The 52,627-nt window shown below is 58.4% G+C and carries 50 protein-coding genes and 1 pseudogene (1 of these 51 only partly in view); 36 read left to right on the top strand and 15 right to left on the bottom strand.

Going from position 1 to position 52,627, the window contains the following annotated elements:
* Positions 1-2,434, bottom strand: a pseudogene (locus tag AC5SEO_RS13380) (apolipoprotein A-IV repeat region-like domain-containing protein); the annotation flags it as partial.
* A gap of 479 nt (positions 2,435-2,913) precedes the next feature.
* Here AC5SEO_RS13380 and AC5SEO_RS13375 point away from each other — a divergent pair.
* Together AC5SEO_RS13375 and AC5SEO_RS13370 are read left to right on the top strand one after the other, a co-directional pair.
* Complete coding sequence (locus tag AC5SEO_RS13375) at positions 2,914-3,282, top strand: Hpt domain-containing protein (protein WP_003512780.1); 369 nt, start codon at positions 2,914-2,916, stop codon at positions 3,280-3,282.
* Between the two features lie 127 nt (positions 3,283-3,409).
* Positions 3,410-3,730 (top strand): 2Fe-2S iron-sulfur cluster-binding protein, encoded by a 321-nt coding sequence (locus tag AC5SEO_RS13370; protein WP_003512782.1) that lies wholly within the window; start codon positions 3,410-3,412, stop codon positions 3,728-3,730.
* Positions 3,731-4,038: 308 nt separating this feature from the next.
* Here AC5SEO_RS13370 and AC5SEO_RS13365 read toward each other — a convergent pair whose 3' ends face one another.
* The gene (locus AC5SEO_RS13365; RefSeq protein ID WP_003512784.1) at positions 4,039-4,665 is read right to left on the bottom strand and encodes a DUF922 domain-containing Zn-dependent protease; all 627 of its coding nucleotides are present in this window, start codon (positions 4,663-4,665) and stop codon (positions 4,039-4,041) included.
* Positions 4,666-4,844: 179 nt separating this feature from the next.
* Here AC5SEO_RS13365 and folP point away from each other — a divergent pair, with 179 nt between their 5' ends.
* From folP to folK, 3 genes are all read left to right on the top strand, one after another.
* Positions 4,845-5,630, top strand: coding sequence for a dihydropteroate synthase (folP, locus tag AC5SEO_RS13360; RefSeq protein WP_081308532.1), 786 nt, complete (start codon positions 4,845-4,847; stop codon positions 5,628-5,630).
* A gap of 77 nt (positions 5,631-5,707) precedes the next feature.
* Positions 5,708-6,073 carry a dihydroneopterin aldolase gene (gene folB / locus AC5SEO_RS13355; protein WP_013636000.1) on the top strand — a complete coding sequence of 122 codons (366 nt, stop codon included), beginning with the start codon at positions 5,708-5,710 and terminating at the stop codon, positions 6,071-6,073.
* 4 nt (positions 6,074-6,077) lie between these two features.
* Positions 6,078-6,593, top strand: a complete 516-nt coding sequence (gene folK, locus AC5SEO_RS13350) for a 2-amino-4-hydroxy-6-hydroxymethyldihydropteridine diphosphokinase (protein WP_174068347.1) — start codon at positions 6,078-6,080, stop codon at positions 6,591-6,593.
* 14 nt (positions 6,594-6,607) lie between these two features.
* Here the strand turns inward: folK and AC5SEO_RS13345 are convergent, their stop codons facing one another.
* The 4 genes from AC5SEO_RS13345 to AC5SEO_RS13330 all read right to left on the bottom strand — a co-directional run bounded on the left by AC5SEO_RS13345 (position 6,608) and on the right by AC5SEO_RS13330 (position 10,493).
* On the bottom strand, positions 6,608-7,168 hold the full coding sequence (locus AC5SEO_RS13345) for a hypothetical protein (RefSeq protein ID WP_003512790.1): 561 nt from the start codon (positions 7,166-7,168) through the stop codon (positions 6,608-6,610).
* Between the two features lie 129 nt (positions 7,169-7,297).
* A complete protein-coding gene (locus tag AC5SEO_RS13340) occupies positions 7,298-8,377 on the bottom strand; it encodes a TIGR01620 family protein (RefSeq protein WP_174068312.1) in 1,080 nt (359 codons plus the stop codon).
* Entirely contained in the window at positions 8,374-9,852 is a 1,479-nt protein-coding gene (locus tag AC5SEO_RS13335) for a YcjX family GTP-binding protein (protein WP_174068313.1), read from the bottom strand. The genes AC5SEO_RS13340 and AC5SEO_RS13335 overlap by 4 nt, the downstream gene beginning before the upstream one ends.
* Before the next feature lie 131 nt (positions 9,853-9,983).
* Entirely contained in the window at positions 9,984-10,493 is a 510-nt protein-coding gene (locus AC5SEO_RS13330) for a SixA phosphatase family protein (protein ID WP_035198195.1), read from the bottom strand.
* A 268-nt stretch (positions 10,494-10,761) separates the two neighbouring features.
* Here AC5SEO_RS13330 and dksA point away from each other — a divergent pair, with 268 nt between their 5' ends.
* Positions 10,762-11,181: an RNA polymerase-binding protein DksA gene (gene dksA / locus AC5SEO_RS13325; RefSeq protein WP_003512796.1), complete on the top strand. Its 420-nt coding sequence runs from the start codon at positions 10,762-10,764 to the stop codon at positions 11,179-11,181.
* A 127-nt stretch (positions 11,182-11,308) separates the two neighbouring features.
* On the opposite strand, the gene AC5SEO_RS13320 is transcribed toward dksA, so the two are convergent.
* Positions 11,309-12,547, bottom strand: a complete 1,239-nt coding sequence (locus AC5SEO_RS13320; RefSeq protein WP_174068314.1) for a flagellar biosynthetic protein FliO — start codon at positions 12,545-12,547, stop codon at positions 11,309-11,311.
* 233 nt (positions 12,548-12,780) lie between these two features.
* On the opposite strand from AC5SEO_RS13320, the gene AC5SEO_RS13315 reads away from it, so the two are divergent.
* The 8 genes from AC5SEO_RS13315 to AC5SEO_RS13280 all read left to right on the top strand — a co-directional run bounded on the left by AC5SEO_RS13315 (position 12,781) and on the right by AC5SEO_RS13280 (position 22,501).
* The gene (locus AC5SEO_RS13315) at positions 12,781-13,068 is read left to right on the top strand and encodes a hypothetical protein (protein WP_174068315.1); all 288 of its coding nucleotides are present in this window, start codon (positions 12,781-12,783) and stop codon (positions 13,066-13,068) included.
* A gap of 165 nt (positions 13,069-13,233) precedes the next feature.
* Positions 13,234-15,822: a cell cycle histidine kinase CckA gene (gene cckA, locus AC5SEO_RS13310; RefSeq protein ID WP_003512808.1), complete on the top strand. Its 2,589-nt coding sequence runs from the start codon at positions 13,234-13,236 to the stop codon at positions 15,820-15,822.
* A gap of 293 nt (positions 15,823-16,115) precedes the next feature.
* A complete protein-coding gene (clpS, locus tag AC5SEO_RS13305) occupies positions 16,116-16,469 on the top strand; it encodes an ATP-dependent Clp protease adapter ClpS (protein ID WP_003512812.1) in 354 nt (117 codons plus the stop codon).
* A gap of 10 nt (positions 16,470-16,479) precedes the next feature.
* Positions 16,480-18,996, top strand: coding sequence for an ATP-dependent Clp protease ATP-binding subunit ClpA (gene clpA, locus AC5SEO_RS13300; RefSeq protein WP_003512815.1), 2,517 nt, complete (start codon positions 16,480-16,482; stop codon positions 18,994-18,996).
* 158 nt (positions 18,997-19,154) lie between these two features.
* Entirely contained in the window at positions 19,155-19,913 is a 759-nt protein-coding gene (locus AC5SEO_RS13295; protein ID WP_174068317.1) for an AzlC family ABC transporter permease, read from the top strand.
* Positions 19,910-20,254 carry an AzlD domain-containing protein gene (locus tag AC5SEO_RS13290; protein WP_003512818.1) on the top strand — a complete coding sequence of 115 codons (345 nt, stop codon included), beginning with the start codon at positions 19,910-19,912 and terminating at the stop codon, positions 20,252-20,254. The genes AC5SEO_RS13295 and AC5SEO_RS13290 overlap by 4 nt, the downstream gene beginning before the upstream one ends.
* 68 nt (positions 20,255-20,322) lie before the next feature.
* On the top strand, positions 20,323-21,273 hold the full coding sequence (locus AC5SEO_RS13285) for a phosphatase PAP2 family protein (protein ID WP_013636012.1): 951 nt from the start codon (positions 20,323-20,325) through the stop codon (positions 21,271-21,273).
* Between the two features lie 277 nt (positions 21,274-21,550).
* Complete coding sequence (locus tag AC5SEO_RS13280) at positions 21,551-22,501, top strand: phosphatase PAP2 family protein (RefSeq protein ID WP_003512821.1); 951 nt, start codon at positions 21,551-21,553, stop codon at positions 22,499-22,501.
* On the opposite strand, the gene AC5SEO_RS13275 is transcribed toward AC5SEO_RS13280, so the two are convergent.
* A complete protein-coding gene (locus AC5SEO_RS13275; RefSeq protein ID WP_174068318.1) occupies positions 22,480-23,370 on the bottom strand; it encodes a LysR family transcriptional regulator in 891 nt (296 codons plus the stop codon). The two genes, AC5SEO_RS13280 and AC5SEO_RS13275, sit on opposite strands and share 22 nt — an antisense overlap.
* A 110-nt stretch (positions 23,371-23,480) precedes the next feature.
* On the opposite strand from AC5SEO_RS13275, the gene AC5SEO_RS13270 reads away from it, so the two are divergent.
* Positions 23,481-24,332 (top strand): urea carboxylase-associated family protein, encoded by an 852-nt coding sequence (locus tag AC5SEO_RS13270; protein WP_174068319.1) that lies wholly within the window; start codon positions 23,481-23,483, stop codon positions 24,330-24,332.
* Positions 24,333-24,508: 176 nt separating this feature from the next.
* Here the strand turns inward: AC5SEO_RS13270 and AC5SEO_RS13265 are convergent, their stop codons facing one another.
* From AC5SEO_RS13265 to AC5SEO_RS13250, 4 genes are all read right to left on the bottom strand, one after another.
* The gene (locus AC5SEO_RS13265) at positions 24,509-24,940 is read right to left on the bottom strand and encodes an HIT family protein (protein ID WP_019565530.1); all 432 of its coding nucleotides are present in this window, start codon (positions 24,938-24,940) and stop codon (positions 24,509-24,511) included.
* Between the two features lie 126 nt (positions 24,941-25,066).
* Positions 25,067-26,266: a GNAT family N-acetyltransferase gene (locus AC5SEO_RS13260; protein WP_112155106.1), complete on the bottom strand. Its 1,200-nt coding sequence runs from the start codon at positions 26,264-26,266 to the stop codon at positions 25,067-25,069.
* Entirely contained in the window at positions 26,263-27,003 is a 741-nt protein-coding gene (locus AC5SEO_RS13255; protein ID WP_097171864.1) for a glycerophosphodiester phosphodiesterase, read from the bottom strand. The genes AC5SEO_RS13260 and AC5SEO_RS13255 overlap by 4 nt, the downstream gene beginning before the upstream one ends.
* Positions 27,000-27,470 (bottom strand): RidA family protein, encoded by a 471-nt coding sequence (locus tag AC5SEO_RS13250; RefSeq protein WP_003512829.1) that lies wholly within the window; start codon positions 27,468-27,470, stop codon positions 27,000-27,002. Before AC5SEO_RS13250 ends, AC5SEO_RS13255 begins: the two co-directional genes overlap by 4 nt.
* A 116-nt stretch (positions 27,471-27,586) precedes the next feature.
* Between AC5SEO_RS13250 and AC5SEO_RS13245 the strand changes: the two genes are divergently transcribed.
* The 15 genes from AC5SEO_RS13245 to lpxB all read left to right on the top strand — a co-directional run bounded on the left by AC5SEO_RS13245 (position 27,587) and on the right by lpxB (position 41,911).
* A complete protein-coding gene (locus AC5SEO_RS13245) occupies positions 27,587-28,429 on the top strand; it encodes a cell envelope integrity EipB family protein (protein ID WP_003512831.1) in 843 nt (280 codons plus the stop codon).
* A gap of 61 nt (positions 28,430-28,490) precedes the next feature.
* Positions 28,491-28,616 carry a hypothetical protein gene (locus AC5SEO_RS13240; protein ID WP_003512833.1) on the top strand — a complete coding sequence of 42 codons (126 nt, stop codon included), beginning with the start codon at positions 28,491-28,493 and terminating at the stop codon, positions 28,614-28,616.
* Positions 28,617-28,622: 6 nt separating this feature from the next.
* Complete coding sequence (gene rpsB, locus AC5SEO_RS13235; RefSeq protein WP_003512836.1) at positions 28,623-29,390, top strand: 30S ribosomal protein S2; 768 nt, start codon at positions 28,623-28,625, stop codon at positions 29,388-29,390.
* A 362-nt stretch (positions 29,391-29,752) separates the two neighbouring features.
* Positions 29,753-30,679 (top strand): translation elongation factor Ts, encoded by a 927-nt coding sequence (gene tsf / locus AC5SEO_RS13230; protein ID WP_003512838.1) that lies wholly within the window; start codon positions 29,753-29,755, stop codon positions 30,677-30,679.
* A gap of 97 nt (positions 30,680-30,776) precedes the next feature.
* Positions 30,777-31,499 carry a UMP kinase gene (pyrH, locus tag AC5SEO_RS13225; RefSeq protein WP_035218853.1) on the top strand — a complete coding sequence of 241 codons (723 nt, stop codon included), beginning with the start codon at positions 30,777-30,779 and terminating at the stop codon, positions 31,497-31,499.
* 66 nt (positions 31,500-31,565) lie between these two features.
* Positions 31,566-32,123: a ribosome recycling factor gene (frr, locus tag AC5SEO_RS13220; protein ID WP_003512840.1), complete on the top strand. Its 558-nt coding sequence runs from the start codon at positions 31,566-31,568 to the stop codon at positions 32,121-32,123.
* 64 nt (positions 32,124-32,187) lie between these two features.
* A complete protein-coding gene (locus AC5SEO_RS13215; protein ID WP_003512842.1) occupies positions 32,188-32,931 on the top strand; it encodes an isoprenyl transferase in 744 nt (247 codons plus the stop codon).
* The gene (locus AC5SEO_RS13210) at positions 32,931-33,764 is read left to right on the top strand and encodes a phosphatidate cytidylyltransferase (protein WP_003512845.1); all 834 of its coding nucleotides are present in this window, start codon (positions 32,931-32,933) and stop codon (positions 33,762-33,764) included. The genes AC5SEO_RS13215 and AC5SEO_RS13210 overlap by 1 nt, the downstream gene beginning before the upstream one ends.
* Positions 33,765-33,813: 49 nt before the next feature.
* Entirely contained in the window at positions 33,814-34,935 is a 1,122-nt protein-coding gene (gene rseP / locus AC5SEO_RS13205) for an RIP metalloprotease RseP (protein ID WP_162714226.1), read from the top strand.
* Positions 34,936-35,134: 199 nt separating this feature from the next.
* The gene (bamA, locus tag AC5SEO_RS13200; RefSeq protein WP_019565536.1) at positions 35,135-37,459 is read left to right on the top strand and encodes an outer membrane protein assembly factor BamA; all 2,325 of its coding nucleotides are present in this window, start codon (positions 35,135-35,137) and stop codon (positions 37,457-37,459) included.
* 49 nt (positions 37,460-37,508) lie between these two features.
* Complete coding sequence (lpxD, locus tag AC5SEO_RS13195; RefSeq protein ID WP_003512851.1) at positions 37,509-38,576, top strand: UDP-3-O-(3-hydroxymyristoyl)glucosamine N-acyltransferase; 1,068 nt, start codon at positions 37,509-37,511, stop codon at positions 38,574-38,576.
* Complete coding sequence (fabZ, locus tag AC5SEO_RS13190; RefSeq protein ID WP_174068320.1) at positions 38,569-39,036, top strand: 3-hydroxyacyl-ACP dehydratase FabZ; 468 nt, start codon at positions 38,569-38,571, stop codon at positions 39,034-39,036. Before lpxD ends, fabZ begins: the two co-directional genes overlap by 8 nt.
* Complete coding sequence (gene lpxA, locus AC5SEO_RS13185) at positions 39,033-39,848, top strand: acyl-ACP--UDP-N-acetylglucosamine O-acyltransferase (RefSeq protein WP_113157654.1); 816 nt, start codon at positions 39,033-39,035, stop codon at positions 39,846-39,848. Before fabZ ends, lpxA begins: the two co-directional genes overlap by 4 nt.
* A gap of 3 nt (positions 39,849-39,851) precedes the next feature.
* Entirely contained in the window at positions 39,852-40,733 is an 882-nt protein-coding gene (locus AC5SEO_RS13180) for a UDP-2,3-diacylglucosamine diphosphatase LpxI domain-containing protein (protein WP_174068321.1), read from the top strand.
* Positions 40,730-41,911, top strand: coding sequence for a lipid-A-disaccharide synthase (lpxB, locus tag AC5SEO_RS13175; protein ID WP_174068322.1), 1,182 nt, complete (start codon positions 40,730-40,732; stop codon positions 41,909-41,911). Before AC5SEO_RS13180 ends, lpxB begins: the two co-directional genes overlap by 4 nt.
* Before the next feature lie 130 nt (positions 41,912-42,041).
* Here the strand turns inward: lpxB and gltA are convergent, their stop codons facing one another.
* Positions 42,042-43,331, bottom strand: a complete 1,290-nt coding sequence (gltA, locus tag AC5SEO_RS13170; protein ID WP_003496202.1) for a citrate synthase — start codon at positions 43,329-43,331, stop codon at positions 42,042-42,044.
* 306 nt (positions 43,332-43,637) lie between these two features.
* Between gltA and AC5SEO_RS13165 the strand changes: the two genes are divergently transcribed.
* A complete protein-coding gene (locus tag AC5SEO_RS13165) occupies positions 43,638-46,073 on the top strand; it encodes a ComEC/Rec2 family competence protein (RefSeq protein ID WP_174068323.1) in 2,436 nt (811 codons plus the stop codon).
* Between the two features lie 16 nt (positions 46,074-46,089).
* Here the strand turns inward: AC5SEO_RS13165 and AC5SEO_RS13160 are convergent, their stop codons facing one another.
* A complete protein-coding gene (locus tag AC5SEO_RS13160) occupies positions 46,090-46,773 on the bottom strand; it encodes a glutathione S-transferase family protein (RefSeq protein ID WP_019565539.1) in 684 nt (227 codons plus the stop codon).
* Between the two features lie 439 nt (positions 46,774-47,212).
* Positions 47,213-47,935: a transcriptional repressor LexA gene (gene lexA, locus AC5SEO_RS13155; protein WP_003512859.1), complete on the bottom strand. Its 723-nt coding sequence runs from the start codon at positions 47,933-47,935 to the stop codon at positions 47,213-47,215.
* 211 nt (positions 47,936-48,146) lie between these two features.
* On the opposite strand from lexA, the gene AC5SEO_RS13150 reads away from it, so the two are divergent.
* The 5 genes from AC5SEO_RS13150 to pdhA form a co-directional block, all read left to right on the top strand.
* Complete coding sequence (locus AC5SEO_RS13150) at positions 48,147-49,028, top strand: VOC family protein (RefSeq protein ID WP_003512866.1); 882 nt, start codon at positions 48,147-48,149, stop codon at positions 49,026-49,028.
* The gene (kdsA, locus tag AC5SEO_RS13145) at positions 49,028-49,873 is read left to right on the top strand and encodes a 3-deoxy-8-phosphooctulonate synthase (RefSeq protein WP_174068324.1); all 846 of its coding nucleotides are present in this window, start codon (positions 49,028-49,030) and stop codon (positions 49,871-49,873) included. The genes AC5SEO_RS13150 and kdsA overlap by 1 nt, the downstream gene beginning before the upstream one ends.
* 147 nt (positions 49,874-50,020) lie before the next feature.
* Positions 50,021-51,295 carry a phosphopyruvate hydratase gene (gene eno, locus AC5SEO_RS13140; RefSeq protein ID WP_003512870.1) on the top strand — a complete coding sequence of 425 codons (1,275 nt, stop codon included), beginning with the start codon at positions 50,021-50,023 and terminating at the stop codon, positions 51,293-51,295.
* A gap of 336 nt (positions 51,296-51,631) precedes the next feature.
* Positions 51,632-51,949, top strand: coding sequence for an FtsB family cell division protein (locus tag AC5SEO_RS13135; protein WP_003512872.1), 318 nt, complete (start codon positions 51,632-51,634; stop codon positions 51,947-51,949).
* Positions 51,950-52,102: 153 nt separating this feature from the next.
* A protein-coding gene (gene pdhA, locus AC5SEO_RS13130) for a pyruvate dehydrogenase (acetyl-transferring) E1 component subunit alpha (RefSeq protein ID WP_003512874.1) crosses the window boundary here: on the top strand, positions 52,103-52,627 show its 5' portion. It continues 519 nt past the right edge of the window; only the first 525 of its 1,044 coding nucleotides appear in the window; its start codon is at positions 52,103-52,105; its stop codon lies beyond the right edge, outside the window.

Here is a 52,627-nt window from a genome sequence, read left to right as displayed (position 1 = left end):
CCATGTCGAGTGCCATGGTGCGGCTGTCGAGTGCATCCGCAATGCGTTCTTCAGCCCCCGAAACGACGGCGTTGAGTGCTGCCGTGCGACCATCAAGCGTTTCCGCGATACGGCTCTCGGCACCGGCAACCACGTCGCCGAAGGTGGACGTGCGGCTGTCGAGTGCGCCCGCAATCCTCTCTTCGGCACTTGCCACAATGCCGGACAGAGCGGAGGTACGGTTGTCGAGCGTTTCCGACAGCCTTTCCTCGACGTTGGCGAAGGTCATGTCGAGCGACAGAGTGCGGCTGTCCATCGTGTCGGCGATGCGTTCCTCGACGCCGGAAATGGCGCTGGAAAGAGCGGCCGTGCGGCCATCCAGCGTCTCGGCAATACGGTTTTCCGCACCGGATACGACGTCGTGCAGGGCAGCCGTGCGGCTTTCCAGCGTATCGGAAATGCGGTCCTCGATACCGGAAACGGCGCCGGTGATGGCGGCGGCGCGGGTTTCGAGCGTTTCCGAAAGACGGCGCTCGACATCGGCAACGACGCTGTTGATTGCGGCTGCACGCTCTTCAAGCATCGCGGCTAGACGTTCCGCCGTGCCGGAGACCGAGCCGGTAATGGCCAGCGAACGGCTGGCAAGCGCCTCGTCGAAACGGTCCTGGCTTGCCGAAAGCGCGCCAAACAGGGCATTGCTGCGCTCCGCCAGCACGCCGTCGATCTTCTCGTGCGAATTGGCGAAGGCATCGGTGATTTCAGCGGTGCGCTGGCCGATTGCGTCGCTGAACGCGCGGGTACGGGTCTCAAGCGCGCTTTCGAGCATTTCCTGGCCGGTGCCCAGTGCGGTTGCAAGTGCAAGCGACTGATCGGTCATGGTGTTGCCGATGCGCTCAAGTCCGCTGGTCAGCATGGTGTCGAGGGCTTCGGAGCCGCCGGCAACGGTTTCGTTGATCCGGGCGAGGCTCTCCATCAGCTTGCTGTCGAGGCTGCCGGCGCGCTGGTCGAAGGCACTGGCGAAATCCGCCACATGTTCGTCGAAGGCGGAGTTGACCTGGCCGACCGTCGCCTGCAGGCGTTCTTCATAGAGGCCGGAGCGAAGATCGAGATCCATGATCGCGTCATCAGCCGTGCTTTGCAGGCTCTGGCGGAAGGACAGGCCTTTTTCTTCAAGCGTCGTGGACAGCTTGTCGAGCACGTTATCCAGCGAACCGCCGATGATCTGCTGGCCGCGATCGATATTGCGGTTGAGTTCGAGCGTGCGGGTGGAAAGGGTCTCGTTGAGCTGGCGGGTGCGTTCCTCGAGTGCGCTGTTGAGGCTTTCCGCGCCGCTGTCCAGCGTCGAGGCGTGGATCGCGAAGCGTTCCAGCAGCACTTCGCCGCGCTCGTCCAGCGTCGAGGTGAGGTTGTGCAGACGCATGTCGAATTCGCTCGATAGCGTTGCGCCCGAGGAATTGAGTGCCTGAAGCAGGTTTTCGGTCTTGGCGGCAATCAGGCTGCCCATCGCCTCGGTCGAGGCGCGCGATTTTTCGAGCAGCGCGGCCGAGCGTGTGTCGATCATCGAGGCGAAGGCCTCACCGGTCGTGGAAAGCCGCATCGAAAGCTCTTCGCCGACGATGGAAAGCTCTTCCTTGATCTGTTCCTGCGCGCCGACAATGGAGGAGCGGATGCGCTCCGCATGGTTAACGATAGCGTCACGCTCGGCGCTCAGTTCCTGCACGAGGCTGCGCACGCGCAGTTCATTGTCTGCATAACTGCGCTCAAGCGCGTTGACTTCAGAATGGACGAGCGTTTCGAGTTCCGTCGCGCGGGCAATGGTGCGCTCGATGCCATCGTTCATGGCCGAGACTTCTCGGCGAACCGCCTGGCCGACGGACATGATCCGGTCGGAGGCGACAGTTTCGGGTTCGGCAAGACGAAGGGCGACTTCTGCCATCGACCGGGCAGCGTTGCGCAGATCGCGGGCACGCGCCATCATGATCGCGAAGGCGAAGAACAGCATGATCGGAACGACGATGCCGACGACGATCGCCATCAGCCCAGGTATTGCGGCGAGATCGGCAACCGAGCCGATGTTCCAGAGTGCACTGCCGTAGATAAGATGCGCGATGCCGAGGCCGCCGAGCGCCCAGATCACCGACATGATCGTCGCGTTTCTGAGCGCGCCGCCGATGGAGCCGCCTTCGAGCGATTTCAGGATCATGGCCGGGCTGCGCTTGGAGCCGTCGTTGGCAGCTTCCAGATTGGGGGATCTGGGTGCCTGTTCAGCAGGCGCGCGCGCGGCCTCGGGAGCAGGGGTCTGTCTGCTTGCTTCCTTCAATCTGGCCTCCGGCTGCTTTGGCGCTGTCGTCTTCCGCGATTCCGGCTTGTCTTCGAAAGCACCAAGCTGCAGGGCGTCTTCCAACGCCTGAAATGCAGTCTCGTCGACAGAGTCGCTGATCTTGTTATTCGCCATGCGGTTACGCCTCGTTACACATACGCCCGGCTTCATGCCGTTTGGCCATCTGCGACCCGCAAATGGACTGCCGCCATCATGCCAGCGGAACATTATCCCGTTAAAGAGAACAATTCCGCCATTACCAATCCCGAATTGCTGGTGGTCCAGCTTTCGGGCGAAATTACATCACTGTGCCGGAATAACAAAGCTTGAGCATAAGCCTCGTCGGAACGGCAGTACCGTAGTGACACATTTAGGTGTTCGAAACAATTAATGCGGGTTTGCCGCAGCAGCGAAGTGTCGGCTTTTTAACAGTTTTTAAACCTGAGTTTCACGCTGAACGCCTTGTTTCGCATAAGTTTAACATAAATTAACCATAGCAGAAGATTTTCGCCCGCGTCACGCCGTAATTTAAGCTGATAGCACCGGCTTCAATGCGTAAATACGACACAGATGTGACACGAAACAGGAAACGGCGAGACAAAGGAATTTCAGATATGGCAGCCGTCAGTATTGCTTTCGAAGCTCCGGATAATTTTGGTGGTGCGCCGGCCGCCGCGACAAGACCAATCGATTTCGAACATCTCGCGCGCCAGACGATGGGCGACAAGGAACTTGAAATCGAGGTGCTGCAACTCTTCAGCCGTAACGCCCGTGCTGCCCTGCATGAAATGGCCGGCGCTGACGACAAGACCGTCAAGGCAACTGCCCATCGTCTGAAGGGGGCCGCGCAGGCGGTTGGTGCCTCCACCGTTTCCACGGCGGCGGCGGCAGTGGAGGACAAGGGCAACGATAGCGCTGCTGTAGCCAGACTTGCGGCAGCGATTGTCGAAGCGGAAAATTTCATCCTCAAGCTCTGCCGTTAAGGCGAATCCAGTCTGTTTTACAGGGCCGGTTGCGCTTGGCGCGTGCGAGAAGCGGGTTGCCAAGGCGAACCGGCCTTTCTATGTGTTTGTTTAGAACAGTTCTTAGACACCATTTTGGATCTCCGGCATGACAAAACTGACCATTGTTGCCTTTGACGGCACGCCCCATGAACTCGACGTAAGCAACGGTTCCACCGTCATGGAGAATGCCGTGCGCAACTCCATACCCGGCATCGATGCGGAATGCGGCGGCGCCTGTGCCTGTGCGACCTGTCATGTCTATGTGGATGACGCATGGGCGGAGCGCGTCGGCGGACCCGAGCCGATGGAAGAGGACATGCTGGACTTCGCCTTCGAAGTACGCCCGACCTCGCGTCTTTCCTGTCAGATCAAGATGAAGGACGAGCTTGACGGCCTAGTCGTTCACGTTCCCGAACGTCAGGGCTGACGGCAAGCCGAATTATACGCCACAGAAAAAGCCCCGCTCACCTGTTAGCGGGGAGCGGGGCGAGGCGGGTACGCAGCATGCAAGCGAGGGAGGAAACACCTGCGAGCCTCAAGTGCGCACCGGGAGAACCGGAGGTGGTTTTGAACGCCGGACCCCTGCGGATCACCACCGTTAAAAACCATGTGAACAAGCTACAATGAGTCTTGTCGACCGCACCATGACGAGAAGTCACGGGTGATATCGAACATGACGTAACGTCATGTTAGCGTTGCGTTTCGCGTCCAGGAGAGTATGGGCGGAAAGGCGGCTCAGCGCCGGTTCTGGCCCTGTTCGATCCGGTTCTTCAAAAGCCGGGTCATGCGCGCGTCGAAGTTTTTCGATTCCACGATATCGAACCTCAACTGATCCTTGTCGTGCTCGTCCATGACGGTCTGGGTTATCTTGCCGACCATTGCCTGTAGCGTTTCACAGTCTTTTTGCGGACGAAGCGCCGTCAGTTGCCTTTCGAGCGAGCGGGCATGGGTGCGGGCGATTTCCGCGTGCCGTTCCTCGTGGCGCTTGATATCTGCAAGCAACGTATCCCAGATGAAGGCCAGTTCCGCCGTGGTGCGGCGGCGGTTTTTCCATTGCGGCAGGAGAATACGGGTGTTCAGCAACACCTTGGTGCTTCCAACGCTGCACATGCCGTTTTTCTCGACATAGGTGAGTTCGCCGCCGAATTTGATCTCGGTGGCTCCGGGATGGCGTGCGCCGGTGTTGCGCGTCAGCGGGCCATGCTTGGAAAGCTGCTTGTCGAGGTCAGCGGCGGTTTTACCGCTGATCGAAAAATAGGAATAGGTCTTGCTGACGATGGTTTCGGAAAAGGCCGATCCGGGCATGGAAAGGGCTAATGCGCCAGCGAAAACGGCGCAAAGAGCACGTGAAGATATGGTCATAACCCGGCCTTCCGGTTGAACTTGAAAAACGTTTGCTGCATAGGCGGAGCGGAACTTATAAGAATTGGCATAACACTCCGTTATTCCCGAAAGGCGCGTGTTACGTGATAACAGCCGGCAGCAATGTGTGGCAAGCGGCCCATGGTCGCTCCCTGAAACTTGATGGACGTGGCCGTATTATGGCCATCGTCAATGCGACGCCCGATTCCTTTTCGGATGGCGGCCGTTATCTTGCCGTTGATGCGGCTTTTTCCCATGCCCTGACCTGTGTTGAGGAGGGGGCGGATATCATTGATATCGGCGGCGAATCCACCCGCCCGGGCGCGGCCGAGGTGACCGAGGGTGAGGAACAGGATCGCGTGCTGCCGGTTATCGAACGGCTCCGTCGCGAGACGGATGTTCTGATTTCCGTCGACACCTACCGCGCATCCACTGCAAGGCTGGCGATCGAGGCGGGTGCCCATATCGTCAACGATGTTTTCGGCCTGCAGAAGGACGGGAACATGGCGGGCGTGGTTGCCGCCGCGCGCGCGGGCGTCTGCATCATGCATACCGGGCGCGACAGGCAGAAGCGCGCCGATGTTATCGAGGATCAGTTCGAATTCCTCAATCGTTCGCTTGAGATGGCGGAAGCTGCGGGAATCGCCCGCGACGCCATCGTGCTCGATCCCGGTTTCGGTTTTGCCAAGGACGAGCGTGAAAATGTCGAGCTGATGGCGCGCTTTGGCGAACTTGCCGCGTTTGACCTGCCTGTTCTGGCCGGGACGTCGCGCAAGCGGTTCATCGGGTCGCTGACGGGCAGGGATGCGGCCCACGAACGCGATATCGGAACAGCAGCGACGACAGTGATCCTCAGGCTGGCGGGTGCCGCGATTTTTCGCGTGCACAATGTCGCCGTAACACGCGATGCGCTGGCAATTGCCGACGCGGTTCTTGCCAAAGCGTCGGCAAGGCCCGATGCATAGATCAATAGATGCCGGAGTGCCGCATGCCTTAAAAGAGGCCGGCTATTCCGGTATAACCCCGCCATGGAGGCGATGCGATGAGCCGCTACACCATTATTCTGAAAAACTGTTCCTTTTTCGCCCGTCATGGCCTTCTCGAGCAGGAGGAGGTGCTGGGCCAGCGCTTTTTCGTCGATGCCGAGATGGAGGTTGAAGCGGGTAATGCGCTCGAAACCGACGATATCGAAAATACCGTCGATTATGGCGTCGCCTTCGCCGTTATCGAAAAGATCGTCGTCGGCCAGCGCCGTTACCTGATCGAGGCTCTCGCGAACGATATCGCCAAGGCCCTGCGCGCGCGTTATCCGCAGATTGTCTGGCTGCGTATCACGGTTCGCAAGCCCTCTGCGCCGGTTCCCGGCATTCTCGACTATGCGCAGGTGAGTGTTGAACACCGTGCCTGACAGGATGACAGTTGCCGCACTAGGCCTTGGCGGGAATATCGGTGACCCCGCCGCTGCAATGGCCAGAGCCCTGCGCGAACTGGATGCGCACGACGATTGCCGGGTGCTGTCTGTCTCCGGGCTTTATCGCACGCCGCCCTGGGGTAAGACGGACCAGGCGGATTTTTTCAATTGCTGTGCGCTGGTCGAAACCTCGCTTTCAGCACCCGCGCTGCTGCAATTGTGCCTCGATATCGAAAAGGGCATGAAACGGGTCAGAACGGAGCGCTGGGGGCCACGCACCATCGATATCGACGTGCTGACCTATGGTAATGATGTTGTCGTTACGGAAAGCATTGAAGTGCCGCATCCGCGCATGACGGAGCGTGCCTTCGTGCTGATGCCGCTAGCCGATATCGCACCCGATCTCGAAGTCCGGGGCAAGCCCGTGCGGGAATGGCTGCGGCAGGCGGATACAACCGGCATCATCAGCGCAAACGAAAAACGGGAGTGGTGGACACTCCCGCTTGGCGATGGCTGAAAAGGTCGCGGGTTTTACGGCTTGATCGAGCCGACGGCGATCTGGTCGATGTCGCGCGCGAGTGTGACGCCGATAACCGGGATCATCTGGTCGGCGACCTTGACGGAAATGGTGATGTTCATCGAATTATCGTTCGAGACGCGGGCGACCATGGCACCGTTGAGCTTGGCGCGATTGATGCCCACAACGACCTTGTCGCCGCTGACCTGCCCGGAAATGATGTCCAGTCCCTTGCCTTCGGCGCCGTCGAGGAACTTGCCCTCGTAAGAGCCGCCCTTTTGGCTGATGACCGCGGACATGGGCTGGCTGAAGACGCCGACGCGGCAGGTGCCGGCGAGCTTGATGCCCGTCTGCTTGTCGTCGAGTGGCTCGCCCGTCAGGTCGCAGGTGAACTTGGTACCCTTGTACTTGCCGGCGACGATTTCGCCCGGACCTTTCCAGCTTCCGGCAACGGAACGGAAAAACACGTCGTCGCGATCGCGCGATGCGGCATGGACGTCAGACAGGCCGAAGCTGCCGCTGACGGACAATATGGCGGCAAGTCCGCCCACAAGCGAAAAGAAGCGCGAATACATGATACTTTCCCCGGCGAAGAAGCCTATTCGATAAGCGGCAATCTACCGGCGGAATGGTTAATGCTTGGTTTATTTCGGCTTTATTTACAGCTTCGTCCGTAACCTTTTGAGCCGTACAAGTCCGGCTGATCAGGCTTTTTGACCGGTTTTTCCGCCACCTAGATCGGGCGTGAGGTCAGACATGAAATCACCTATGCCGGGTCGCTTTACCGCCTTGAAGGGTAGCGGGCGGCACAGATCCATCGCCGCAATGCCGATTCGCGCCGTCATCAGACCGTTGATGACACCTTCACCCAGGCGTGCGGAGAGTTTTGAGGCAAGCCCGTGACCGAGAACCTGCTGGGCAAGCCCATCACCGACGGCGATCGAACCTGTGACCGCGAGATGGGCGACGACGTCACGCAAAAGCCTGAGCATGCCGAGCGTGCCCGGTCGGCCGCCGTAAAGTTCCGCCATGGCGCGCACCAGCCTTGTCACCTCGAACAGCACATAAGCGAGATCGACCACGGCGCGTGGGCTGACGGCGGTAACGACGGAGACGCGTTTGGAGGAGTTGAGGATCAGCGCGCGGGCCTGCCGGTCGAGCGGCACCAGCAATTCGCGTTCGGCAAGCTCGATCAGATGCGGCCCGTCGATCACGTCGTTTTCGGTGTCCTTGAGTGCGGCGCGCCCCTTGGCCGTTTCGGCGCGATGGGAGAGAACTGCATTGAGGCGGGTAACGATGGCGCGGGCGGGTTTCGGGCTCTTGTCGAGGCTGGCCATCTCCGCATCGGCTTTCAGCGATTGAACGGCGTTGAGTCTCATGATGCCGAACACTTCTCGTCCGACCAGAACGAGGACGGCAAAAAGCGCAACAAGGAGCGCAATGCTCGCCGTGTAACCCAGCCAGTCGGAGCGGGAAAAGAGATTGCGGATAAGCTGATCCGCCCAGAGCCCGAAGGCCAGCGAGAACAGCACGCCGAGTGCACCAAGCGCGAGCTTGCCGAAGGAGAAGCGGCTTTTCTTCGGCACGGCCACCGGCAATGCGGCGGCATCCGTCTCTTCAGGTGCTAAAAATGGATCATCCTCATCGGGCGTCAGGGAAATCTCGGTGTCGAAGCTGCGCGGTGCGCGTTTTTGCGCGACGGTTGGGCTTGCCGTTTCTTCGGTTTCGAGCGTGAAAGCCGCCGGGCGGCGTGCCTGCGGATCGTTTGGTGTGGGAGCCTTCATGCGAGCTTGTCTCCAAACAGGAACTGCATGGCGCGGTCGAGCCTTATGTGGGGAACGGAAAGCCGGATGCCGCCGCTGCCCGGTTCATCGATATTGGGCGGGCGGAAACGCACGACATTGACGTCCGGCAACGTCGCCTTGTCGCCATCCCTGTCGATGCTGCGGAAAAGCGGCTCCGGGTCTTCGGGCAGGTCGCCGGGAAAGATCGCCGTTTTACGGTTGCCGTCAAATATCTCGCCGTTGATGGTTTCACCCGCCATCGGCGTGCCGACGATGACCGGAAGCTCGTGACCGTCCTGTCTCACGCTTGCTTCCCGCGTAGCGCGCACGGAAGCCAGCGCCATGACCTCGATGCCGGCACCATTCATGCCGATGGTGGTGATGGCGCGGTCCACCAGACGGCGGGTTAGCCGTTCCAGCCGGTCGTGGCTTTCATGATGCAGGTGGTCGGCCTTGGTAGCGGCAATCAACACCTTGTCGATGCGCCGGCCCAGCAGCGATGACAAAAGACTGTTGGTGCCAGGGCGGAAACAGGCGAGAACATCGCCCAGCGCCCGCTCCAGATCCTGCACCGCCTCCGGGCCGCGATTGACCGCCTGAAGAGTGTCGATCAGCACGATCTGCCGATCGAGGCGGGCGAAATGTTCACGGAAGAAGGGTTTCACCACGATTGCCTTGTAGGCGTCGTAGCGCCGCTCCATCATGGCGCGCAGCGACCCCTTTGGTGCCTTGTCGTCTGTCAGGCCCGGCAGGGGCGCAAAGGTCAGCGCCGGTGATCCTTCCAGATCCCCCGGCATCAGCAGACGGCCCGGCGGCAAGGTGGAGAGCGACCGCTCGTCGGATTTGCAGGCCTTCAGATAGGCGGCGAAGCTTTCCGCGAGGCGTCGCGCCGTCATCTCGTCGGCAGGCGCATTGATGTCGAGCGAGGAGGCTATTGCCAACCATTCCTGCGCGAGTTCGGCGCGGATGCCATTTTGCGCCAGCGCGACGGTGCTGTCGCTGAAGCTCTTGTAGTCCTGCGAAAGCAGCGGCAGGTCGAGCAGCCATTCGCCGGGATAATCGACGATATCGATGGAGAGCTTACCTGCGGAAAACCAACGGCCCCAACCGCTGGCGCTCTGGTAGTCGATCGTGATCCGCAGTTCAGAGATTGCCCGTGTCGAATCCGGCCAGAGCCTGTCGCGTACCAGAGCTTGAATATGGTCCTCATACTGAAACCGGGGAATGGCATCGTCCGGTTGCGGCTCCAGACGCACATTCGAGACGCGCCCGGAACGCATGGCCTCAAACAGCGGCAGACGACCGCCATTCAGAAGATTGTGGACGAGCGAGGAGATGAAAACCGTCTTGCCCGCCCGCGAAAGACCGGTGACGCCAAGCCGCAATGTCGGATTTGTAAGGGTGCTCGCACGGTCGGCCAGATTGTCGAATGCGATGAGCGCACTGTCTGTCAGGGACGTAAGAGAAGGCGGCAATGGCAGTTTCCCAGCTATTTTTCACGGTCACAGCTGCAATATAGGAAGGGGCGGTTGCCCAAAAAAGAAGCGCGCCAATGGATTTTCAACGAGTCCGGCTTCGGCAACGCATTGGTCACACGCTGCTGCGGCTATTTGCCGGGCGAGAGAAAATCGACCAGCCGCCAGCGATTTTTACCATTCCCGGCACTGTCGTCGTGATCGAGAACCGCAAGACCGGATGTCGGAAAACCGGAGGGCAGGGCGGCATGCAGCAGGTCCTCGCCTATCATCGCCTCCAGCGTCGCCTCCATTGTGGGGTTGTGCCCGACCAGCATCACGGACTGTGCGTCCGTTTGCGCGGCGATGAGAGAAAGATAGGTTTCGCTGCGCGCATTGTACATTTCGTCGATATAGACGATGTCGATGCCCTCGTTGAAGGCCCGCTGCCAGGCCTGCGTGGTCTGCCGGCAGCGCGTGGCCGTGGAAGACAACAGCACGTCCGGGCGGTAGCGCCGGTCTGCGGCAAGATCGGCGATGATCTCCGCCTCGGCAAAACCGGCCTCGTTCAATCCCCGGTCGAAATCGCGTTCTCCCGGTGCCGCCCAGGCGGCCTTGGCGTGGCGCAAAAGATACACTCGGCTCGGAGAAGATGCTGTCAAGGGCGGGGACCGACGTTCGAATGGGAGGCAATGGAGGAATGCTACAGGATAGGGTTGCATGACCGCAAGTCCTCTTTCCTGTTGGTAAGTCGCGTTTAAGTGATTTAAGAAGAGATCGCTTGAATACGAATAAAGGATAAAAATTAGTCATTTAGATGATTTTTGTGTCAGTTTTAAAAATGCCTGAAAACTGATCTGTAGACTTGAATCAGCCTATATCATTGGAGTATACACCGCCGCATTGAGATGTTCTTCGAGGAGAATCGCGTTGAGTGAGAAGATCGATCTTAGCAAATATGTGCTCTCGGAAGACGACGAGTTCATGAATGCAAACCAGCGTGCCTACTTCCGCGCGAAGCTGGTCGCCTGGAGAAACGACATCCTGAGAGAAGCGCGCGAGACCCTCGGACATCTCGCCGAAGAAAGCGCCAACCATCCCGACCTAGCCGATCGGGCATCTTCGGAAACTGACCGGGCGATCGAACTTCGCGCCCGTGACCGCCAGCGCAAGTTGATCTCCAAGATCGACTCTGCCCTTCAGCGGATTGATGACGGCACTTACGGTTACTGTGAAGAAACGGGTGAGCCTATTGGCCTCAAGCGCCTCGACGCACGACCGATAGCGACCCTGTCCATCGAGGCGCAGGAACGTCACGAGCGTCGTGAAAAAGTCTACCGCGACGAATAATGCCAGCGTTGTTCCGGGCGCTTCGGCGAGCCGGCCAATGAACAGAACCAAAATGACAAAGGGCACGGATTTGTTTCCGCGCCCTTTTTTTGTTTTGAATGTCTGTCTGCCGACAGATGTGAACCTGTCAGCGGTCGCGGGTAACGGAAAGTTCGCCGAAAATACGCGCCATTTCCTTCTGCATGTCGCCATCCGGCGTTGCACCGGTAACAGGCGGCGAGACGGGTTCGGTTTTTGGCTTTTCCGCAGCAGCGGCGACTGCCTGTTCGCTATCCGCATCCTTGCTCTTGGCGATCTCCGCCTCAAGAAAGCTTTCGAAATCGCTGGCAAGGTCATCGGAAAATTTCGGCTCGGCGTTAGCGGAGACGACGGGCGGATTTTCGGGCTTTGGCGCAAAGGGCGCAGGCGCATCTTGCCCCGGTTTCAGGCCGGGTAGAACGCGCTCGCGCGCGGCATCCAGAAAATCTGCGGCATCCGTTTGGTCGATGACCGGTTCGCGCCCGGCAAAAACCGGCGGGGCAACAACCGTCGGCCGTTCTTCAGGAACCGTTGCCTGGACAGGCGGTGCGGGCGGCGCCGAGGGTAGAGGAGCTGGCGCGAAGGGATCAGGGCGACGCTGTTCCGGTCGCTCGGCGGGCATGTCGAGTGATGCGGCAGCGAGAGGTAGAACAGCGGCGGCCGGTGCCGCAATGACCGATGCCGGTGGTGGCGCAGGACGGGTAATATCCCTTTCCGGAGCGGCTGGTCTTATCGGTGCAACGGGCTCGCGTGCCGTCGTGGGCGTGGATACGGGTTGCGGCGGCGTAGACGGACGTGGTGGCAGCGATGCGGCCGGTGCAGGGGTGGGTGCTGGACGAGCAGCCGGGGCAGGCGGTTCCGGCCGCTGCGGCTGCTTTACGGGCTCTTCCGGCAAGGAGGCTGGAGATGCCGCTGCGATTGGCTGCTGTGGCAAAGCTGGGCGGCTTTCGCGAGGGATCGGCGGTTCAGCCCTTTTAGGTTCGCTGTCCTGACGCGGCAGCGCCTTGAGTTCCGCTTCCTGCGGTTCGCGCACTTCCCTGACGATTGGGATCGCGCCGATACCACTCTCGATGACGATATCGGTTGGACCGCCAATCATGACAAGATGCTCGACATTGTCGCGGCGAACCAGCACCAGACGGCGCCGGGCGTCCACCGCCGTCGCATCGAGAACCTGCAAGCGCGGCTGCCGGTTGCGACCGCCACGGATAAACGGGGCCGCCCCGCCGCGCCTGCGCAGTATCCAGAGAACAATTGCCAGAACAAGCAGGGCTAGACCGACACCGACGACGGCGACGATGAGATTGTTTCCATAGGTGCCGATAAAATCTTCCATCATGGAGATCATCCCTTCAGATTTTTTCGTGCAATTAATATTGCCGTGGTTCTTATAATGTGAACGTCAAGCAGGAAAAGACGATTTTTTTAAGCGTGATACAAGGTTTATTCATTTCGTCCCCAGGATCGCTTCATAAGGATCGTCTCATCAGCCGGCCGGGCGCCACCAAAGCGCCATATCTTTCCCTTCAATGCCGGGGAGCAATGAAGGTTGCAATTCTCTCTTCGAAGGAGCGATTGTAAATGCTTGCGAAATTGCTGGTTGACGGGTTTCCGGTAAGAGTTTTCATTTTTGTTGTTTTATTTGGATTGCCGGGATTTGTTTTTCCCGCTCAGGCCGAGACGGCGGATGACAAGGCGTCCGAAAATCCTGCGAACATGATCGAGTTCGTAAGAGACAATCCATCCTGTATCGATTTCACGGATGGATGCTCGGTTTGCACTGTTGCGGATGGCAATATCGTCTGCTCCGCGCCGCGCATTCAATGCCAGGTTAAAGCGCTGACCTGCAGCCGCAAAATAGCCTTCTGAGGCATTTGCGCCTCTTTAGGGCCGTTTCTCTGTGCGATTTTAAGCCTTTGTGGTGCAGCGGAGCTTTTTGACGGTCAAGCGAGTTGCTACAAGAAATTCTACTGCCCGATTCCGTTGAGGAAATAGGGCTGACCGAATGACGACCTGCAGGACTGCGAGGCCAAGATGACACGGGTGCGCGAGACAAGCGACAACGACCTTCCGCTGGTGGACAGGCGTGCCCGTTCCGGCACGGTTCTGCGGATTCTGCTGCTGGCGCTGGTGCTCATCGCTGCCGCCGCTGCTTTCGTCTATTTCAAGGATTCGCTGGAAAACGAAATCGTGCTCGGCATTCTCGGCGTGCTGGCGATGATGGGTATCTTTTTTCTGGTGTCGTCGATCATCGGTTTCATCGAGGTCATGCCGCAGTCGCAATCGGACGGGCTGGCCCGCCGTTTCCTGTCGGCACACCCGGACGGCACACTGATCACCGATGCCAAGGGGCATATGGTCTACGCCAACGCCACCTATTGCAGGATGAGCGGCACCACGAAGGCGAGCGATATCCAGAGCCTGGAGACGCTGCTCTCGCGCAGCCGGGAATCGACCGAGGCGCTCTATCGCCTCATCAATGTTTTGCGGGAGGGGCGTGACGGTTACGAGGAGTTCCGTCTGCTCAAGCCGCTCGGGGAGGCCACTTCCGGCGGGCCGCACTGGTACCGGCTGAAAGGTCGGGTGCTGAAGGATGCGGGCGGCGAGGCGCTGCACGTCTTCCAGATCGCCGACATCACGCCTGAGCGGGAAGATCAGGAACGCTTCTTCCGCGAATTGCAGAACGCCATCGATTATCTCGACCACGCGCCGGCCGGTTTCTTTTCCGCAGGTCGCAAGGGTGAGATCGTTTATCTGAACGCCACCCTGTCCGAATGGCTCGGCATCGATCTCGCGCAATTTTCGCCCGGTTCGATGACTGTGTCGGACATCGTCGCCGGCGAGGGTATGGCGCTGATCGAATCCGTCCATCCGCAGGGTTCAGCCAAGCGCACCGAGATTCTCGATCTCGACATGCGCCGGGTCAACGGCCAGAGCATGCCGGCCCGCCTCGTGCATCAGGTTACCTCGAAGGACGGCGCGCCCGGCGAAAGCCGGACAATTGTTCTGATGCGTCCGAAAGGGCAGGAGGATACGGAATCCTCGTCCGCCATGCGCTTCACGCGTTTCTTCAACAATACGCCGATGGCGATTGCCTCGCTCGACGGCGAAGGCCGCATTCTTCGTATCAACGCGCCATTCCTCAAGCTGTTCTCCGGCGTCGTCGGGCGTGACGATATCGATCGCGGCGTTGCCCTCGAGGCCATCATCCACGACAATGAGAAACCCAGGCTTGAGCAGGCGCTGGCCGAGGCGAAGGACCGGCAGGGCGATATCGCCCCGTTCGATTCCCGCCATCCGAGCGACGAGGGCCGCCATTTCCGTTTCTACGTCAATGCCGTCATCGATCAGGACGACGAGGCGCCCGAAGAGGTGGCAATCGTTTATGCGATCGAGGTGACGGAGCAGAAGGCGCTCGAAACCCAGATGGCGCAGACACAGAAGATGAACGCCGTCGGCACGCTGGCAGGCGGCATCGCCCACGATTTCAACAATGTGCTGACTGCGATCCTGTTGTCATCAGACCATCTGCTGTTGCAGGCCCGGCCCGCAGACCCGAGCTTCGCCGACCTGATGGAGATCAAGCGCAACGCCAACCGCGCGGCGGTGCTTGTGCGACAGCTTCTCGCTTTCTCGCGCAAACAGACGATGCGCCCGGCGATCCTCAACCTGACCGACGTTATCGGCGACCTGCGCATGCTGGTGGACCGGTTGATTTCCGGCACCAATGTCAAGTTGGAAGTGGATTACGGCCGCGATCTCTGGCCGGTGAAGACCGACCTGTCGCAATTTGAGCAGGTGCTGATCAATCTTTGCGTCAACGCGCGCGATGCCATGCCCGATGGCGGCAAGATCACCATCCGCACGCGCAATGTGGATGCGGATGAAGCCGCAGCGCTCGGTCGGCCGGAAGTCCCGGCGGAAGACATGGTCATGGTGGAGGTCGCCGATAACGGAACCGGCATTCCGCCGGAGATCATGGACAAAATCTTCGAGCCGTTCTTCACCACCAAGGATGTCGGCAAGGGCACCGGTCTCGGCCTGTCGATGGTCTATGGCATCGTGAAGCAGTCCGGCGGTTACATCTATCCCGAATCGGAAGTGGGCAAAGGCACTGCGTTCCGCATCTATTTGCCGCGCCACGTGGTGGAAGTGGTGCACGTTCCGGGCCAGCAGCCCGGTGAAGCTGCACTTGCCCCTGTGGCTCTGCCCGAACCGGTGAAGGAAGAGCCGCTGGATCTGACCGGTAACTCCGCCGTCGTGCTTCTGGTGGAGGACGAGGAGGCAGTACGGCGCGGCGGCAAGCGCATGCTGGAAACCCGTGGTTACACCGTTCATGAGGCGGGTTCGGGTGTCGAGGCGCTGGAGGTGATGGAAGAGCTGGAAGGCAAGGTCGATATCGTCGTGTCCGACGTCGTCATGCCGGAGATGGACGGTCCTTCACTCCTGAGGGAATTGCGCAAATCCTATCCCGACCTGAAATTCATCTTCGTTTCTGGTTATGCCGAGGACGCGTTTGCTAAAAACCTTCCGGCGGATGCCAAGTTCGGCTTCCTGCCAAAACCCTTCTCGCTGAAACAGCTGGCGATCGCCGTTCGCGAAATGCTCGACAACAAGGAATGACGGCGGATGGCGCGGGCGTGAGATTAGGTCCGCTGTTGCTCGCGATTCCCTTGCAGGCGCTTGGCGTCAAGGCTGAAACCACGTCAGGAAAGGCGGATAGCACCGCGCTTTCCAGCAGTGCTATGGCAAGCCCCCTGTTTTTCCCAAGGTTTGCCTCTTCGCAAACGCAATAGTGATTGCACCGTTTCACAGGGGGCTTAAAATCCGATCTTAACGACCTAGATATGTAGAGGCGAAGTTCTCCCTCCTGGTGATGACTGCCGGTTTGAGAACGGTTTGGAGAATGATGAAAGATGATCGCTGAGCCGATCTACATGCAGGGCGAGGGCGACGGGGAAGACGGCGGTACGAACCGCGGAACGTCCGTTATAACCCGCGTCAAGCCAAAGACGAAAAGACCGAATTTGTACCGTGTTCTTTTACTGAATGACGATTACACTCCAATGGAGTTCGTCATTCATATTCTGGAGCGTTTTTTCCAGAAGGATCGCGAAGCGGCTACCCGCATCATGCTGCACGTGCACCAGCACGGCGTAGGAGAATGTGGGGTGTTTACATATGAGGTCGCAGAGACGAAAGTAAGCCAGGTCATGGATTTCGCCCGACAGCACCAGCATCCGCTGCAATGCGTCATGGAAAAGAAATGAGGATCGCAACGTGCCAACTTTTTCCCCAAGTCTCGAGAAGGCGCTGCACCAGGCACTGACCTTTGCAAATGAGCGTCACCATGAATATGCGACGCTGGAACATCTCCTTCTGGCGCTGATCGACGACGCGGATGCCGCTGCCGTGATGGGCGCCTGTAATGTCGATCTCGATGCGCTGCGCAAGACTGTCAGCGATTATGTCGACAACGAACTGACCAACCTAGTGACCGGTTATGACGAGGATTCCAAGCCCACATCTGGCTTCCAGCGGGTTATCCAGCGGGCTGTCATTCATGTTCAGTCGTCCGGCCGCGAGGAAGTGACAGGAGCAAACGTGCTTGTGGCCATTTTCGCCGAGCGCGAAAGCCACGCTGCCTATTTCCTGCAGGAGCAGGAAATGACCCGTTACGATGCGGTCAATTATATCTCCCACGGCATCGGCAAGCGTCCGGGCACATCGCAGACCCGCGCTCCGCGTGGCGCAGACGAGCCGGAGGCCGACCCCAAGGCTGCACGCAGCAATCCCGAGGAAGAAGGCTCATCCGCCAAGAAACAGCAGGATGCGCTGAAGGCCTATTGCGTCAACCTCAATGAAAAGGCGAAAAACGGCAAGATCGACCCGTTGATCGGCCGTCATGAGGAAGTCAACCGCACCATCCAGATCCTCTGCCGCCGCTCCAAGAACAACCCGCTGTATGTGGGCGATCCGGGCGTGGGCAAGACGGCGATCGCCGAAGGTTTGGCCAAGCGTATCGTTGAAGGCAAGGTGCCTGAAGCGCTGGCCAATGATACGATCTTCTCGCTCGACATGGGCACGCTTCTGGCCGGAACCCGCTATCGTGGTGATTTTGAGGAACGCCTGAAGCAGGTCGTCAAGGAGCTCGAGGAATATCCCGGCGCAGTCCTGTTTATCGACGAAATCCACACCGTCATCGGTGCGGGTGCGACGTCTGGCGGCGCAATGGATGCATCGAACCTGTTGAAGCCGGCGCTGTCGTCAGGCGCGATCCGCTGCATCGGTTCGACCACCTACAAGGAATATCGCCAGTTCTTCGAAAAGGACCGCGCGCTGGTGCGTCGCTTCCAGAAGATCGACGTGAACGAGCCGTCGATCGATGATGCTATCGCGATCATGAAGGGCCTGAAGCCCTACTTCGAGGATTATCATCACCTCAGATATTCCAACGAAGCGATCAAGGCTGCTGTCGAATTGTCGGCCCGCTACATTTCCGACCGCAAGCTGCCGGACAAGGCGATCGACGTAATCGACGAGACCGGTGCGGCGCAGATGTTGCTTCCGGCGTCCAAGCGCCGCAAGCTGATCACGGAACGGGAAATCGAAGCAACCATCGCGACGATGGCCCGCATTCCGCCGAAGACCGTTTCCAAGGATGACGAGATGGTTCTCGCCAACCTCGAAAAGGAACTGCGCTCGGTCGTTTATGGTCAGGACATCGCCATCGAGGCGCTGGCCACCGCCATCAAGCTGGCACGTGCCGGTCTGCGCGAACCGAACAAGCCGATCGGCTCATATGTCTTCTCCGGCCCGACCGGCGTGGGCAAGACCGAAGTGGCCAAGCAGCTCGCCGCCTCGCTCGGTGTCGAGATGCTGCGGTTCGACATGTCGGAATATATGGAGCGCCATACCGTTTCGCGTCTGCTCGGTGCACCTCCCGGTTATGTCGGCTTCGATCAGGGCGGTCTCTTGACCGATGGCGTCGATCAGCATCCGCATTCCGTGGTGTTGCTGGACGAGATCGAGAAGGCCCATCCGGACATCTACAACATCCTGTTGCAGGTGATGGACCATGGCTCGCTGACCGACCATAACGGCAAGAAGATCGACTTCCGCAACGTCATCCTCATCATGACGACCAATGCGGGCGCTTCCGAAATGGCGAAATCGGCCATCGGTTTCGGTTCTTCGCGACGCACGGGTGAGGATGAAGAGGCGATCAATCGCCTGTTCACACCGGAATTCCGCAACCGTCTGGATGCGATCATTCCGTTCTCGCCGCTGCCGACTGCCGTTATCCACAAGGTGGTACAGAAGTTCGTCATGCAGCTCGAGACGCAGCTCTCCGAGCGGAATGTCACCTTCGATCTGCACGAAGACGCGATCTCCTGGCTGGCGGAAAAGGGTTACGACGAAAAGATGGGCGCTCGCCCGCTGTCGCGCGTGATCCAGGAACACATCAAGAAGCCGCTCGCCAACGAAATCCTCTTTGGCAAGCTCAAGAAGGGCGGTGTCGTCAGCGTCACCGTCGGCAAGAAGGACGATGGTTCCGACGGCCTCAAGCTCGAGGTTCTGCCGGAAACAGCGCCGGTAAAGCCGAAGCCGGAAGCAGAGCTCAATGCTGCCAAGTCTCCGGGCAAGGCGTCTAAGGCCAAGGCGAAGCCCGCCTCGAAGGCAGCGATTGCCAATGAGGAAGCGGATGTTCTGGTTGCCGAGGCGAGCAAGCCCGACGAGGATAGCAAGCCGCGCCGCAAGGCGAATACGGTGCCGAAGGTGCCGAAGAAGAAATGATAACGGTCTTCCGACCGACAAACGGTGCCGGGCGAAAGCCCGGCATTTTCATGCCTGAAGCGCGTCGCATTTTACCGGATTCGTGAAGCGCGCTTTATTTTTCTCATCATTCCGAAACCGCTGCGCACTTTCGGACGACATGCATTAGTGGACCAGCAATGCAATCAGCAGACAGCGATACCATCCCCCTGCGCGGCTGGTTTTTCAGGGGAATGCGGGGCATATTCTCGCTGCCCTCGCTTATTCTCATGACATCCTTCGTCGGTTTCAGCGCCTTCGCGCTGGAATCGGGCGTTCAACGTGGGGAAGCGGTGTTTATGACGCTGGTTATCTGGGCTTTGCCGGCCAAGATGATCCTGATCGGCTCGATGGTCGGCGGCGCCAATCTTGCCGCGTGTTTTCTGGCGGTGACGCTGTCATCGGTGCGAATGATGCCCATGGTTGCCTCCATCGTTCCGGAGATGCGTGGCGCAAAAACGCCGACATGGATTTTGTTGTTCCTCTCCCACTTCGTGGCGATCACCGCCTGGGTCTTCGCCACGCAAAATCTTTCCATGATACCGCGCGAAGCACGGGCTGCGTGGTTTGCCGGTTTCGGCATTACCCTTACCGTCGTCAACGCTATCATTGTCGGCCTTTGTTACGGCGTCGTCGCGGCTTTTCCACCGCTTGTCGCAGGCGTGCTGTTTTTTCTGACGCCTGTCTATTTCATAGCGTCGATCTGGGCGACCGCCCGCCATTCCGTCGTCAAGGTCGCCTTCATCATCGGTGTGATCGCGGGGCCGGTCTTTGCGTTAATCGCGCCGGAATTCGACATTCTCTATGCCGGGATCGGTGGCGGCACGGTGGCTTATCTGATCGACCGTTTCGTCTTTCGTCGAAAGATCGTTCCCGTCTCACCGGAGAGCGAACCATGATGACCGAACAGTGGTGGGCGCCCTATCTCTTCATCGCCATTGCTGGCTGGCTGGCGACCGATCTCTGGCGCTGGCTCGGCGTGCTCGCCGGCAACCGGCTGAAGGAGGATTCCGAGGCGCTATACTGGGTGAGGGCAGTCGCCACCGCGCTCGTGATGGCCGTCACCGCCAAGCTGATCGTCTTTCCAACCGGAACGCTTGAAGCTTCACCGCTATGGCTACGCATCGGCGCGGCAGCACTCGGTTTCACAGCGTTCCTGGCCGCCGGCCAGCGTGTCATTGTCGGCGTGGCTGTGCCCATCGCACTTTTGGCAGCCGGGTTGTTTGTGCTCGGTTTTTAGTACTCTTCTTATCCGAATATTAAGGCCAATGACCTAGATTTCCGCTGAAGGCGTCTGGGGTAAATTCTATGAAGTTATTTATAGCAGAACGTTTTGTACTGAATGTAATTTTTATATTATTTATTGTCGATGTTGCATTGATTATGACGAAGGGCATTGAGGTTGACTATACCGGATATTCTCTGTGCCTGGTGGCGGGTACCGGGGTTTTTCTTCTTGGCCAGTTCTACCGGATAAGCGAGCGTGATCTTCGCATAGCGGCTGCACTTGTTTCCGCTGGGCTGTTCATCCTTTTTTCGCTGGCGGGCTCTGTGTTTAACTACATGTTCCTGCCGGTTCAGTTTCCGGCGATCGATCCCCTGTTGTTGAGCGTGGATGCCGCGCTCGGCTATAACTGGCGGGATGTTGTCATCTGGGCTGCTACCCAACCGTGGATCGGCAAAACCTTGTTTTTTGTCTATGCGACGTCGCTGCCGCAACTGCTGTTGATCGTCATCATGCTGGGTTTTACCGGCAAGGATCGGATGCTGCACCATTTTCTGGTAACGGGTGTGCTTGGCGCTCTCGCCAGCATCGTTTTTTGGATATTTTTTCCAACTTACGGCGCTAAAGCCTATCTGGATCTGCCGCAATGGGTCACCGAGACAATTCCAATGGCGGTCGATCCTGCCTATGGACAGGAACTGATGCGATTGGGGCAGGAAGGCGTAAGCTATCTCACCCCTAAAAACGTGTTGGGATTGATCGGTTTCCCGTCGTTTCACATCTTCATGGCGGCGATGTCCGTCTGGTTCGTTCCGCGTCACTGGCTGGTGATGGCGGTGATTTTGCCGCTAAATCTTTTGATGCTGCCTGCCGTTCTCGTTCAGGGCGGACATCATCTCTCGGATATTTTTGGCGGCCTCTTCGCTTTTGTTATCGTTTGCGCAGCCTCGAGCCGTCTGCTCAACTGGCTGTCGGCAAAGGAACGGGCCGGCAAGGCGGCAGCAGTTCCTGCCCAAGTCTTCGCGGCGGAATAATCGCCCCGGTTTTCGTACTCGCGCGCCTCCGCAACAAGCCGTTCCGACAGAAGCCGGGGCGATGTGGTCATCTCGTGGAGGCATCGCTACTGTGGCTGCACATCGGAGCGGCGACATTCGGTTTCATCGCATTCCTGGCGACCGGCAATCGCTTTATCGCCGGCGTGGCCGCGCCGATCTGGCTCTCGGCCGGTGGGTTGTTTATAATACTTTCCTTATATGAATATTAAGCTAAATACCCTACTGTCCCGTCGATTGGAACCGGGGCGGCTATTCCATGCGACTCTTTGCGGCAGAGCGTTTTGTACTTGGCTTTATCACCATCTTATTCGTTATCGATACGGTACTGATCGCTGTCAAAGGCATCGGGGTTGACTACGCCGGATATTTATTATGCGGATCGATGGGCGCCGGCGTTTTTATTCTCGGTCAGTTCTATCGCAAAAGCGGGCGTGATCTTCGCATAGCTGCCGCGCTAATCGCAGGCGGACTGTTCATTCTTTTTACGCTTGTCGCGTCCGTCTTTAACTACATGTTCCTGCCTGTCGCGTTCCCGGCAATCGATCATGTGCTTTTCCGTGTGGATGCAGCCTTCGGTTATAGTTGGATGGGCATCGTCACTTGGGCGGCGACACATCCGTGGATCGGAACGATCCTGTTTTTCGTTTATGCGACGTCGCTGCCGCAGCTTCTGGTGATCGTTATTACGCTTGGTTTTACAGGCAAGGAGCGGATGTTGCACCACTTCCTTGTAACGGGAGTGCTGGGCGCTTTTGCAAGTATAATCTTCTGGATATTTTTCCCGTCATTTGGGCCATCCGCCTATGTGCAACTGCCGCAATGGGCTTCTCAGACCATCCCCTTGGCGGTTGATAATGCGTACGGGCAGGAGTTGAACCGCCTGATAACGGAAGGGGTTGTTCACCTTTCGCCCAAAAACGTGCTGGGACTAATAGGTTTCCCTTCGTTTCATATCTTAATGGCGGCGATGTCTGTATGGTTCGTTCCACGTCACTGGTTGGTGATGGCGGTGATCTTGCCGATCAATATCTTGATGTTGCCCGCCGTTCTCGTTCAAGGCGGTCATCATCTGTCTGATGTTTTCGGCGGTCTCGTCGCGTTTGCAATCGTCTGTGCAGCCTCAGCCTGGCTGCTCAAGTGGCTTTCGGTAAGGGAAAGAAACGGAGAGAAGGCTCGCGCTTCGACTCAAGTCGTCGCGGCGGAGTAATCGTCCCGGTTTTCGCTCTCGCGCGCCTCATCGACAAGCCAGTCCGACAGGAGTCGGGCTGATGCGGTCATCTCTTCTGCTTCGATCAACCAGTAATATTTGTCCGCATCGGCCGCCCGATCGAAAAGCACGGTCAATTGACCGTCGGCGATTTCGTCGCGAAGAAGCGCTGTCGGGCAAAGGCCGATGCCGTGTCCCGCCTTGAGAGCGGTCACGAGCAGATTGAAGTCCGCAAAGATTGGGCCCGTGCCCTGGAACAGGGATAGGCCAGCAGTCGCCAGCCAGTCCCGCCATGCCGTCTCGGTGGCGTCATGCAGCAATTCGGCCCGCAGCAGGCTTGAGACATCGTTGAAGGGACCGGACTTCGTGGCGTAAGCGGGTGCGCATGTCGGGCGCGTCTCGGCACTGAAAAGCGCCACGGCTTTTTGCGCAGGGCGTGGGCCGTGGGTGATGCTGAGATCGGGCTGCGTGGTCTCATTCCTGCCGGAATAGCTGATTGACACCTGTATGTCTGGATAGAGCGCGCGGAAACGGGGCAGGCGGGGTGTCAGAAAATGCGCAACCACTGAAGGCAGGCTGGCCAGACGAACGGTGATGCGGTCGCGGCCCCGGCTGATCCGTTCCGCACCGGAAGCGATCTGCCCCAAGCCGGACGAAACCGTCATGCCGAATTCCTGACCCGCCGGCGTCAGTCTCACGCCTCTCGCATGGCGCTCGAAAAGCGGCGCGCCGAGCCATGTTTCCAGATTACGCACATGCTGGCTTACGGCCGTCGCCGTCATGCCGAGTTCCTGCGCGGCCAGGGAAAAACTTGTCCTTCTGGCCGCAGCTTCAAACGCGCGGAGGGTGGCGAGCGGTGGCAGTTTCATGATGCTGCGAGGCTAAGTCAGACTTGGTCTGAGCGCAAGAAAAACCCGTCTTGTCATCACGCCATTCATGCCGCAATTTCGCGTCACATTTTCATCCATCCGAGGATTTCATGACCCCCTTGTCCGCCGCCGAACCCATTGATGCCGCCGCGCGCCGCGCCGTCCGTCCCGTCGTCGTTTATCCGAACGGCACACTTCAGACACCGGACCTGGCGCGTCTGGCACAGGCTAAAAAAGCCATGGTGAAGATAGACGAAGTCATCGTGCCACCGCGCGAGGGCGGCACTTTCAATGTTCCTAAGGGACACTTTTTTCGCATCGTCAGCACCGAAGGCCCACAGGTGGGGGATTTGAACCTCTGGAATGCCCATGATCTGACGGAGCGCTTTTTCAGCGGCAAAACTCGCGCCCTGCATGCGACCCATGTTTCCGTAGGCAACCGCCTGTGGAGCAATCTGCCGTCCCTGCGGCCGATGGCGACCATCACCCATGATACTTTGTCATGGTATGGCTGGGATGAAGATGGCGGTGGCGTGCATGATGTGATCGGCACCCGGTGCGATCCCTACACCAACAAGCTGTTGAGCGGCGGCGACTATCACCATTGCTGCCATTCGAACCTCACCAATGCGCTCGCCGCGGCCAAAGGCCTGTCATTCGGCGAGGCGGAACCGCATGTACACGATGTTCTGAACGTCTTTATGTGCACGGGTTTCACCCGCGATACGCATCAGTATTTCATGAAGGCAAGCCCGGTGCGGCCGGGCGACTATCTGGAACTCTTCGCGGAAATTGATCTCATCGGCGCGCTCTCCGCTTGCCCCGGCGGCGATTGTGGTGCCAGCCATTCGAGCGACGCGGTCCCGTGCTATCCCCTGAAGGTGGAGATATTCCGGCCGGATATGGCGGTGCTTGAAGGCTGGCCCTGGCCGGAGAGGAATGCCTATCGTCCCGTGGAATGATGATAAACACCACGGTCGTTATGCCGGACTAGATCCGGCAACCAGCCAAGGCGCGTCTGCGCCGAGAGGAATATCGCGCGATCAAGGACTGGATCGCGCCGCACCCCGGATAAGCTCCGGGGTGACGGTGTGCGGATGCCGCCATTCTGCCAAACGCGTGGGCGTCTTGGCAAACATCACGAGGCAAGCGCTGCCTTTATCTTTTCCGCATGGGCCTTCAGCACTTCGCCATCGGCCATAGCGCCGGAATGTGGCTTCAGCGGTTCGCCCTCCTTGCGCGGAATAACGTGGAAATGCAGGTGGAACACGGTCTGGCCGGCTGCCGGTTCGTTGAACTGGGCGATAAAGACGCCATCAGCGTCGAAGGCTTCCTTTGCTGCGACTGCCAGTTTCTGCACTACGGCAATGGTCTTTGCCAGTACTTGCGGGTCGGCATCGAGCAGATTGCGCGAGCCGGTTTTCGGAACGACCAGAAGATGGCCGGGTGCCTGCGGCATCACATCCATGAAAGCCAGCGTATGCTCGTCTTCATAGAGCTTGTGGCTCGGAATTTCGCCGCGCAGGATTTTCGCGAAGATATTGTTGTCATCATAGGCGCTGGCGGTCATCGGTGATCTCTCCTCGTAACGGACTAAAGCATGTCGCGTAAAAGCGTGTAGCGGTTTTGCGATAACGACATGCAACGAAACAAAGGCATAAAGCGTAGGCAGCGAATCTGAAAGATCGCGACAGCTTTATGCATCCGGCTCGTGTTCCTGTCGCTCACCCTTGCGGAAGGGCGTGTGGTCTTCCAGATAGTCGCCAATATGTTCGACCTCTTCACGCTCGCGCTGAAGATAATCGGCAATCGCGCGGCGCAGACCCGGATGGACGATGAAATGCGCTGAATGGGTGGTGACCGGCACATAACCGCGCGCCAGCTTGTGCTCGCCCTGCGCACCCGCCTCCACCCGCTTCAAACCCTTCGACAGCGCGAAATCGATCGCCTGATGGTAACAGACCTCGAAATGCAGGAAGGGATGATCCTCGATACAGCCCCAGTGTCGGCCGTAAAGCGCATCCGAGCCAATGAAATTGATTGCACCGGCGATATAGCGTCCCTCGCGTCTGGCCATGACCAGCAGAACGTCATCAGGCATGCGCTCGCCGATCAGCGAATAGAATTCCCGCGTCAGATAGGGCCGTCCCCATTTGCGGCTGCCGGTATCCATGTAGAAGGCGAAGAACTGGTCCCAGATCTCCTCTGTCAGGTCGCTTCCGGTCAACCAGTCGATCTCGATGCCGTTTTCCAGCGCTGCCCGACGTTCTTTTTTCAGCCCCTTGCGCTTGCGCGATGAAAGGGCATCAAGAAAATCGTTGTGATCGCGATAGCCGTCATTGATGAAGTGGAACTGCTGATCGGTCCTGTGCAGGAAGTCCCGGGGCAGAAGCGCGGATAGGTCGGCGTCTTCCAGAAACGTGACATGAGCGGAAGAAACGCCGATCTTTTCCGTCACCTGGACAAGGCCGGATGCCAGAAGCGGTTTGAAGCGCGTCTCGTCTTCGGTTTCGGATACCAGCAGCCGCGGCCCGCTCGCCGGCGTAAACGGCACCGAACATTGCAGCTTCGGATAATAATGGCCGCCGGCTCGCTCAAAGGCATCCGCCCAGCCATGGTCGAAGACATATTCGCCCTTGCTGTGGTTCTTCAGATAGGCCGGAACGGCTCCGACGAGTTCGCCCGACGCGTTTTCGAGAAGCAGATGGTGCCCAAGCCATCCGGTCTTGGCAGTGGCCGATCCGGAATCTTCCATCGAGGATAGAAATGCGTGGGAAATGAAAGGATTGTACGGTTTTCCTGACACATTGCGTGATGTTCCGGAAAGCCGTTTCCAGCTGTCCGGATCGATATCCCTCAGGGATTGCGCAACGCGTATGGAATAGTCTTCTGTCATGCCGTGGCGGAGGGGTTCTCTCTCGGGTCGAAACCTTCGAATGTCATCTGGTCCGCATACTTATAGGTAGTCTCGCGCGCATTTTCATCCCTGACAGTCCAGGTAATCACGGGAAGCCCAAGTTTTCTTTGCGCCTCGATGAAACTATTGGGCAAATGACCCCAATGATAGGAGATGAAATCAACACCGATCTGCATCGCCTCGTCGTGTTTGAAGAAGTCTTCCGGCTTGGCGCCTTCGGCGGTAAGGCCGAGCGGCCAGGGCGAACCTGCAGCCTTCAGGTCTCTGAGGAGGTGATGGTCGAAGCTCATCAGAGCCACCTGGCCCTTGTAGCCCTCAAGATCTTCCAGCACCGCTTCGGCAAACCCGTCATCGACGCCTTCGCCCTGACGTCCTTTCAGTTCGATCACCAGCGGCACCTTGCCGGCGCATAGCGTCAGAAGCTGTTTCAGCGTCGGTATGCGGTCCTTGGTCTGACCGACCGAAAGCAGAGACAATTCACTGGCGGTATGTTCGCGCACGTCGCCCTTGATACCCGTCAGCCGGGCCATGTCGTCGTCGTGAAAAATCACCGGCACGCTATCGGCGGCCAGCTGCACGTCGCATTCGATGGCAAAACCAGCGTCGATGGCGCGCGAAAATGCGGATAGCGTGTTTTCCCAGACCACCTTGTTCAGGTCATGATAACCGCGATGGGCGACGGGCTGGGCGGTAAGCCAGGAAAGTTTAAGGGTCATACGTCGATTTCCACGATCGCGTCGATCTCGACGGCGGCATTGAAGGGCAGGCAGGCCATGCCGACGGCGGCGCGGGCGTGCTTGCCGGCATCACCCAGAACGTTGGCGAGGAGATTGGAGGCGCCGTTAATGACGAGATGCTGTTCAACGAACTCCGGAACCGAGGCAACGAAGCCGTTCAGCTTGAGGATACGACGGATTTTCGAGAGGTCGCCGTTCAAGGCAGCCTTGACCTGTGCGAGAATGTTGACGGCGCACAATTCGGCGGCGCGCTGGGCGGTTGCAACATCAACATCGCGGCCAACGAGGCCCGTCACCGCAATCTTGCCTGATTCCATCGGCAGTTGACCCGATACATAAAGAAGATTGCCGCTGATGGTGAACGGAACGTAGTTTGCGGCAGGTGCTGCCGCCACGGGAAGAGTAAAGCCCAGTTCCTTGAGGCGGCCTTCGATGACATCAGACATTTTCGTCTCCGGTTTTGTTGTAAATCCTTCAAGAATCCGGCATTCAGAAGATGTTGATCCAAAAGCCGGGCGGTTGCTTGTACAATATGAGCAGCGAGTCCAACAGGAGATATTGAATGTTTGTCAGGACGCTTGGTTTCGTTGCCGCCACAGGGCTCATGACCGGCCTGTCGAACGGTGCCAATGCCTTGCCCGTCACGGTTCCGGACCTCATCGCCCATCGCGCCGTCTACGATCTCGAACTCAAGGACGCGACGGATCGTTCCGGTATCGAGGGCATGACGGGCCGCATGGTCTATGAATTCACCGGCTCTGCCTGTCAGGGTTACAAGACGGATTTCCGTTTCGTGACACAGATCAACACCGGCGACGCGGTCCGCATGACCGACCAGCAGACGACGACCTTCGAGGACCTGGCGGCCAAGAAGTTCACCTTCGAGACCAAGTCCTACACCGACGACAAGCTGGACAAGGAAGTGCAGGGCGCTGCAATCGACAACAAAGAGGGTGTGAAGGTTGATCTGACCCGCCCGGACCCCCGTCAGATCGATCTCGTGGCCAGCGAATTTCCGACCGAGCACATGTTTCAGGTCATTGAAAACGCCAAGCAGGGAAAGCGCATCTTCGAATCCCGTATTTTCGACGGCTCGGATGACGGCGATGAAAGCCTGATCACTTCCACGCTGGTCGGCAAGGCGCAGATGCCGAAGGACGGCGATGCCGAGGCTGGCAAGGCGGGCGAATTCGGCAAAGCCGCGTTCTGGCCGGTGACGATCGCTTATTACAACGACAAGACCGGCACCGACGCCCTGCCGATCTACCGCATGTCGTTCAAGCTTTACGATAACGGAATCACCCGCGATCTGACGATGGATTACGGCGATTTCGTTCTGACCGGCAAGCTCGCGAAGCTTGATATCCTCAAGCCGGAAACCTGCGAAAACAAGCCGGTTCGCTAAAAGACGGACCGTTTGCGTGGTTTTTTCGCAGAAATGCTTGCTTTTTATCTGAGGCGACTGTATGCGCCTCACCATTCCACACGCGAAGCTTGGGATGTTCCGGGAGAAATCCGGTCCGTTCCGCCCGGTGGTGTCGATGAAAATCGGCGCTGTTCGCTTCGCGGGGGTTAAACCGGAAAAGGAGTAACTAGGCATGGCATTGCCCGATTTTTCTATGCGTCAGCTTCTGGAAGCTGGTGTTCACTTTGGTCACCAGACGCATCGCTGGAACCCGAAGATGAAGCCGTACATCTTCGGCGACCGTAACAACATCCACATCATCGACCTGGCTCAGACCGTTCCGATGCTGTCGCGCGCCCTTCAGGTCGTGTCCGACACCGTTGCTCGTGGCGGCCGCGTTCTGTTCGTCGGCACCAAGCGTCAGGCGTCTGAAATCATCGCCGACAGCGCAAAGCGTTCGGCCCAGTATTACGTCAACTCCCGCTGGCTCGGCGGCATGATGACCAACTGGAAGACGATCTCCAACTCGATCCAGCGTCTGCGCAAGGTTGACGAGATTCTGAACTCGGAAGGCACCGGCTATTCCAAGAAAGAGCGTCTGACCCTCGAACGCGAACGCGAAAAGCTTGAAAAGGCTCTCGGCGGTATCCGCGATATGGGCGGCGTTCCGGACCTGATGTTCATCATCGACACCAACAAGGAAAAGATCGCGATCGAAGAAGCCAAGCGTCTTGGCATTCCGGTCGTTGCGATCATCGACTCCAACTGCGATCCGGATCACATCGACTACCCGATCCCGGGTAACGACGACGCATCGCGCGCCATCTCGCTCTATTGCGACCTGATCGCCCGCGCCGCCATCGACGGCATCCTGCGTCAGCAGGGTTCGTCCGGCCGCGACATCGGCGCTTCGGAAGAAGCTCCGATCGAGCCCGCGCTCGAAGACGAGGCTGGCGCCTGATATAGGCCCTGTCTGGCGGCGATTTCGTGTCGCCGTCTCCTCGACCAGGATATGACAAGGCCGTCAAAGACCTTAAATGGGTTGACGGCCTTGTTCGTTTCAAACCGCTCCGTCGGGGCTTCGGTGAAGTCTCTGGCGTTTTGATGCGGATGAAATCCGGTGGCAGCCTTCATAACGCTGTCACACTTGAGCGGCACCCATCGTTTCGATGTATGGAGACGCCGCAGCACTTGGGAATGCGCATGCCCCTTTCCTGAAATCGTCCCGGTTTCAAAGGGTGTGCGGCCGGGTACACTCATCACCCAGAACTTCGGCACGGCGAATTCAGCCGGCTGACCGATCGAACCGATAAGAGGCAAACAATGACCGAAATCACAGCCGCAATGGTGAAGGAACTGCGCGAGAAATCCGGCGCAGGCATGATGGACTGCAAGAAGGCTCTTGCTGAAACCAATGGCGACATGGAAGCGGCGATCGACTGGCTGCGCGCCAAGGGCATCGCAAAGGCCGACAAGAAGTCTGGCCGTACGGCTGCCGAAGGTCTGATCGGCGTCGCCACCATGGGTCACAAGGCTGTTGTTGTCGAACTCAACTCCGAAACCGACTTCGTTGCCCGCAACGACGCGTTCCAGGATCTCATTCGCGGCATTGCCCAGGTAGCGCTCTCCACCGACGGCACCGTTGAAGCCGTCAGCGCCGCCACCTATCCGGCAACCGGCAAGTCCGTTTCCGACAGCATCAAGGACGCTATCGCCACCATCGGCGAGAACATGACGCTGCGCCGTTCGGCAGCACTCGAAGTCGAGCACGGCGTTGTCGCGACCTACATCCACAATGCTGCCGGCGAAGGCATCGGCAAGCTTGGCGTTCTCGTTGCCCTGAAGTCGGTTGGCGACAAGGCCGTTCTGAGCTCCATCGGCCGCCAGGTCGCCATGCACATTGCTGCAACCAACCCGCTCGCCATCCGCGCCGAGGAAGTTGACGCAGCCGTGGCCGAGCGCGAACGCAACGTCTTCATCGAGCAGGCCCGTGAATCCGGCAAGCCGGAAGCCATCATCGAAAAGATGGTTGATGGCCGTATGCGCAAGTTCTTCGAAGAAGTCGCTCTTCTGTCGCAGGCTTTCGTCATCAACCCCGACATCACTGTCGGCGCTGCCGTCAAGGAAGCTGAAAAGGAAGCCGGTGCTGCCATCGAAGTGACGGGCATGGTTCGCCTGCTGCTCGGCGAAGGCGTCGAAAAGGAAGAAAGCGATTTCGCAGCAGAAGTCGCTGCAGTCGCCAAGGGCTGATTATATTTACCCAATCTTGGGAAAACGGGAGGGCATCGCGTGACAACGCGGTGCCCTTCGTGTATCCGCGTTTCGGTTACATTTCCGAGGAGTCATGATGTCTTCCAAGCCGATCTACAAACGTGTTCTTCTCAAGGCTTCCGGCGAAGCCCTTATGGGCGATCAGGGTTTCGGTATCGATGTGGCGGTTGCAGACCGTATCGCCTCCGATATTGCCGAGGCGAGGGCGATGGGCGTTGAAGTCGGCGTTGTCGTCGGCGGTGGCAATATTTTCCGCGGCGTTGCCGTGGCGTCCAAGGGCGGTGATCGCGTTACCGGCGACCATATGGGCATGCTGGCCACCGTCATCAACGCGCTGGCGCTCGCAACCTCCCTGCGCAAGCTCAGCATTGACACCGTCGTTCTGTCCGCAATTGCGATGCCGGAAATCTGTGAGAGCTTCTCGCAGCGTGCAGCGCTCCACCATCTGGCGCAGGGCCGCGTGGTGATTTTTGCCGGCGGCACGGGCAACCCCTTCTTTACAACCGATTCCGCTGCAGCGCTGCGCGCCGCGGAAATGGGTGCGGAAGCAATCTTCAAGGGCACCCAGGTGGACGGCATCTATTCCGCCGATCCGAAAAAGGACCCGGCAGCCACCCGTTTCGACGAGCTGACCCACAGCGAAGTGCTAGGCAAGGGACTGGCAGTCATGGATATTGCAGCTGTCGCGCTTGCCCGCGAGAATCACATCCCGATCATTGTTTTCTCGATCCACGAGAAGGGCGGTTTCGCGCAGATATTGACCGGCGGCGGCCGCAAGACCATCGTGCACGACAAATAATCAAAAAACGATGTCGCCCCTGTGGCGTATTCCGGCCGCCACGGCCGATAGAGATGGAGTATCAAGATGAGTGGTATTGACCTCAACGATATCAAGCGCCGCATGGATGGTGCCATCAATGCATTCAAAAGCGATATCGCATCGCTGCGCACCGGCCGCGCTTCGGCCAACATTCTCGATCCGGTGACCATCGAGGCCTATGGCTCGCGCGTTCCGCTAAACCAGGTCGCAAACATCACGGTTCCGGAGCCGCGCATGCTCGGCGTCAACATCTGGGACAAGTCGATGGTGAACGCCGTCGACCGTGCCATCCGCGAATCCAATCTCGGCCTCAACCCGATCGTTGATGGTCAGAACCTGCGTATCCCGCTGCCAGAACTCAACGAGGAGCGCCGCAAATCGCTCGTCAAGGTAGCTCATGACTACGCCGAGAAGTCCAAGGTGGCGATTCGTCACGTGCGTCGCGATGGCATGGATGGTCTGAAAAAAGCCGAAAAAGACGGTGATATCGGTCAGGACGAAAGCCGCGGACAGTCGGAAAAAGTGCAGAAAATCACCGACGACACGATTTCGGAAATTGAGCGCTTGCTTGGCGAGAAGGAAAAGGAAATCATGCAGGTCTAGTATCGCTTGCGATAGACCTGTATTTTATTCGTTTTAATTCCGCGCTGCCTGTTACTGGATCGATATGCCGACGACGACACGTTCCTCAATACCCGAGCACGTCGCCATCATCATGGATGGAAATGGGCGATGGGCAAAACAGCGCGGTCTTCCGCGCGTGATGGGGCATCGCCGCGGGGTCGAGGCTGTGCGCGAAACGGTGCGTGCGGCCGGCGACTGCGGTGTCCGCTACCTCACACTTTTCGCGTTCTCGTCGGAAAACTGGCGCAGGCCCGAATCCGAGGTCAGCGACCTGATGGGGCTCTTAAAGGCTTTCATTAGGCGCGACCTTGCGGAACTGCACCGCGAAAACGTGCGTGTACGCATCATCGGCGATAGGCAGGGGCTGAAAAACGATATCCGCAGTCTTCTCGAAGAAGCGGAACACATGACGGCTGACAACACCAGGCTGACGCTGGTGATTGCCTTTAATTACGGCAGCCGCGACGAGATTGCCCGCGCGACAATGGCTATTGCCCGCGATGTCGCCGAAGGCCGGCTGGATGCAGAATCGATCACGCCGGAGATTATTTCGGCCAGACTCGATACATCAGGAATACCGGATCCTGATCTGATCATCCGCACCAGCGGTGAGGAACGGCTGTCGAACTTCCTGCTCTGGCAGGCTGCCTATTCCGAGTTCCTGTTCGTTCCCGAATATTGGCCCGACTTCGACCGGCAGCGGTTTTTTTCCGCAATCGAGCAATATGCAACGCGTGATCGCCGTTTTGGCGCTCTGGCCGAGCAGGTTGCCGTGGCAGGCGCCTGATGAGCCGTGAACTCAGACTGCGGATCATATCCGCAATCGTCATGGCGGCGGTCATTTTGGCTGCGACCTGGTATGGCGGCATTCTGTTCCGCATCGTGGCCGGTCTGCTGGCGATCCTCATCTATTATGAATGGGCGACAATCACCCGCATGTCGGAAACCAATTCCACCGGCAATGCCTGGGGCTGGTTTGCGGTTGCCGTCATCGCCGGCAACACGATTTTCGGCGAACCTTCGCTCGACCTGCCTCTGCTCTCTGGCTTCACGCTGACGGCAGCACTTTTTCCCGTCTTGCGTGGCAGAAACTGGTGGCTGGTGGGCGGCATCGTTTATGCGGGTCTGAGCGGCATATCGCTGGCCGCCATTCGCGGCGATGAGCTGACCGGTTTCGTCGCCATCCTGTTCATTTTCGCTGTCGTCTGGTCAACGGATATTCTCGCTTATTTCGTCGGGCGCGCCATCGGCGGGCCAAAGCTTGCGCCGTCGATCTCACCGGGCAAGACTTGGTCAGGCGCAATCGGCGGAGCGGTGGCCGCATTGATCGGCGGCGGCGCGGTGTCTCTTGCCTATCACGGCAGGATCAGCCTGCTGCTGCTTGGACTCGCTCTCATTCTTTCGGTGTTCAGCCAGATAGGCGATCTCTTCGAATCCTTCGTGAAACGGCGTTTTCAGGTCAAGGATTCGAGCCATCTCATTCCCGGCCATGGCGGCTTCATGGACCGGGTTGACGGTCTTGTTTTCGCCTGCTTTACGGTATTCCTCATTGCTTTCGTGCATGCGGCGGCAACCGGCGACGTGCCCGGATCGGGCGGCGGCCTGTTGCCGGGCTTTTAAGCGGCACGCAAGGTCATGAAATAAAGGGCAGATTGTCATGAACACAGTAATGGCGGCGACCGGTTTTCTGACCGGCTATATCGTGCCCTTCGTCCTCGTACTTTCCCTGCTCGTTTTCGTCCATGAAATGGGCCACTACCTTGTCGGCCGCTGGAGCGGCATTCGCTCCACGGCCTTTTCCATCGGTTTCGGCCCGGAGCTGATCGGCTTTACCGACAGTCACGGCACGCGCTGGAAGATTTCCGCCATACCGCTCGGCGGCTACGTAAAATTCTTCGGCGACGAGGATGCGTCCAGCAAGCCGGATAGTTCCGGCCTGTCGCACATGTCGCTTGAGGAGAGGGCGCAGACGCTTTCCGGCGCTAAGCTGTGGAAAAGGGCGGCGACGGTTGCCGCCGGACCTATTGCCAATTTCATTCTCGCCATTCTCATCTTCGCGGTCCTGTTCGGTGTCTATGGCCGTATGATCGCCGATCCGGTCGTGGCGGAAGTGCGTGAAAACAGCGCGGCTGCGGCCGCCGGCGTGCACCCCGGTGACCGCCTCGTTGCGATCGACGGTGAAAAGGTCAAGACGTTCGAGGACGTACGCCGTTATGTCGGCATCCGTCCGGGCACGCCGATCACTGTGACCGTCGAAAGGGCAGGCGAGGAGCTGAAGCTGCCGATGGTTCCGACCCGCACCGAAACCACGGACCAGTTCGGCAACAAGCTGGAAATGGGCATCATCGGCATTGTCACCGACCAGAACAGCGGCAATTTCCGCCACATCGAGTATTCGCCGTCTGAGGCGCTGCTTGAGGGCGTGCGTGAAACGGGCCACGTCATCACCGGTACTTTCAACTACATCGGTAACCTCGTGACCGGGCGCATGAACGCCGATCAACTGGGCGGTCCCGTCCGCGTAGCACAGGCTTCCGGTCAGATGGCGACGCTCGGTATTTCGGCCGTCATCCAGCTCGCAGCGGTTCTTTCCGTATCGATCGGTCTTTTGAACCTGATGCCTGTGCCGGTTCTGGACGGCGGACATCTGGTGTTTTATGCAATCGAGGCCATCCGCGGCAGACCGCTTGGTGCCGGTGCGCAGGAGGTTGCGTTCCGTATCGGCATGGCAATGATTTTGGGTCTTATGGTTTTTGCAACATGGAATGATATCAGCAGCTTGATTGGCTGAGGATAGTTTTTTAACGGTTTTGTTAGTCGATTGTTTACCCTGTTTTTATCCCGAAGTGGCGAATGCGCCACTCTGGATCACGAAGTAAACAGAATTTAACGTTCTGACTTGCTTGTAGGGGAAAAGCAGGTAAAACGACGCACATGGCCGGAGTCGGGTTCCGCCCGCTGAGGGACAACGTAAAAAGGTAAGAATTGAAATGAAGGCTGGTTCAAGATTTTTGAACGCGGTGTCGGCGGTTGCGCTGTCTGCTGGTGTTTCTTCGGTTGCGGGCCTCGGCGTGCTTGCCTCTGCTGGTGTTGCGAATGCAGCCGTCATCAGCAAGATTGATGTTCGTGGCGCTGAGAGATCCGGTGCGGACTCCGTACGCTCCAACATTACCATTGCGCCGGGTAAGAACTTTTCCAATTCGGACATCGATGAATCGGTGAAGCGTCTTTACGCTACCGGTTACTTCTCGAATGTCTCCATGCGCGTTTCCGGCAGCACGCTGGTTGTAACGGTCAACGAAAATCAGCTCGTCAATCAGGTGGTTTTCAACGGCAACCGCAAGATCAAGGACGACAAGCTCGCTGGCGTCGTGCAGACCCAGCCGCTCGGCCCGTTCAATCAGGCAATCGTTACTGCCGATATCGCGCGCATCAAGGAAGCCTATTCCGCGATCGGCCGCAGCGACGTCGAAATCACCACCCAGACCGTTTCCGTTGGTCAGGGCCGTGTGAACATCGCTTTCGTCATTAACGAAGGCGAGCGCACGAAGATCGGCCGCATCGATTTTGTCGGTAACAATTCCTATAGCGACGGTCGTCTGGCCGCTGTCATCAATACCAAGAAGTCCAACATGCTGTCGTTCCTGACACGCAAGGACGTGTATAACGAGGACAAGCTGCGCGCCGATGAAGAGGCGCTGCGCCAGTTCTACTACAACCGTGGTTATGCCGACTTCCGGGTCGTGTCGTCCGACGCGGTGCTTGATGAGTCCAAGAACGAATACACCATCTCCATCACGGTCGACGAAGGCAAGAAGTACGACTTCGGCAACGTCGCAGTCGAATCGACTGTTCCGGGTATTGACGGCTCCGAGCTTCAGGGTCTCGTGGAAACCCGCCAGGGCGCTAGCTACAGCGCCAAGGAAGTCCAGCAGAGCATGGAAGCGATTTCCAAGCGCGTTGCCGGTGAGGGGTATCCTTTCGCCCGTGTAACGCCGCGCGGCGACCGCGATATGTCCGGTAACACCATCGGTGTGACCTATATCGTCGATCAGGGCGAGCGCGCCTATGTCGAGCGTATCGAAATCCGTGGCAACACGCGTACGCGTGACTACGTCATTCGCCGCGAGTTCGATATTTCCGAAGGCGATGCTTTCAACCAGACGGTCATCACGGCTGCCAAGCGCCGTCTTGAAGCGCTCGGTTATTTCTCGAAGGTCAATGTCTCGACTGCCGGCGGCAGCGCGCCTGATCGCGTCGTCATCGTTGTCGACGTGGAAGATCAGTCGACTGGTTCGTTCGGTATCGGTGCGGGTTACTCGCAGAACGACGGTGTGCTGCTTGAAGCATCGATCGAAGAGAAGAACTTCCTCGGTCGTGGCCAGTACATTCGTCTCGCCGCCGGTGCGGGTGAAGACGATGCACGCAGCTACACGCTGTCCTTCACCGAGCCGTATTTCCTTGGTTACCGTCTGGCCGCAGGTTTCGACCTGTTCAAGAGCCAGAGCCGCAGCGAAGACTATTACGATTACGACGAGCAGGGCTTCGCACTGCGCGTGACGGCTCCGATCACCGAGAACCTCTCGACGACGTTCAAGTACACCTACAAGCAGCTCAACTACGACGGTGAGGGCGATTGGGAAACCGGCAGCAATCTTGCCGAGCCCTATAAGGCTCTGATCCGTGGCGGTGACTGGACACAGTCCATCATCTCCAACACGCTGAACTACAATACGCTCGACGACCGCAACATGCCGCGCGAAGGCTGGCAGGCTGCCTTGACGAACGAATTTGCAGGCCTCGGCGGCGATTCCGAATATTACAAGATCTACGCCAAGGCGCGCTTCTACTACACGCTTTCGGATGAGTACGACGTTATCGGCTCGCTCACCGGTCAGGCGGGTCACGTGGTTCCGACGGGCGACAATCTGCTGGTGTTCGATCAGTTCAAGTTCGGTGGTCGTCAGGTTCGCGGCTTCAAGAACGATGGTATTGGCCCGCGTATCGGTTCCGACTCCATCGGCGGCACGACCTACTTCGCGGCTTCTGCTGAAGTCACGGCTCCGATGCCAGGTGTTCCGGAAGATTTCGGCCTTCGTCTCGCCGGTTTCGTCGATGCCGGTACGCTGTACGGCAACAAGGTTGCCAACAGCGCAGGCGTGAAGGATGACAACTCCATCCGCGCATCCGCCGGTATCGGCGTGATGTGGGCATCGCCCTTCGGCCCGATCCGCGTCGACTATGCGGTTCCGATCGCCAAGGAAGACTACGACGAGGAACAGCGTTTCCGGTTTGGCATGTCCAACACTTTCTGATATCGGCAGTCCAGAACTGCAACTTTGAACGTTCTGGAGTGTCCGGCTAATGGAATACAACGCGTTTTTTCCGCCCCACGAGGGACTGCGATTGAAAGACATCGCAGACCGTTTTGGGGCGGAACTGTCTGATGAGGCGGCGGGAGAACGGATCATCAGGTCCGTTGCGCCGGTCTACCGGGCAAAACCCGACCAGCTCTGCTATATTCTTTCTCGCAAAAACCGCGATGAGTTGCCGACCTGTGAGGCTGGCGCCGTCATTTGTGACGCCGCGCTTGCGGATATGCTGCCGTCTCACATCCCGGCGCTGATATCGAAAAACCCGCACACGCTTTTTGCGCAGGTAGGTGCCTTGTTGCATCCCGCCGCGATGCGTCCCGGTACGATTGTGGTGATGGAAGCTGAAGTTTCCCATACCGCGCATGTCGATCCGTCTGCAAAGCTGGAAGCTGGCGTGATTGTCGAGCCGCTCGCCGTGATTGGCGCTGGTGCCCATATCGGCGCCGGTACGCGGATCGGGCCTGGTGTCATCATCGGCGCGGATGTTCAGGTGGGGCGTGATTGCACGATTGCCGGCGGCGCGAGCATTCTTGCCGCTCTCATAGGCAACAATGTGATTATTCACAACGGAGCGCGCATCGGTCAGGACGGGTTCGGTTATGCGCCCGGTCCGCGCGGCATGCTGAAAATCGTGCAGATCGGCCGGGTTATCATTCAGGATAATGTTGAGATCGGCGCTAATACGACGATCGACCGTGGCACGATGGACGATACGGTCATCGGCGAAGGTACCAAGATCGACAATCAGGTTCAGATCGGCCACAACGTCCGCATCGGCCGCCATTGCGGCATCGTCAGCAAGGTCGGCATTGCGGGCAGCACCCGCATCGGCGATGGTGTGATGATCGGCGGCGCGGCGGGTATCAACGGCCATATCACTATTGGTGACGGCGTGCAGATTGCGGCGATGAGCGGTGTTGTCGCCGACGTTCCGGCCGGCGCCCGTTATGGTGGGACGCCAGCGCGTCCGATGAAGTATTTCCTGCGCGACATGGCCGATATTCTGGCGCGCGCTGAAGGGCGTGATAAAAAAACAGGAGAAAAAAACGATGGCTGAAGAAACCAAAACGACGCTCGCCGCGGCTGACATTCTGGAAGTCATGAAGCTTTTGCCGCATCGTTACCCGTTCTTGCTCATCGACAAGATCATCGAGATCGATGGTAATAATTCGGCGATTGGCATCAAGAACGTGACGGTCAACGAACCGCATTTCACCGGTCATTTCCCGGATCGCCCGATCATGCCGGGTGTTTTGATCGTCGAGGCCATGGCCCAGACGGCAGGTGCGATCTGCGCCCGCAGCCAGGGTGAGGGCGGTTATCTCGTCTATTTCATGACAATCGACAACGCGCGCTTCCGCAGACCCGTCGTTCCCGGCGATCGTCTGGAAATTCACGTGGTCAAGCAGCGCCAGCGGGGCAATGTCTTCAAATTTCATTGCGAGGCCAAGGTCGAAGGCGCGCTGGTGGCGGAAGCTGACGTCGGCGCGATGATGATCCCCGAGGACGAGCAATGAGCACTATCGCGGCTTCGGCAAAAATTCACCCGACCGCCGTTGTCGAAGACGGCGCGGTTATCGGTGAAAATGTCGTCATCGGTGCCCTGAGCTATGTCGGCGCGAAAGTTACTCTGCAAGACGAGGTCACGCTGCACAATCATGCCGTCGTCTCCGGTCTCACCGTAATTGGCCGTGGTTCGGTCATCCATCCAATGGCCGTTATTGGCGGTACACCGCAGGCAATTCGCCACGATGGCTCGGAAACGACGCTCGAGATCGGTGCGCGCTGCATCATGCGCGAAGGCGTAACGATGAATGCGGGCAGCTCCGACGGCAGCGGCAAGACGATTGTCGGCGATGACAACCTGTTCCTCGCCAATTCGCATGTGGCGCATGATTGTCGCCTCGGCAACCATATCATCCTGTCGAACAATGTAATGCTGGCGGGACATGTCACCATTGAGGACCGCGCTATCCTGGGCGGCGGCTGTGCCGTGCACCAGTTCACCCGAATCGGTCGTCAGGCCTTCATCGGCGGGTTGTCGGCGGTCAATTATGACGTCATTCCCTATGGCATGCTGAACGGTAATCCAGGCATTCTCGGCGGGCTGAATGTCGTTGGCATGACGCGTTCCGGTATCGACCGCGCGGATATTCACAAGGTCAGGCGCGTCTTCAAGCAGATATTCGAAGGCGAAGGCGCCATCCGCAGCAATGCGGCTGCGATTGACCGCGCAGAATATCTCGATTGCCCCCAGGTCATCGAAATCCTCGATTTCATCGGTGCGGACAGCGACCGCGCGCTTTCCTCGCCAAACCGGGGCAAGTGAGCCGTGACAGGCGGCGGGCGTCTCGCCATCGTGGCCGGCAGCGGCCAGCTGCCGCTGCATGTCGCGGCGGCCGCGCGAGAGATGGGGGAGAACCCCTTGATTGTACAGCTGCGCGATGATTCCCAGTTTGACTGGAGCGGTTTCGACAATGCGGTGATTAGCGTCGGCGATGTCGCCGGGCTTGGCCGCCTGCTACGCGAAAACCAGGTGGACCGCGTCGTGCTTTCCGGCGCCGTGGCGCGGCGCCCTGAATTGCGGGAAATCCGCCCCACGATCGGCATATTGCTGAAACTGCCATCCATCGTCCGCACCCTGCTGTCGAGCGGCGATGACGCCGTTTTGCAGATGGTCATCAAGGTCATCGGCACGCTTGGGGCAAAAGTCATTGGCGCCCACGAGATCGCACCCGGTCTGCTTGCGACGACCGGCCCTTTCGGTGCGCATAAACCTGCTGAAGACGATCTGCGCGACATACGCAAGGCTGCGCAGGCCGCACTGGCACTCGGCACGCTTGATGTCGGGCAGGGTGCAGTCGCCGTTGGCGGCCGTATCGTTGCACTGGAGGGCGTCGAGGGCACAGACGCGATGCTGGCGCGTGTCGCGGCATTACGCGCTGAGGGCCGCATCTCGACCCGTCGCAAGGGTGTTCTGGTAAAGCTCTGCAAGCCGCAGCAGGATATCCGCGCTGACTTGCCGACCATCGGCGTGGAAACGGTGGAGAACGCGCATAAGGCCGGGCTGGCGGGGATCGCCGTTGAAGCCGGGCGCGCGCTGGTACTTGATCGCGATGAGATGTTGAAGGCGGCAGATCAGGCCGGCATATTCGTCTGCGGTATCGATACGTCACTCGGTGAAGACATGATGGGCGGAGACATGGTGGGATGACGGCAACGTTGAAGGTGGCGGTTATAGCCGGCGAGGTATCGGGCGATCTTCTGGGTGCCGATCTCATCCGGTCCCTGAAAGGCCATTACTCGGGTTCTGTCGAGTTGATGGGCGTCGGCGGTGAGGCTCTGGAGGCGCAGGGGCTGGTTTCGCTGTTCGATTATTCCGAACTCTCCATCATGGGCTTCACGCAGGTTCTGAAGAAGCTGCCGAAGCTGATTTCGCGGATCAACCAGACCGCGCAGGCAATCATTGTCGCCAAGCCGGATATTCTGCTGATCATCGACAGCCCGGATTTCACCCATCGTGTTGCGAAAAAAGTCCGCAAACAATTGCCGCATCTGCCGGTCGTCAATTATGTCTGCCCCAGCGTATGGGCGTGGAAGGAATATCGCGCCACTGCGATGTTGTCCTATGTCGATCACGTTCTGGCCCTGCTTCCATTCGAGCCGGAGGCGATGCGGTGTCTCGGCGGCCCGCCGACAACCTTTGTCGGCCATCGCCTCAGCGTCGATCAAGACGTGCTCTCCGTGCGGCAGAGGCGGGCTGAGCGGCCCCTGCCTGCCAACGGCGAACCGAAAACCATTCTGCTCCTGCCGGGGTCACGTTCCACCGAAACGACCCGGTTGATGGAGCCGTTTCAGGAAGCGGCAAAAGCATATGTCGAGCGCAATGGCCCGACGAAGTTTCTGCTGCCGACAGTGCCGCGCCAGGAAAACCGCATCCGCGAACTGGCGGCAACATGGCCGCAGGATATCAGGCCTGAAATCGGCATCGATCCCGCCTTCAAGTGGAATGCATTTGCGCGCGCCGATGCGGCGATTGCCGCGTCCGGCACCGTTATTCTCGAGCTCGCGCTCGTCGGCGTACCAACCATATCGGTCTACAAGACCGACTGGATTTTCACAATGCTGAGCAAGCGGGTGAAAACCTGGACCGGTGCGCTTCCGAACCTGATTGCCGACTATGTCGTGGTGCCGGAGTATTTCAACGAGGTGGTACGGGCAGGGTCGATGTTGCGCTGGGCCGAACGGCTCTCATCCGACACCACCGAACGGCGGGCGATGCTGGACGGCTATGCTCTTGTGCAGGAGCGTTTGCACACAGAAGTGCCTCCTGGCGAAACCGGCGCCCTTATACTTCTCGATGTGCTGAACAGCCGCAAGCAGCAAGGCTGAACCGGTAGCGATCCTCTCTGCTTCCTGGGGTTGGCAGGGCAGGTTTCGCTATTCTTATCGATGATCATATCCAACAAAAAAGCCGGCGGATAAAACCCGCCGGCTTTTTTATGTTGGTTGGTTTCCCGGCTTAACGCTTGGAAACCGGAACGTAGTCACGCTTGCCGGCGCCCGTGTAGAGCTGACGCGGACGGCCGATGCGCTGCTGCGGATCCTCGATCATTTCGTTCCACTGCGCGATCCAGCCGACGGTGCGGGCCAGTGCGAACAGCACGGTAAACATGGTCGTGGGGAAGCCAAGCGCCTTCAGCGTGATACCCGAATAGAAGTCGACGTTCGGGTACAGCTTCTTCTCGACGAAATAAGGATCGGAAAGAGCGATCTTTTCGAGTTCGAGCGCGACCTGCATGATCGGATCGTCGGAGTTGCCGGTGGCTTCCAGCACTTCGTACATCGTCTTCTGCATGATCTTGGCGCGCGGGTCGTAGTTCTTGTACACGCGGTGGCCAAAGCCCATCAGGCGGAACGGATCGTTCTTGTCCTTGGCGCGGGCAATATATTCCGGAATGCGGTCAACCGTGCCGATTTCGTTGAGCATGTTGAGCGCCGCTTCGTTGGCGCCGCCATGTGCCGGACCCCAGAGGCAGGCGATGCCCGCTGCAATACAGGCGAACGGGTTTGCACCCGACGAACCGGCAAGACGCACCGTGGAGGTGGAAGCGTTCTGCTCGTGATCCGCATGCAGGATGAAGATGCGGTCCATGGCGCGAGCCAGAACCGGATCGACCTTGTACTCTTCGCAAGGCACGGCAAAGCACATGTGCAGGAAGTTGGAAGCGTAATCGAGGTCGTTCTTCGGGTAAACGAAGGGCTGGCCGATATGGTACTTGTAGGCCATGGCGGCGATCGTCGGCATTTTCGCGATCATCCGCAGCGAAGCGACCATGCGCTGGTGCGGATCCGTAATGTCCGTCGAGTCGTGATAGAAGGCCGAGAGCGCGCCGACCGTGCCGCACATGACAGCCATCGGATGTGCGTCGCGACGGTAGCCGGTGAAAAAGCGGCTCATCTGCTCGTGCACCATGGTGTGGCGCGTTACGCGGGTGTCGAAGTCCTTCTTCTGCGCAGCCGTCGGCAATTCGCCGTAAAGCAGCAGATAGCAGGTTTCCAGGAAGTCGCCCTGTTCGGCAAGCTGCTCGATCGGGAAGCCGCGGTGCAGAAGAACGCCTTCGTCACCATCGATATAGGTGATCTTGGATTCGCAGGAGGCTGTCGAGGTGAAGCCGGGGTCGTAGGTGAAGGAGCCCGTGTGCTTGTACAGCGTGGCGATATCGACGACGCTTGGTCCAATCGTGCCTTCCCTAACCGGGAGTTCGACCTGTTTTTCGCCAAGTGTCACTGTAGCGCTTTTTTCCGTCATACTGATCCTCCGAAAACATGCGGGTGGGGGCGTTGAGATACGCCCCGCGGTTAAGCGTCTACCGATTAGCTATATGATCCTTGCGCGGATGCCAAGCTATCCAAAGGTCAAATTGTGCATTGCGGCAAACGCAATCGCGTTGCTTCAGGCTTTCCCGGCAGCAGCAATTCAATCTCGGTCAACGCATCGTTAAAGTAAAGGATTGCAATCCCCAGCGCTGGTCTGCAAACCTGTTTTTGGTGCGGCAAGGGGCGGTGGGGATTGCTCGGTCAAGGGGAAAAACAGCATTTCGTATATGCTAAAACGATGCAGGGAGACATGCCCGGCACGCGGGAAATTCTGTTTCCTCTCCGCCGAAGCAGTGATGCGACAACATATGACACTCCCGCCATTATTCCCGAGATTAACCGCAACACTACCGTGGCCGAAAAAATCGCCACGTGCCTGGCCGAGGAGCGCGCATTCGGCCACTATTTTCTTTTCATTCCCGTTTTCATCGGCTGCGGCGCGGTACTCTGGTTTTCTCTAGATGCCACGCCTTCCCCGGTCATTTTGATTGCCACATTTCTATTTGTCGCCGTTCTGGCGCTCTTTGTGAGATATAAAGCTGGCATTGCGGCGGCGGTTTGCGGCCCTTTCGCTTTTCTATTGCTCGGCATGCTCCTGGCCGATTTCGAAACCCGACGGGCAGGGACCGTGGTGCTGGATACCCCCGTGACCACCACCATCACCGGCACTGTGGTGCGCCGGGAGGTCGATGCACGCGGCTACTGGCGATATGTCGTCGATCTGACCGCAACAGCGGACCCGACATTGTCGCGTCCGCCGCAGAGGATATCGGTGCTTTCGCGTGGCGGAGGCGAGCCGATCGCACTCGGAGCAACCCTTCGCGGCAAGGTCCGCCTCTCGCCGCCGTCCGGCCCGGCCTTGCCGGGACTGAACGACTTCGCCTTCACGTCCTATTTCAGAGGCATAGGCGCGACCGGTTTCTTTTATAAATCACCGGATGCGCTTGTATCACCCGTTGGTGACGCAAGGCCTGACAAGGGTTGGTTGGAATGGGCCGATATGCGGCTTTACGGCCTTCGCAGCGCAATTGCCGAACGCATCCGCACCACCATCGGCGGTGATGCCGGAGCCTTCGCCGCCTCCATCATCACCGATGAGAGACAGGCTATATCGGCGGAGACGATGGAGGCGTTGCGGCTCTCCGGCCTTGCCCATATCGTTGCCATATCCGGGCTCAACATGGCACTGGCCTCCGGCATATTCTTTGTTGGCCTGAGACTGGCTTTCAGCTTGTTTCCCGCCTTTGCGCAGCGCTGGCCGGTCAAGAAGATCGCGGCTTTCGCGGCACTGCTGATGACGCTTGCCTATTATCTGATTTCCGGTTTTGCCGTTTCCGCCGAGCGTGCTTGGCTGATGATGTCTGTGATGCTGATTGCTGTCCTTTTCGATCAACCATCACTCAGCCTCAGAAACGTTGCCATTTCCGCCCTGATCATTCTGGCTTTCTCGCCCTCGGAAATCATGGGTCCGAGTTTTCAGATGTCATTTGCGGCCACCATAGCGCTTGTGTCCGCCTATGCCTTCTGGAGCCGTTGGCGCACGGACCGCGAACGGCTGTTCATCGGGCGCAAGCCCGCATGGCTGAAGGTGGCGGAAATGATGGGCGCGGTCATTGGCGGCGTTATCACGACGTCGTTGATCGGGGGCCTTTCTACGGCGATCTATTCGGCCGAACATTTTCACCGTGTCACCACCTATGGACTGTTCGCCAATCTGGCTGCAATGCCGCTCATGTCGCTGATCGTCATGCCATTCGCTCTTCTCGCCATGCTGCTGATGCCCTTCGGGCTCGATGCGCCGTTCCTGAAGATCATGGGTTATGGCATGGCACTCGTCATCGAGGTTGCAAACGAGGTGGCCTCCTGGGGCGGCAGCGCAGCGACTGGGCGTCCGCATGGCTGGTTTATCGGTTTGGCTTCGGTGGGTTTCCTGCTGCTGACATTGCTGCGCAGCCGGCTTGCGCTTCTTGGCATCCCGTTTCTGCTCTTCGCCTTCGGCGTGTCGGCAGTTACGGCCTATCGTGATCTGCCGGATCTATTGATTCACGAGGACGGCGAATTGGTGGCACTCGTGGAGGAAGGCAAGGTCTCAACCACAAAAGCCCGTCCGCAGGGCTTCGTTTACGGCCAGTGGCAAAGGGCGCTGCTGCTGCCGGAAAAAACCGTGCCGCCAGATTTTATAAATGGTGAGAGCATGGCAAATACTGCTGGTTCTGACTCGAGATCGAAACTGTCGCCCGAAGACATGGCTGTGGTGGTACGCGAGATGACGGCGGCGCTCAAAGACGCCAAAGTTGGCGTCTTCACCTGCAGGAAAGACATATGGTGCGTAGCGAGCGCCGCAAGCGGAGAGTGGATCGTCGTTCTGGACGATGGCCGCTTCGCCGGAAAAGCCTGCGATATTGCCGATATCGTCGTTGTTTCCCGCAGAACCTCTTTTTCGCAGTGCCGCTCGGGTGCACTCCTGCTCAGCCGTGACATCTTGCGGCGTCTCGGTTCTGTGGAAATAGATTTTGCTAACAAGAGGGAGGAGGGTGTGGCGAGCGGGCTGCGCGCCGCAATCGCCGGAACGGACAGGCCCTGGAGCCAGCACCGTTATTACGACTGGAAAAGCGGACGTTTCGACCGTGATCTGCCGCAGCCCATCATCCGGCTGCTGGCGGCGTCGCAATGACAGCCGCCAGCATGGATCATCGGGCCTTGGCGCGCAAATCTTCAGTCAATTCGCCGATCTCGCCAACTTCCTCTTCATGACCAGCGTCGCGCCAGCTCTCCTTCAAACCGGCCTCGTACCATTCTTGCATGGCAGGCAGGGCGAGCAGCCGGTCGCAATAGGCTTTCGCTGCTGGCGAAAGATCCGCGCTGCCATAGGTCTGGAAACGGAATGCAACCGGGCAGAAGAAAGCATCGACCGCCGTGAACTTTTGACCGGCGAGATATGGCCCGCCGAATTTTGTGAGACCCTCGCTCCACAACGCATCGATCCGCTTTATATCGGCTTTAAGCCCGGCATCGCCGCCCCTGGGTTTGACCCGAATGCCCACCGACATGGGATAGAGATTGCGCAGCGAGGAAAAGCCGGCATGCATCTCACTTGCGGCCGAACGCGACCAGGCCCTCGCATGCTTGTCGCTTGCCCAGACACCCTGGTGTCTTTCGGCAAGATATTCGACGATCGAAAGCGTTTCCCAAACCGTCATACCCTCGTCGACCAGGCAGGGCACCTTGCCCGTCGGCGAAAAGGAGGAGAAGGAGACGCCTTCGCCGAACGGAATGAGCTTTTCATCAAAGGCGATACCGAGCGTGCGCATCAATACCCACGGCCGCAGCGACCATGAAGAATAGTTCTTGTTGGCTATATAAAGATCGTACATGGCGTATCTCCCGGATATGACGCGTATTTCTACACCTGCCAAGCGTTCACGGAATATCGAAAATTATCCATGGCTCCCATAAACGCCGTTGATGAATGGTGATGTGGGGTCGCTGAGAGCGCGACTTGCGATAAGTCACCCTTTGGTGACCACTAAAACTGACTGCGCAACACGACAGAACAACGTCGCTAAAAAACAGCGGATGGGATCGCTTCGACAATTATAGCGAACAGCCCATTCGCCACCACGCCTGTAGCGAAACCGAAGCATCTTTATGGAGTAGGAACTCAGTTTAGAAAGGGCAACGCGCATAGGCTGAATGGCGCATATCCTCGTGCACCCGCAAAAGCACGCCACGTTTGGAAACAGCCAAACCCAATATAGGCGCCATCTTCACGATGACGCCTATTGTAAAGTGAATACGTTCGGTTCGATAAGATCAATGGTAGCGGCGGATCAGCCCCACCAGCTTGCCCTGAATTTTCACCCGGTCGGGCCCGAAGATACGGGTCTCATAGGCTGGGTTTGCCGCCTCGAGCGCAATGGAGGCTCCCTTGCGGCGGAAGCGCTTCAGCGTGGCTTCCTCGTCATCCACCAGAGCCACAACGATGTCCCCGGGATTGGCGGTGTTGCCGTTGCGGATGATGACTGTGTCGCCGTCGAAAATGCCGGCCTCGATCATCGAATCACCCTTGACCTCAAGAGCGTAATGTTCGCCCGTGCCAAGCATGTCTACTGGCACGGCCACATCATGGGTGTTGTTCTGGATGGCGGAAATCGGCACGCCCGCAGCGATGCGGCCCATGACCGGCACGGTGACAGCCCCGCCCAGATCATTGGCCGGCGTCTTGGGGGCAGGGGCCGGTTCCGGCGTCTTGGGCTTGCCAAGGCTGCCTTCGATAACGCTCGGCGAAAAGCCGCGCTGCGGCCTTGCACCCGGCGTATAAGCCTCGGGCAGCTTGATGACTTCCAGCGCCCGAGCTCTATTCGGTAGCCGACGAATGAATCCTCGCTCTTCGAGAGCGGTTATCAGGCGGTGGATGCCGGATTTCGAAGCAAGATCGAGTGCGTCCTTCATTTCATCGAAGGAGGGCGGCACGCCGGACTCTTTCATTCGTTCATGAATGAAGAGAAGCAATTCCTGCTGTTTGCGCGTGAGCATGAGGAAAACACCCTTTAGAATCGTAGTGGAAGTCGCGAAACAAATACAGAACGAACACTATATGTTCCATATGTGTTCTGCAATCCCCTAAAATTTCGTGAAGGTGCCATCTGTTGCTGTGATGATTTGCCTCATAGCACGCAATTGTGCTTTTGTGCGGTCGAAACCGTCCCGGCATGCTCCGGGCGGAAGGCCAGCAGGATACATTTTCATGACGAAACCCTATAGCGTTGACCATCTCGTTTTGCCCGTGGAAGTCATAGGCGTCGCCGTGAAGCGCCTCGTCAGTCTTGGCTTTACGGTTGCGCCGGAGGCTCTGCATCCTTTCGGCACCCAAAATGCCTGCGTATTTTTCGCCGATGGCACCTATCTGGAGCCGCTCGCAATTACTGATCCGGCTAAATATAATGCGTCAATAGAGAGGGGTGATGTTTTCACTGGCAGGGATGTGGCCTTCCGGCAACGGGACGGGCAGGAGGGTTTTTCGGCTCTTGTCGCCAGGACTGAAGACGCCTTGGTTGACCATGAGCGGTTTCGGGCAGCCGGCCTTTCGGCGGGCGATGTTTTCGAGTTTTCGCGGCCTGTTCGGATGCCGGATGGCTCGCAAGGCGAGGCGGCGTTCCGGCTTGCTTTTGCTGCAAGCGGGGCGGCCGCGGATTTCTTTTTGTTCAGTTGTCAACGGGTTCAAGCCCTTCCGGGCGATCGCACCATGCTGGAGCGCCACGCCAATGGTGTCACCGGCCTCAGTGAAATCGTCCTGTTTACCGGCGGCGATATGAAGGTGGCGGGCCTGATCGAGACGGTGTTTGGCTGTGAAGGCAAATGGTCTCCGGGCGGTGATATGGTTTTCGCGACCGGCAATGCCAGCATCAGATTGACCGGAAAACCGGCTTTCAGCGGGCAGGCCCTGAATGCTCAGGATGGCAACGAAGGCGGATTGCGCGGCGCGGGCATCGTCTTTTCGTCACACGATCTTGCCGTGACAGAGGCGGTGCTTGCTGCTAATGGCGTGTCCTGCGCAAAAGCGGACGGCCGTCTGGTGGTGCCCGCAGCACCCGGTCAGGGTGTTGCCTTCGCCTTCGAGGAAAAATGATGAGCGTTACGAACAATCTTAAAGTCACCGCCGGCGACGGCGCCAGCAAGGTTTCCTTCTCGAATACCGAGCGGTTTTCGCTGATTGCCGGCCCCTGCCAGATGGAAAGCCGCGAACATGCCTTCATGATCGCTGGCGTCCTGAAGGAGCTTTGCGACAAGCTGGGAATAGGGCTTGTCTACAAGTCCTCTTTCGACAAGGCGAACCGCACTTCGCTTTCCGGAAAACGCGGCATCGGCCTGGATAACGCGATGCAGGTTTTTGCCGATCTCAAGAAGGAATTCGGTTTTCCTGTTCTGACCGACATCCACACGGAAGATCAATGCGCCATCGTTTCCGAGGTGGTGGATGTGCTGCAAATCCCGGCGTTCCTTAGCCGCCAGACCGATCTTCTCGTCGCTGCCGCCAAAACCGGCCGCGTCATCAACGTCAAGAAGGGCCAGTTTCTGGCGCCCTGGGACATGAAGAACGTGCTTGCCAAGCTCAATGAGAGCGGCAATCCGAATGTGATGTTGTGCGAGCGCGGCGCGTCCTTCGGTTACAACACGCTGGTTTCCGACATGCGCTCGTTGCCGATCATGGCTTCGCTCGGCGCTCCGGTCGTGTTTGACGCCACCCATTCGGTGCAGCAGCCGGGCGGGCAGGGCGGTTCCACCGGCGGACAGCGCGAATTCGTCGAGACTTTGGCGCGTGCGGCCGTTGCGGTTGGCGTGGCTGGTCTCTTCATCGAGACCCATGAGGATCCGGACAATGCGCCGTCAGACGGCCCTAACATGGTCCACCTGAAGGACATGCCGAAACTGCTCGAAAAGCTTCTGGCTTTCGACGCGATTACGAAAGCCTGATCGGCTGACCGTTACAGCGGGCACTTTTGTGCCAATCGATTTTAATGGCGGGCGGGCTGTTTCCGCCGTCCGCCGTCATTGTAATTTCTTCGCCATCGTCTAAGACAGGCGACGGAAAATATCTGTTCCATTCCCAAGGGAGAGACCATGACTGCCATTACCGATATCATCGCGCGCGAAATTCTCGACAGCCGCGGCAATCCGACCGTTGAAGTCGACGTTTATCTCGAAGACGGCTCCATGGGCCGTGCCGCCGTTCCCTCCGGCGCCTCCACCGGCGCGCATGAGGCGGTTGAGCTGCGCGATGGCGGCAAGCGTTATCTCGGCAAGGGCGTGGAAAAGGCGGTCGAAGCCGTCAATACGGAAATCTTCGACGCGATTGGCGGTTTCGACGCTGAAAACCAGATCCAGATCGACCAGATGATGATCGCGCTCGACGGCACGCCGAACAAGTCGCGCATCGGCGCCAACGCCATCCTCGGCGTGTCGCTCGCCGTTGCGAAGGCTGCCGCTGAAGCCTCCGGCCTGCCGCTTTACCGTTATGTCGGCGGCCCGAACGCGCATCTGCTGCCGGTTCCGATGATGAACATCATCAACGGCGGCGCGCATGCCGATAACCCCATCGACTTCCAGGAATTCATGATCCTGCCGGTCGGCGCAGAAAATATTCGCGAAGCCGTGCGCATGGGCTCCGAAGTCTTCCATACGCTGAAAAAAGAACTGTCCGCACAGGGCCACAACACCAATGTCGGCGATGAGGGCGGTTTTGCACCGGGTCTCGAAAGCGCGCCGGCAGCACTCGATTTCATCATGAAGTCGATCGAAAAGGCTGGCTACCGTCCGGGCGACGACATGTTCATCGGTCTCGACTGTGCGGCGACCGAATTCTTCAAGAACGGCAATTACGTTTATGAAGGCGAAGGCAAGACCCGTTCGCCGATCGAGCAGGCCGAATACCTGGCCGAGCTCGTGGCGAAATATCCGATCATCTCCGTCGAAGACGGCATGGCTGAAGACGACTGGGATGGCTGGAAGGCGCTGACCGATCTCATTGGCAACAAGTGCCAGCTGGTGGGCGACGATCTTTTCGTCACCAACTCCGCCCGCCTTCGCGACGGTATCAAGATGGGTGTCGCCAACTCCATCCTCGTCAAGGTCAACCAGATCGGTTCGCTTTCCGAGACGCTGGACGCAGTCGAAACCGCGCACAAGGCAGGTTATACCGCCGTCATGTCGCACCGTTCGGGCGAAACGGAAGATTCCACCATCGCCGATCTCGCGGTCGCAACCAACTGCGGTCAGATCAAGACCGGCTCGCTTGCCCGTTCCGACCGGCTCGCAAAGTACAACCAGCTTATCCGCATTGAAGAAATGCTGGGCCCGCAGGCTGCTTACGCCGGCCGTTCGATCCTGCGCGGATAATCCGCGTTCGGGTTTCGCGATATGGCCCGCCGCCTGGCGGGCCAGTCTCAGGGATGGGCGGTTTATCCGCACTGCTCACTCCCGAGTTGATCCGGGGTTCAGTCAGCCCAGGTCCCTGGGTTGAAAAGACTCTTTTCACGGCGAAGACGCGCTGTGGCTTGATGCCGGATCACGCTCGGCATAACGAACTCTCTCTGATATCTTCGTCATTATTAGCCCGCCTCTGGCGGGCTTTTTTGCGTCTATCAGCCGCGCGGAATTTAAGGTCAACGGATAGTTAAACAATCCGCATTAGTCTCGAGACTCACATTATGCGTTTTAAGGCTTCTCTCCGGCATGTGGACCAGACATCATAAAAAGAGACGATTCGGCCGTTTGATCGTTCCGGCCATTACGATCGCTTTTCTTTCCTATTTCGGGTATCATTCCATCCACGGCGACTTCGGCCTTCAGGCGACGGAGCGGCTGGAGCGACAGCGTATTGCCAGAACGGCAGAGCTTGCCAAGCTGACGCAGGCGCGCGTTGCGCTGGAGCGGCAGGTCGAATTGTTGAGCGACGGTTCTCTCGAACGTGACATGATTGACGAGATTTCCCGTTATCAGTTGAATATGTCCCGTACGGACGAAATTGTCATCATGAATACCTACTTCTAATTAACCGAAATCAAGTTAATTAATGATTTGTGATTTATTCACAGCACTTTAGCGTGAATATGTGCCATGCGTTTAAAGCATTGCTGCATGGCATTTTCTTGCATATGGTACGCGCCAATCTATCCATTCAAACGGCAACTCAGGGAGGGATGAATGGCGCCGCGAAAAACCGCGTCCGTATCCGGCCGAAAGACAACGGCAAAGGCTGCAGGCGAATTCACCGGTAAGAACAGCCCGGACTTTTCGAAGGAAGAAGAGCTTCACGCCTATCGTGAGATGCTTCTCATCCGTCGCTTCGAGGAAAAAGCCGGCCAGCTTTACGGCATGGGCTTCATCGGTGGTTTCTGTCACCTCTACATCGGTCAGGAAGCCGTTGTTGTCGGCATGCAGATGTCTCAGAAGGAAGGCGATCAGGTCATCACCGCTTACCGTGACCACGGCCATATGTTGGCTCTGGGCATGAGCGCGCGTGGCGTCATGGCCGAATTGACCGGTCGCAAGGGCGGCCTGTCGAAAGGCAAGGGCGGCTCGATGCACATGTTCTCCAAGGAGAAACATTTCTACGGCGGCCACGGCATCGTCGGTGCGCAGGTTTCGCTCGGAACCGGTCTTGCCTTCGCCAATAAATATCGCGGCAACGACAATGTCTCCGTGACCTATTTCGGTGACGGCGCCGCC

It is taken from the genome of Agrobacterium sp. K11, assembly GCF_059429395.1.
This window is presented reverse-complemented; position numbering and strand designations above follow the sequence as displayed.

Bases quoted from the DNA above. Each gene is read 5' to 3' on its own strand.
- AC5SEO_RS13375 (WP_003512780.1), top strand. From the start codon at position 2,914: ATGGCAGCCGTCAGTATTGCTTTCGAAGCTCCGGATAATTTTGGTGGT.
- AC5SEO_RS13370 (WP_003512782.1), top strand. From the start codon at position 3,410: ATGACAAAACTGACCATTGTTGCCTTTGACGGCACGCCCCATGAACTC.
- AC5SEO_RS13365 (WP_003512784.1), bottom strand. From the start codon at position 4,665: ATGACCATATCTTCACGTGCTCTTTGCGCCGTTTTCGCTGGCGCATTA.
- folP (WP_081308532.1), top strand. From the start codon at position 4,845: ATGGCCATCGTCAATGCGACGCCCGATTCCTTTTCGGATGGCGGCCGT.
- folB (WP_013636000.1), top strand. From the start codon at position 5,708: ATGAGCCGCTACACCATTATTCTGAAAAACTGTTCCTTTTTCGCCCGT.
- folK (WP_174068347.1), top strand. From the start codon at position 6,078: ATGACAGTTGCCGCACTAGGCCTTGGCGGGAATATCGGTGACCCCGCC.
- AC5SEO_RS13345 (WP_003512790.1), bottom strand. From the start codon at position 7,168: ATGTATTCGCGCTTCTTTTCGCTTGTGGGCGGACTTGCCGCCATATTG.
- AC5SEO_RS13340 (WP_174068312.1), bottom strand. From the start codon at position 8,377: ATGAAGGCTCCCACACCAAACGATCCGCAGGCACGCCGCCCGGCGGCT.
- AC5SEO_RS13320 (WP_174068314.1), bottom strand. From the start codon at position 12,547: ATGATCTCCATGATGGAAGATTTTATCGGCACCTATGGAAACAATCTC.
- AC5SEO_RS13315 (WP_174068315.1), top strand. From the start codon at position 12,781: ATGCTTGCGAAATTGCTGGTTGACGGGTTTCCGGTAAGAGTTTTCATT.
- cckA (WP_003512808.1), top strand. From the start codon at position 13,234: ATGACACGGGTGCGCGAGACAAGCGACAACGACCTTCCGCTGGTGGAC.
- clpS (WP_003512812.1), top strand. From the start codon at position 16,116: ATGATCGCTGAGCCGATCTACATGCAGGGCGAGGGCGACGGGGAAGAC.
- AC5SEO_RS13295 (WP_174068317.1), top strand. From the start codon at position 19,155: ATGCAATCAGCAGACAGCGATACCATCCCCCTGCGCGGCTGGTTTTTC.
- AC5SEO_RS13290 (WP_003512818.1), top strand. From the start codon at position 19,910: ATGATGACCGAACAGTGGTGGGCGCCCTATCTCTTCATCGCCATTGCT.
- AC5SEO_RS13285 (WP_013636012.1), top strand. From the start codon at position 20,323: ATGAAGTTATTTATAGCAGAACGTTTTGTACTGAATGTAATTTTTATA.
- AC5SEO_RS13280 (WP_003512821.1), top strand. From the start codon at position 21,551: ATGCGACTCTTTGCGGCAGAGCGTTTTGTACTTGGCTTTATCACCATC.
- AC5SEO_RS13275 (WP_174068318.1), bottom strand. From the start codon at position 23,370: ATGAAACTGCCACCGCTCGCCACCCTCCGCGCGTTTGAAGCTGCGGCC.
- AC5SEO_RS13270 (WP_174068319.1), top strand. From the start codon at position 23,481: ATGACCCCCTTGTCCGCCGCCGAACCCATTGATGCCGCCGCGCGCCGC.
- AC5SEO_RS13265 (WP_019565530.1), bottom strand. From the start codon at position 24,940: ATGACCGCCAGCGCCTATGATGACAACAATATCTTCGCGAAAATCCTG.
- AC5SEO_RS13260 (WP_112155106.1), bottom strand. From the start codon at position 26,266: ATGACAGAAGACTATTCCATACGCGTTGCGCAATCCCTGAGGGATATC.
- AC5SEO_RS13255 (WP_097171864.1), bottom strand. From the start codon at position 27,003: ATGACCCTTAAACTTTCCTGGCTTACCGCCCAGCCCGTCGCCCATCGC.
- AC5SEO_RS13250 (WP_003512829.1), bottom strand. From the start codon at position 27,470: ATGTCTGATGTCATCGAAGGCCGCCTCAAGGAACTGGGCTTTACTCTT.
- AC5SEO_RS13245 (WP_003512831.1), top strand. From the start codon at position 27,587: ATGTTTGTCAGGACGCTTGGTTTCGTTGCCGCCACAGGGCTCATGACC.
- AC5SEO_RS13240 (WP_003512833.1), top strand. From the start codon at position 28,491: ATGCGCCTCACCATTCCACACGCGAAGCTTGGGATGTTCCGGGAGAAA.
- rpsB (WP_003512836.1), top strand. From the start codon at position 28,623: ATGGCATTGCCCGATTTTTCTATGCGTCAGCTTCTGGAAGCTGGTGTT.
- tsf (WP_003512838.1), top strand. From the start codon at position 29,753: ATGACCGAAATCACAGCCGCAATGGTGAAGGAACTGCGCGAGAAATCC.
- pyrH (WP_035218853.1), top strand. From the start codon at position 30,777: ATGTCTTCCAAGCCGATCTACAAACGTGTTCTTCTCAAGGCTTCCGGC.
- frr (WP_003512840.1), top strand. From the start codon at position 31,566: ATGAGTGGTATTGACCTCAACGATATCAAGCGCCGCATGGATGGTGCC.
- AC5SEO_RS13215 (WP_003512842.1), top strand. From the start codon at position 32,188: ATGCCGACGACGACACGTTCCTCAATACCCGAGCACGTCGCCATCATC.
- AC5SEO_RS13210 (WP_003512845.1), top strand. From the start codon at position 32,931: ATGAGCCGTGAACTCAGACTGCGGATCATATCCGCAATCGTCATGGCG.
- rseP (WP_162714226.1), top strand. From the start codon at position 33,814: ATGGCGGCGACCGGTTTTCTGACCGGCTATATCGTGCCCTTCGTCCTC.
- bamA (WP_019565536.1), top strand. From the start codon at position 35,135: ATGAAGGCTGGTTCAAGATTTTTGAACGCGGTGTCGGCGGTTGCGCTG.
- lpxD (WP_003512851.1), top strand. From the start codon at position 37,509: ATGGAATACAACGCGTTTTTTCCGCCCCACGAGGGACTGCGATTGAAA.
- fabZ (WP_174068320.1), top strand. From the start codon at position 38,569: ATGGCTGAAGAAACCAAAACGACGCTCGCCGCGGCTGACATTCTGGAA.
- lpxA (WP_113157654.1), top strand. From the start codon at position 39,033: ATGAGCACTATCGCGGCTTCGGCAAAAATTCACCCGACCGCCGTTGTC.
- lpxB (WP_174068322.1), top strand. From the start codon at position 40,730: ATGACGGCAACGTTGAAGGTGGCGGTTATAGCCGGCGAGGTATCGGGC.
- gltA (WP_003496202.1), bottom strand. From the start codon at position 43,331: ATGACGGAAAAAAGCGCTACAGTGACACTTGGCGAAAAACAGGTCGAA.
- AC5SEO_RS13165 (WP_174068323.1), top strand. From the start codon at position 43,638: ATGCAGGGAGACATGCCCGGCACGCGGGAAATTCTGTTTCCTCTCCGC.
- AC5SEO_RS13160 (WP_019565539.1), bottom strand. From the start codon at position 46,773: ATGTACGATCTTTATATAGCCAACAAGAACTATTCTTCATGGTCGCTG.
- lexA (WP_003512859.1), bottom strand. From the start codon at position 47,935: ATGCTCACGCGCAAACAGCAGGAATTGCTTCTCTTCATTCATGAACGA.
- AC5SEO_RS13150 (WP_003512866.1), top strand. From the start codon at position 48,147: ATGACGAAACCCTATAGCGTTGACCATCTCGTTTTGCCCGTGGAAGTC.
- kdsA (WP_174068324.1), top strand. From the start codon at position 49,028: ATGAGCGTTACGAACAATCTTAAAGTCACCGCCGGCGACGGCGCCAGC.
- eno (WP_003512870.1), top strand. From the start codon at position 50,021: ATGACTGCCATTACCGATATCATCGCGCGCGAAATTCTCGACAGCCGC.
- AC5SEO_RS13135 (WP_003512872.1), top strand. From the start codon at position 51,632: ATGTGGACCAGACATCATAAAAAGAGACGATTCGGCCGTTTGATCGTT.